The sequence below is a fragment of the Paenibacillus sp. JJ-100 genome, assembly GCF_948329825.1.
Classification (GTDB): domain Bacteria; phylum Bacillota; class Bacilli; order Paenibacillales; family Paenibacillaceae; genus Paenibacillus.
In genome coordinates, this window is sequence record NZ_CAOJCM010000001.1 from 573779 (window position 1) to 631449 (window position 57671).

Sequence of the window (57671 nt, forward strand, 5' to 3'; positions counted from 1 at the left end):
TAGTTCGATTGTCGAACTAGTTTGGAGGGAGAAAAGATATGAATACCCCAGATGCCAAAAGTTTAGTGAATCGTTATCTGGATGCCTCATTTCTGGTTAACAAGCGGTTTGATACTCGAATTCGTGAAAAGGTAGGCCAGACGGTCACCACGGATCAGTTCTGTGCTCTGCGTCTCATTCATGAGAAACCAGAATGCACCCCTTCGGATCTGGCAGAGCTTCTATGTGTAGGCAAGAGCAGCATTACGGCTCTCGTCAACAAATTAGCCGAAAGGAATCTGGTGCACCGTACAGGAGATGAGCGTGACCGGCGTGTCATCTATCTGACCCTAACGGATGCTGGGCATGAGCTATACAAAGAAACAGAGTTAGAGATCCAGAAGGTTCTCGAACCTTATCTGAAACATTTTACACCAGAAGAAGTTCAGAATTTCATCGATTCTTTTGAGAAGCTGGCATCGCTGTTAACCGAAGAAGAAGGGCTGGAGAAACAATGAGAGTGATTTTAAAAGCGCGTTGGTGGATTATGGGGCTGTGGATTGTCGCTGCTGCTGTATTGATGTTCACTGCGCCGAATATGAGTGAGTTAATTCGTGAAAAGGGACAATTTTCTGTTCCGGAGGGGTACTCTTCCACAAAAGCGGCAGCGATTCTGGATGAAGCTGCGGCTCAGAAGGGAGAACAGAAGGGTACCTCGATTGCACTTGTTTTTCATAATCCAGAAGGATTGGGTGAGACTGGAAAACAAGAGGCAGAAAAGGCTGTCAATCAGCTGAATGCTGATAAGGAAAAGCTCGGAATTCTGTCTATCCTGGAGCCCTTCTCACAGCCTGAATTGTCGGACAAAATGATCTCGGCAGATGGTAAAACCATTCTGACTTCACTTTCCGTTGAACTGGGTGACCGTACTGTCAAAGAAATGCGGGAAGATCTGAATGGTTCCCTGCAATCAGTGAATGTGGAGCATTATATTACAGGTAAAGGGTTAATTGATGAAGATACAATCGAGAGTTCTCAGGAAGGACTCAAGAAATCGGAATATATTACGGTTGTCTTTATTCTACTCATTCTTTTTCTTGTGTTCCGCTCTTTTGTAGCTCCATTTGTGCCGCTGCTTACCGTCGGTATGAGTTACATTGTATCGCAGCAGATCGTTGCTTATCTGGTAGATGGAGTCAACTTTCCACTCTCTACCTTTACACAGATTTTCATGGTTGCAGTTATGTTCGGGATTGGAACGGACTATTGTATCTTGTTGATCAGTCGTTTCAAGGAAGAGCTTGCACTTCATGAGAATACTTGGGATGCCATTATCGCTACATACCGTACGGCAGGTAAAACGGTGTTTTTCTCTGCCTTGGCGGTTTTGGTCGGATTCGTAGCCATTGGTTTTGCGCAGTTTATGCTGTATCGTTCTGCGGTCGCTGTTGCTGTCGGAATCGCGGTGATGATGCTTGCCCTTGTGACCATTGTGCCATTCTTTATGGCAGTGCTTGGCAGAAAGCTTTTCTGGCCATCCAAAGGTTCACTAGAACATGCAGAGAGCAAAATCTACGGGGCTGCAGGGAAATTCTCACTTAAACGTCCGTGGGCGGCCTTGCTGATTGTTGCTGCAGTTACCGTGCCGCTTCTCATGACATACGACGGGAAATTATCATTCAACAGTCTTGACGAAATCGGTGACAAATACGATTCAGTCAAAGCGTTTAATATTATTTCGGACAGTTTTGGGCCAGGTGAGTCTCTGCCAGGTCAGATCGTGATTCAGAACGACGAAACGATGGACAATGCCAAATATATGGCTGTAGCGGAGAAAATCAGCCGTGAAGTAGAAAAGGTTCCTGGTGTGGCTGGTGTTCGCAGTATGACACGCCCAACGGGGGATGAGATTCAAGATTTTGAAGTAACGAATCAGGTTGGTACTCTGTCTGATGGTCTGGGTGAAGGAAAAACGGGTCTGGACAAAATCAGCGAGGGTCTCAGTGAAGCGAGTCTGGAACTGAGCAAAAACGAACCTCAGCTCAAAGAGGCAGCGAGTGGAGCTGGAGAGTTAACTAAAGGAACAGATCAGTTGCAATCCGGGATTACCCAGCTCAGCGATGGACTGAAACAGATTGAAAAAGGTATCCGGGATGGATCCTCAGGCGCGGGAGAGCTGAAAGCAGGTCTTCAACAAGCGAAAACGAGTGCAGACCAGCTTGTTAAAGCGAATGATCAGTTATTGCAAGCTTATCGCCAGGCTGGAGCAGGTATTGCTGCGCTGGGCGAAGGAACGAAGGAACTGGAGCAGCAATTGACGGGTGTTTCTACAGCACTGACGAGTCTGTCCGAATCCTTCTCTGCACTGGAGGAACGATATCCGGAACTTGCGCAGGATGCAGACTATCAACGTATCAAAGGTACGATTGGTCAGACCGGATCGGGTACAGCCCAGCTTGCGCAAGGACTCTCTCAGATTCAGACGAATCTGAGCGCAGCTGCGGCCGGAATCAATCAGGCCAATGAAGGTTTTGCTTCCGCTGCATCTGGTCAGAAGGCACTGACTGAGGGTCTGGGTCAGATCGTAGCAGGTATTGGTCAACTGGAGTCAGGTTTGAAACAGGCTGCGGATGGTCAAGGTCAAGTGATCAAGGAGATCCCTGCGATCCAGAACGGTTTGGGTCAGCTTCAGGGAGGCCAGGAGAAGATCCAGCAGGGCTTCTCTAATCTGAGTGATCAATTAACAAAGTTGACCGATGGTTTGAACCAGAGTGTGGACGGAATCAAGAAAGTGTCGGGCGGTCTGGATTCGGCACAGGATTATTTGACACAACTGCAAAATTCACCAGATTCAGATCTCGCCGGATGGTATGTTCCTGAAGAAGCCTTGAATAACAAAGACTTCAAGAAGGTCTTTGATACGTATCTATCCGAGGATCGGAAAACGATGACGCTGGATGTTATTTTTGCAGAGAATCCGTATGGTAAAGAAGCGATTGATCGTGTGCCGGATATCGAAGCGGCAGTCAATCGAGCTGTTCAGGGCAGTGCGCTTGAAAAAGCTGATGTTGCCGTGGGCGGTGTGACGAGTACGTTTGCAGATTTGCAGTCGATCTCGAACAAAGACTATACTCGTACCGTGATGCTGATGCTGGCAGGTACATTCATCATCCTGGTGATCTTGCTTCGTTCGGTCATCATGCCAATTTATCTCATTATTTCACTGTTGCTTGCGTACTTTACATCGATGGCACTCACTGAAGTGGTCTTTGTGAATATCATGGGTTATGCCGGAATCAGCTGGGTTACGCCTTTCTTTGGATTCGTAATGCTGATTGCACTGGGCGTGGATTATAGCATTTTCCTAATGGATCGTTTCAACGAAAACAAAGGCATGAGAGTACAAGATGCGATCTTATACGCGATGAAAAACATGGGAACTGTGATCTTGTCCGCAGCGGTCATTCTAAGCGGAACATTCGCTGCGATGTACCCTTCAGGGGTGCTCTCCATGATGCAAATCGCTACTGTTGTGCTTAGTGGTCTGATTCTGTATTCCCTGTTATTCCTACCATTCTTCGTCCCTGTGATGGTGAAGATGTTCGGGCAGGCCAACTGGTGGCCATTCCGGAATAAGGAACAGTCAGAATCCAACGATTCGAATCATACGGTAGGCATGTAATAATAGTATATTGAATAGAAAGCAGGCTCTGCCGCATCATGCGGTGGGGCTTTCTTTTTATTCACAATAAAAGGTGAAAGAGAGGTGTCTGCCTAAGGACAATATCCCGCGCTCTGCTAGATGGATCGTCATAAGATATAGGGCAGTTCATTATTGATTAGGGAGATCAGATAGAGAGGGGCGGCGGGATGGTATATCGTTATGTGGCTATAGGAGATTCCTTGACAGTAGGTACGGGAGCTTTGCTCGGAACCGGTTTTGTTCCTATCTATCGCCGTATGGCGGAGATGAACCTTCGAACATTTGTATCGATGGAGAATCTAGGGGTAAACGGTCTAACAACGGGAGAAATGTTGCAGATGGTCAATGCCCACCCCCGCGTGCGTCAAGCGTTACGTGAAGCCGATATTATTACGATTTCTATTGGAGGTAACGACCTGATCCGCACATTTAAAGCTAGCGGAGGTATTCCAAGTGCCAGTAAAATGACGCAGGTGCTGGGTGAAACACGTCATCACGTATCCCAGGTAATGAGACAAATTCGGCAGTTAAAAGGAGATCATAAGTACTTTGTGCGCTCCATCGGATTGTACAACCCATACCCGCAATCAACTGAAGCAGCATATTGGGTGCGGCAGTACAATTCTTATCTGAATGGTGCGGGATCAGGTAACTATGCGTGTGTACAGGTGTATGATCGATTTGCCGGTCGTGAGAGAGAATTGCTGTTCTGGGATAGAGTTCATCCCAATGCAAGGGGATATCGAGTGATTGCAGAGCAACTGAACCGAACCGGGTATGCCCCAATGGTGTGAGGTTTGATGAAGACTAGACCCGTCATGTGACTTCCGATATGATGGAAGGGTTGAATCAAATATCATAACAGAGGGGTTAAAACGAGTGTCTAACAATCAGCACAGTTCTCTTCTTCCCTATGAGCAGCAATTGATTTCTGACGTCTTAACCTTGTACGGCTTCACATCAGCATGGCAAGGTGAGCGGAGCAAGGGTGGGATGAACAATTCTACCTTTATACTTCACACAAGCGAAGCGGATTATATTATGAGACAATACGAAACACATAATGATCAAGCGAAAATAGCTTTTGAACATGGCGTGCTTACTGCACTGTCTAATACAGACTTCGAGCTAGAATCACCTGAACCTGTCCTTCCATTATCGATTGGGGACGAGGACGAAGAAATATATCATGGATCGAAGAGGAATAAAAACTCGGTTCAAGGGAGTAAGCAGACTTACCAAACTATACGAGATGTTGGCACAGGCGCGGACAAAATCGTAGCTTTGTTTCGTTTCCTGGAAGGTGTCAATCCAGTATGGGATTCGCCCGAGCAATTATTTTTATTAGGGCGAGCAGCAGGTCAGCTGTCATCAGCACTTGCCAAGCTGGAATTGGAACTTGACCCAGTTTATCCACCCTATTACCGTATTGACGAAGCATATCCTCTCTGTACACCAGTCCGGTTGTTGGAATGGTGTGCTTCTCCGCCGGACACACTGGCAGCTTGTGCAGAGGAGTTAAGGCAACTACAGCATGAACTGCCACGTTTGTTTGAAGCGTTGCGCGGAATGGAGCAACTTCCACATCAACTCGTACATGGCGATGTGAATGCTTCGAATGTACTGGTGGATCAGGAGGGAACGATGAGTGCCATTCTTGATTTTGAGTTCGCCACTTGGGATTTGCGGGTCATGGAGTTAGCCGTTCCGATGTCTGACATGCTGACGATGGACAAGAGCGAAGAATGGATGTGGCAGGCGCAGACTTATCTGATTCGGGGATTTCGAGAGAAGGTCGAACTGACTGATGACGAGTTGAGAGCTATACCTCAGTTGATCTTGCTGCGAAGTTTGGACGTGGTGATGCACTTTATCAGCCGGATGGTGGAAGGGACAGATGAGCCGGAAGTGGCTGTGCAGCAGATTATCAAGCTGAAGCAGCGGATCGACTGGATGCACCGGAATGAGGAGCTATTACGTGAATTGTTAACGAAATAACAGGTGATTGACGTATATGAAGTGCACGGATTCTGCTTCTCGTTAGAGAGCGGAAATTCGTGCACTTTTTATTTTACATGTAATAGTATTTTAAAAAAAGAGAGTATTTCATCCTACAGCGCCCGTTTGCGGAACCAACTGCGTACAGCCCAGCGCCGTTCTTGGCGCTTTTTATATTTTGGCAGAGAACGGTACACATTCAGCGATTGATCATATGCCTGCTTGGCATCTTCATTACGCCCCAGTGAACGATAAACCGTGCCTAGCAGATAAAAAGCTTCGCTGGAAGAGGAGTGAATCTCTTGGAATTGATGCACATAACGAAGTGCTTTGTCGCGATCTGTATCCTTGAAGGCTGTAGCCAGATTCAGATAAGGCTGTCCATACTTGACTCTAGGGTTAATCTCTAGTGCATGTAAAATATGACGTTCGCCTTCCGGTACTTTGCCGAGATGCATTTCGGTTGTGCCCATAGCTTCCCAGTATTCAGCTGATTGTTCGTAAGGACGCTCCAATTCAAGTAACAAGGCGTGTGCTTCATTGTAACGTTTGCGCTCGATGAGCAGTCTGGCGAGCTCCAACTTGGAAGATACTTCATTCGGGTTCAGTGCGAGCTGCTGTTTCAGCCGCGAAATGTTACGCATGCGTTTGAGAGGTTTCATGAAGCTTGGAAATACGCCAACAAAGCGACGATCCAGAACATACAGAATGATTAGCAGAATCAGAATAGCAAGGAACGGATTGCCGATGATCTGCCATAGCAGACCAAAAAGTAGAAATTTAATAATCACAGGTTCAACTCCAGTATCATTTTGATCGTATTTCACACTCACATTCATATTCATATACTTACAAGGCTTGAACATCATACCATATCCATTTTAAGAAAAATATGTGCAACAGGGTCCATTTTAATGCTCTCGTGCCATGGTTCTTCGGTATGCTGCCGGTGTAGTGCCTGTCAGTTTTTTGAACTGTCTATAAAAATGAGGCAGACTATCAAAGCCGCAAGCATCTGCGACAGCGGCCATCGTTTCATCCCCTTGAACGAGATGCTCTTTAGCCATGATGACTCTACGAGCCAGGACATAATCTGTTAAAGTCATCCCGGTGTATCTCTTAAAAGCACGGCTAAAATGTGCCGGAGACACAGCAGCTTGTTGTGCAAGTTCGGGTAAGGATAACCCGCTTCGCAGTTTATGATCAAGATCAGACAGGATGGAGGAGAGCCATGCCGGAGCAGGTAGTGACGTTGTAGTATGAGCCGGTCCCGCAGCAGCTTCCAAACGTTCCAAGAAAATAAGCAGGAGCTGTAAACGAAGCAGTGCGGCGTGAGAACTCAGATGATGATCTGAACAGAACTCGCCATGAATATCGTCGATCAGAGCAGATATTTGTTCTCGTTCCTTATAGTTCAGTTGCCTTTTGTATACTCGTCGTTTGCGACATCGTTCGAATGGGCGCAGTAGAGAGGAAGAAATGCCTCCAGCAGTCGAAGCCAGTAACCCAGGACTGAAGAACAGAGCGGATGAGGTCACCGGATTGCCCGCATCCGGCAACGCACGGTGCACAGTGCTACCAGGAATGAGAAATAAATCTCCTTCCTGCATCTTTTCAAGTCCTGTATCGATAAAAATACTTCCCTGTCCCCGATAAACATAAATAATCTCATGCCAGTCATGCAGATGATCCGGTAGCTCATTTTGCGGAGATTTGGTATCACTATAGACAAGACGGAACGGTGCACCCGAATCGGTCTGAATGGTTGTACGTACTGGTGAATGTTTCATAGGGACTCCTTTGGAGACAAATGTCTCATGCAAGATGTCAATTCTGATCAAGAAAGAGTATATTTAACGCAATATAAGCAATTTAATTTACTTTTATTGATGATACAATGAATTTAAAGCGTTTACAATAAAAGGATGCCAGCCTTCAAGGTTTGCATTCGGAGTTGTTCAATAATCGGTGAGGTGAGTGTTCATGTCCGCAAGTACAAAGCGACCAAGATTAAAGCTGCATCTACTCGGCAATGATAGTCAGCGCAAATGCAAAGAAATGATAGAACGTCCTGTCAAAGTTCTGCAGATCGGGGAAGGCAATTTTTTACGGGGATTTGCGGATTGGATGCTTCATGAGAGTGCTCGGCAAGGGAAGTTCCATGGTAGTGTGGCAGTAACTCAGCCTCGACCTGGCGGCAAGGCCAAGTTAGAACAGATTCGTGATCAGGATGGATTATATACGATGATTACGCGTGGTCTCTCTGAAGGCAAACGTGTGGAACGTACGGAGATGATTTCTATTTTCTCTCAATGTATTAATCCGTATGAGGAGTGGCAGACGTTTCTGGAGCTTGCTGAGTTGCCTTCGCTTGAATTTGTTATTTCGAATACGACCGAATCGGGCTTGAAATATATAAGATCAGACTATATCCCAGGGGAGCCGGTTCAATCGTTTCCTGGTAAACTGACCGTTTTCCTGCACCAGCGGTATGTTCGTTTTAGCGGAGATCCTTCCAGAGGACTGATCCACCTGCCATGTGAGTTGCTGGAGGGCAATGGTGATGTTTTGCGAGAATGTGTGTTACGTCATAGTGAAGATTTCGGATACTCGGACAGTTTCCGTTCGTGGATTGAACATCATAATCTGTTTCTGAATAATCTCGTAGATCGTATTGTGACTGGGGCGCCTGCACAAGAGGAGGCGAATGCACTCGCTGAACGCTGGGGTTATGAGGATCAACTGATCAATACGGCAGAGCCTTATCATTTCTGGGCAATCCAAGGCGAGGAGTCGCTGGACAAGCGCCTTCCACTGAAACAGGCAGGACTCAATGTACACTGGGTTAAAGATTTGAAACCCTATCAGCTACGCAAAGTGCGTATTCTGAACGGTTCACACACATTGATGTCGTCCCTAGGTTTGCTGCGCGGTAAACAACATGTTAGAGAAACGATGGAAGATCCGCAGTTCAGCTCATGGATCAGGAAAGCGGTGCTGGAAGAGATCGTGCCTGCGATGGATATGCCTGAGCTAGGGCTGGAGCAATATGCGGAAGAAGTCTTTGAACGTTTCCTGAATCCATACATTGATCACAAGTTGCAGGATATTGCATTGAATACGGCTGGTAAATTCAAAGTACGTGTGCTGCCAACCCTTCTGGCTTATGAACAGAGTCAGGGAAGCTGGCCTAAGCGGTTAATTCAAGGATTTGCAGGATTCCTGTATTTATATCGTCCAGTGCAGACACAGGAAGGTTACAAGGCAGAACTTCTAAACGGTGAATTGATTTCATTAAGAGATGATCTGGATGTGCTGGCAGCGTTAGCGGCGCATTGGGACGGTTACGATCGTGATCAATCGAATCATGGGAAAGTGACGGAACTTGAGAAGAGGGTGGCTGCGGTGCTCTCCGATACCATGATCTGGGGAGAGAATCTGGATGCAAAAGAAGGGCTGAGATCAGCACTCGTCCAAGAAATCAGCAAACTGGAAGGTGAAGAGAGATGAGTACAACAAGTACAGTTCGTGATTGGATTGCCATTCAGCCTCAGGATGATGTAATCATCGCACTTCGGGACTATACGAAGGGAGAACGCATTGACCTGCCTGAAGGCAACTCGTTCGCCCTGCTTGATGATGTACCGAAAGGACATAAAATCGCTGTGCATGATGTTGCGCAGGGAGCAGATATCATGAAATATGGTTTCTCCATCGGTATAGCCCAGGAACCGATTGCCCAGGGAAGCTGGATACACAGCCATAACTTGAAGACAGGTCTCCATGGACTGCTTGAATATGAATATCAGCCGGGACAACCGATGACGATAGACATGCCGCCTGAACATTTGCAAACATTTGATGGTTATTTGCGCCCGAATGGGGAAGCAGGAATTCGTAATGAGATCTGGATTGTGAATACGGTTGGGTGTATTAACAAGGTATGTGAAGCTCTAGCTCGTATGGGGCAGGCTCAGTTCGGCAGCCGGGTTGACGGCGTCTATCATTTTCCGCATCCCTTCGGCTGTTCACAACTCGGAGATGACCTGAAATATACACAGCAGTTGCTTGCTTCCCTGGTGGAGCATCCCAATGCGGGTGGTGTTCTAGTGATTGGTCTGGGTTGTGAGAACAACCAGGTGGATCAGTTCCGTGAATGTATTGCACCACAATATCGGGAGAAGGTACGTTTTCTCAAAGCGCAGGAGACGGAGGATGAGCTGGAAGAGGGACTGCGTTTAATGGAAGAGCTGGTTGAGTTGGTCGAGCAAGAGCAACGTCAGCCACTGCCGTTGAGCAAACTGAAAATTGGCTTGAAATGTGGAGGTTCAGACGGTTTATCTGGCATTACAGCGAATCCGCTAGTAGGTGCTGTTGCCGACTTGCTCGTTGCTGCGGGCGGAACTGCAATTCTTACCGAGGTGCCGGAGATGTTTGGTGCGGAGACCATTCTGATGAATCGGGCTGCGGATGAACATGTATTTAACGATCTGGTGGACCTCGTGAATGGCTTCAAACAATATTTCGTGAACCATGGTCAAAATATCTATGAAAATCCATCGCCAGGTAATAAGGCAGGCGGAATTACAACACTGGAAGAGAAATCACTCGGATGTACGCAAAAGGGAGGACGCTCCTCGGTTGTCGATGTACTGCGGTACGGTAAACGAGTGACCAAAACGGGTCTGAACATTGTAGAGGCACCGGGGAATGATCTCGTTTCGGTTACCGCTTTATCTGCGGCAGGAGCACATATTGTACTGTTTACGACAGGACGCGGCACACCTTTTGGTGGTCCGGTTCCTACGGTCAAAATTGCCACGCAATCGGATCTGGCGAATCGTAAAAAGCACTGGATCGACTTTAACGCTGGTCAGTTGCTTGAAGGACAGACGATGGATCAGGTCAAAGAGCAGCTATTCAGTCAGATTATTGACATCGCTTCCGGTCGTGCACAGACCCTTAGTGAGCAGCACGGTTTCCGGGAGATCGCCATCTTCAAGGACGGGGTTATACTTTAAGGGGTTATTTTCAAGTTCTAAACTACGTCTTGGAAAATAAAATCAAGACCACCCTCCGGCTGTTCACCTTAGACAGCACAGCCGGAGGGTGGTCTTATTCAGATATAACCTCTCTCACGCAGAACCATGCGCTGCGATGCAGGGTGCAATGCTACGCTGTGCACTCAAGGATCTGCACCCCGCGTGCTTCAATCTCAACATGTCCGGTAACCTTCTGACCTGTTAATAGCTCAAGAAGGACTGTATCACCCAGATCATAGGATTGAGTGGAGGCATTGTGATTCATTACAAACAGATAGGTTATCCCGTCCTTGATTCGCGCACTTACCTCCACACCTTGTGGGGTCTCCAGTAAAGGTTTAATGTTTTTGGCTGCCGTAAGCTCTGTAAGCAAACTATCTATGAATATTTCATCTGGATCAGTGGCGATATACCAGGCTTCCCCTTGACCAAATGTGTTGCGTGTAATTGCAGGCATGCCTTGATAGAAATCTTCACCGTACTCGGCAATCACTTCCGCACTTTCGCTGTGCAAGAGGTCGCACAACATCCCGCATTCGTATACACCTTCTAGTGAGCCGAATCTTTCGTTTATAACAATACTATTTTTTTGTTCAGGAAGCAGGGCATCGATCTCTTCTACCCAGACGCCAAGCAGGTTGCGAAGCTCGCCCGGATAACCGCCAGTGGTCACCAGATCATGCTCATTAACGATTCCACTGAAGAAGGTAGTCAGGAAGGTACCGCCTGCTGCAACAAATTGCTCCAGTTTTGCAGCAAATCCTGGTTTGATCATGTAAAGAACAGGTGCAAGAACCAGATCATACGAGCTGAGATCGGTGTCCACACTAATAATATCCACTTGAATGTTGCGACGGAACATAGCTGCATAATATTTATGGATCTGATCCACATATTTCAGTGCAACGGTCGGCCCACTTGACTTTTCAATGGCCCACCAGTTATCCCAGTCGAACACGATCGCTACCTTGGACTGAACTCTAGCATCAAGTGTAGTGTCACCTAGGAGTTGCAGCTCCTTACCCAGCTGTGCGACCTCTCGAAAGACGCGGGTGTTTTCGTGTCCCGCATGTTCAATGACCGCACCATGGTACTTCTCGCATGCACCGATCGAACGGCGGAGCTGGAAGAACATTACCGTGTCGGCGCCATGTGCGATGGACTGATAACTCCACAGCCGCATAACACCTGGGCGCTTGAGCGAGTTATAAGGCTGCCAGTTCTGCTGGCTTGGTGTCTGTTCCATCAGCATGAATGGCTGACCGTCTTTGAGTCCACGCATGAGATCATGAGCCATAGCAGTATAGCTAATCGGTGTGGCAAGACCGGGATAACTGTCCCAAGAGACGATATCCATATATTTAGCCCATTTGAAGTAGTCCAGCTGTTTGAAAAAGCCCATCAGATTCGTGGTAACGACTGAATCGGGAATATGCTTTTTGATCGCATGATACTCGAGCAGGTAACATTCCAGCATGCTGTCTGAGTTGAAGCGGGAGTAGTCCAGCGAGATTCCTTGGAATGATGAGCTGTTGTGTCCCCAATGTTCACTCAGATTGCTTGGAAGCACAATCTCATCCCAATCGTAGAAGGTATGTCCCCAGAAGTTTGTGTTCCAAGCTTTGTTTACCTGTTCGATCGTGTGATAACGTTTCTTCAGATAGACGCGGAATGCCTTTTCGCAGTTATCACAATAACAATCGCCGCCATATTCATTGGAAATATGCCAGACAAGAACAGCAGGATGATCTTTGTAACGCTCCGCGAGCTTGTCAGCGATAATCTCGGCGTATTTGCGATAAGTTGGACTGTTCGGGCAAGAGTTATGCCGTCCGCCAAATTTACGCTTACGGCCATCTGCGTCCACGCGCAGGACATCAGGGTAATTTTTAGCCATCCAGGCTGGATGGGCAGCGGTACTTGTGGCCAGACAGATGTATACTCCGTTTTCGTACAGACGATCAATCAATTGGTCCAGATATTCAAAGTTATATGTCACTTCATCTGGCTGAATCAGTGCCCATGAGAAAACGTTAATGGTGGCCATATCAATGCCTGCCAGCTTAAACATGCGGAGGTCTTCCAGGTGGGTCTCATGATCCCATTGTTCAGGGTTGTAATCACCGCCATAGAACATTTTGGGTAGTTTGCTGCTAATCAACGTGCTCACCCCTTGTATAAGAATAATCCAATACTATATGATACATATGACATTTAAAATATAATAAAAGTAATGATACATATAAGAATATGGAACCCAATATTATTGTGTTCAAGGAGGTTGACATGCTCATCTCACCTCGACATCAACGTTATTTCATGACACCGCGAGATCAGCCGCTTCCGCTGTATATCGAGAGTATAGGATATAACGGCAATCAGGAAAAAGTCTCCAGACCAGCAGGTTATCCATATTATCATTGGATACAAACGGTTAAAGGAGCTGGGGAGTTCAAACTTTCAGGAGCTTCAGCCATTCTGGGCGAAAGCGCTGGCATATTGCTCCCCCCAAACCTGCCACACGAATATGCTCGTGTTGAAAAGGACTGGGAGACGATCTATATTACATTTGGCGGGTCTCAATGTGCTGCTATTATAGATTCGCTGGGTTTGGGTGAGGCGGATTTTCACCAATGGGATTCCAATAGTCCATTGGGAGATTACGCCCAGCATGTGCTGGATTCGATTGGGAGTGACCAAGATCTATCCGGGCTGGAAGCCTCGGCAGACATGTATCGTTTTTTGATTTTGCTCAAAAAACACGGAATGACGGGTAATCGATCTTCGATCTCACACGCTGTAGCAAGGCTTGCTCCGCTTCTTACTTTTATGGAAGAGCATTATGGCAATCCGGATATTGGACTAGAGCAGATGGCTTCAATTATCGAAATTTCGTCCAGACACTTGAACACGTTGTTTAAACAATCCTTCGGTATAACGGCTTATAGTTACTTCATCTTGCTTCGCATACGCAAGGCCAAAGAGATGCTGACAGGACGGATAGATCTTACGATCAAAGAGACTGCGGCACGGGCAGGATTCCGTGATGCCAGTCATTTTGTTGCCACCTTTCGCCGAATTGAAGGGGTTACGCCGGAGCAATTTCGTAACTTGTACTAATTAGGACAGGCTGAACAAAAAGATATGACGAAGGGTATTGATGCATCCTCTTGTTGCCGTTATGATGGTATCGAATCCTAGAATCGAAAACGATTAAACGAATCTATTCCGTACGAGCGAGAGAGGATGAGTTATAGCATGAGTTCAATGATCCCATTGTGGGAAAAACCCGCTCCATATGCGGCTACAGGACATGAAGGCGAGATGCCACATCTGATTCCCTTTCTTCAACCTGGTTCCGAGAGCGCTGTCATTGTCTGTCCAGGGGGAGGTTACGGTCATCTTGCTGACCACGAGGGGGCACCTGTTGCCGAATGGTTAAACCGTGCAGGTATCAGTGCTTTTGTGCTTCAATATCGGGTAGCACCACATCGTCATCCGGCACCTAAGGCAGATGGGCAGCGTGCAATTCGTCATGTACGAGCTTATGCGGAACAGTACGGGATTAATCCCTCCAAAATTGCAGTGCTTGGTTTTTCGGCAGGGGGACATCTCTCAGCAACCTTGGGTACGCAGTATGATGAAGGACAACCGGATCATGAGGATGTCATTGAACGGCAGAGCTCCCGCCCAGACCGTGTCATCCTGTGTTATCCGGTCATTACGATGAAATCATATGGACATGCCGGCTCGCGTATTCATTTGCTAGGAGAGAATGCAACGGAGGATCAAATTCAAGCCTTCAGTGCAGAGCACCAAGTTAGATCAGACGCTCCTCCTGCTTTCATCTGGCATACGAGTGACGATCAGGCTGTACCTGTAGAGAATAGTTTGCGATATGCGCTGGCATTAGGTACACAAGGGATTCCATATGATCTGCATGTATTCGAGAAAGGTCCACATGGTCTGGGACTGGCGGAGAACGATAGGACGGTTCGGGTATGGTCTGAACTGTGTCTTACCTGGCTTAAAAATCAAGGCTGGTAACTTTAGCACAGATTCCATTCAATAAAGAGATATAGCACTGACATTACGAGTAGAGGAGAGCAAGCCATGAAATTACAAAAGCACGACAGACTTCTTTTTATCGGGGACTCGATTACCGATTGCGGACGTTCACATCCTGTTGGAGAAGGCAGTTCAGGGTTAGGTCATGGGTATGTTGCACAGGTCTACGCACTATTACGCTCGATTTATCCCGAACTGATGTTGAGAGTACAGAATGTGGGTAATAGTGGGAATACCGTCCGTGATTTGAAGCAACGCTGGCAACAGGATGTGATCGATTTGAAGCCGGACTGGTTGACAGTCATGATTGGCATTAATGATGTATGGCGCCAGTTTGATCATCCGTTGGCTGAATCACATGTGTTCCTGGAAGAATACGAGACAACGTTACGTGAGCTTGTCTCATCCGTCCGTCCGAATCTGAAAGGACTTGTACTGATGACGCCTTATTATCTTGAAGCTAACCCGGAAGATCCAATGCGAGCGACGATGGACATCTACGGTGAGGCGGTTCGCAGAGTAGCTTCTGAATATGATGCGCTGTTTGTCGATACGCAGGCTGCATTTGCTCCGCTATGGAATCATTTTTATACATCCGTGCTTACACATGATCGAGTACATCCGGATGCTACAGGTCATATGATCTTGAGTAAGGCATTTCTGGATGTCATCGGGTTTAGTTGGACGGGGAATTCGAAATCCTAAAGGAGGAGCGATCGTATGAGTAATGTAACCGTAGTTGTGGAATCACCAGCACAATTAGGAGAAGGACCAAGCTGGGATGCGGAGAATAATCGTTTGTTGTGGGTGGATATTGAAGGATTTAAGGTACATGCATATGACCCGGTAACAGGTGAGGATCAGGCCTATGACGTGGGTGAACATGTCGGAGCCGTCGTTCCGTATCGTGGAGATGAAGTGATCATTGCACTTCGTAGCGGTTTTTATACATATCATCTGCTCACAGGGGAACGGCAAGCTATTACGGACCCTGAGCAGGATAAACCAACCAATCGGTTTAATGATGGAAAATGTGATGCATATGGACGTTTTTGGGCTGGTACGATGAGTCTGAACAACGAGGAAAAAGCCGGGTCGCTCTATTGCCTTGAGGATGGAAAGCCTGTGCGCACTATGGTAGAGCAGGTATCCACATCCAACGGTCTTGGATGGAGTCCGAATCTGGAGTTTATGTACTATATCGATACCCCGACACGTTCGATTGACCGTTTTGACTTTGATCTTGCTTCGGGTACAATCTCAAACCGGACAAGCATCATCTCGATTCCAGAAGAGATGGGGTTCCCGGATGGGATGACCGTGGATGCGGAAGGTATGTTATGGGTTGCTCACTGGGGCGGGGGGAAGGTTACGCGTTGGAATCCGGAGACATCGGAATTGTTACAGCATGTCGAGGTGCCCGCTGATGAGGTAACCTCCTGCTGTTTTGGAGGACCTGACCTGGAGGATTTATATATAACTACCGCACGCATAGGGATAAAGGAAGAACGTTTGCAGGAAACACCACAAGCGGGCTCCTTATTTGTCGTTAGACCCGGGGTTCGAGGACAGAAAACACATGCTTATGGGCAAAAAGGGTAAGCGAATGGTCTCGAAAAAATACGCTGGAGTAAAAGGTGCTGTGAAAACAGCATCTTTTTTTGCTGTCTACAAAAAATATATTTATTTTTTTCAAAAATAGCCTCTGCGGACAAAGGGGAAAAACGTTTTCCATCGAATGTTATTTATTGAAAGTATTATCCATTTTAAGCGAACGGCACGAGAGTTTTGTAAGCGCTTAATAATGGTTTAGAAAGGAGGTGCGTTCCTCTCAGGCATGTATGGATTCGTCTGGTACGCCATCATCAACAGGATGAGACAGCGGGGATAGACCGAATTGTGATTGCCGAAAAAGTGGAGATAGGAAAAGGAGGATATGTAGGGATGAAAATGCTGATGAAAAAGCTACGAATTGCGAGTTTGGGTGTAGCCATTGTCACAGCTTCTCTAGGCGGAATGGGGATGGCTGGAACTTCCGAGGCAGCTCCAAGTGAAGCCTACAACTGGAAAAACGTTGTTACAGGCGGAGGGGGCGGTTTCATCCCAGGTATTATCTTCAATGAGTCTGAAAAAGATCTGATCTATGCTCGGACGGATATTGGAGGAGCTTACCGCTGGAATCCGGCAGACCGTAGCTGGACCCCGCTTACGGACTTTGTAGGCTGGGACGACTGGAATAATAACGGTGTGGATGCACTGGCTTCAGACCCCGTTGACCCAGACCGGGTATATATGGCGGTAGGCACGTATACCAATTCTTGGGTGAAGGATAACGGTTATATTTTTCGGTCCACAGATCGGGGAGATACTTGGGAGAAAACAGAATTACCTTTTAAGGTAGGTGGCAATATGCCTGGTCGTTCCATGGGGGAGCGCCTAGTCGTGGATCCGAATGATCATCGGATTCTGTACTTCGGTGCTCGCAGTGGTAACGGACTATGGAAAAGTACGGATTATGGGGTAACCTGGACTGAAGTAACCAGCTTCCCGAATCCGGGGAACTATGTGGAGAACCCTGCTAACGAGTATACCAGTGACATTATAGGTCTGGCCTGGATCACTTTTGATGAAACAAGTGGCTCTGCTGGCCAGGCGTCCCAGACCATTTATGTCGGAGTTGCTGACAAAAGTGAGAGTATCTATCGTAGCACGGACGGCGGCCTGACCTGGGCTGCTGTTCCTGGACAACCTACGGGATATTTGCCTCATCACGGGAAAATGGACGCAGATGGAAATCTGTATATCACCTACAGCAATGGTGCTGGTCCCTATGATGGGACCAAGGGGGATGTTTGGAAGCTGAACACAGGAACAGGCGTATGGAAGAACATCAGTCCTGTATCAAGTAGCAGTTCAGATAACTACTACGGTTATGGGGGATTGGCCATTGATGCACAGGAGCCTGGCACCCTGATGGTTGCTACGCTGAATTCCTGGTGGCCTGATGCAATCCTGTTCCGAAGTAAAGATGGTGGGGACACCTGGACGCGTATCTGGGACTTTGAAGGTTACCCTGATCGTAAGCTCAGATATACCCAGGACATCTCGGCTGCGCCTTGGTTAACCTTCGGTGTTAATCCTGCGCCACCTGAGATGAGTCCTAAACTGGGCTGGATGATTGCTGCACTGGAGATAGATCCATTTGATTCGGATCGGTTGATGTATGGAACGGGTGCAACGATCTATGGTACAAACAACCTCACAGATTGGGATGAGGATAAGAAAATCAACATCTCTGTTATGGCCAAGGGCATTGAAGAAACAGCTGTTATGGAGCTGATCAGTCCGCCAAGTGGAGCCAATCTAGTCAGTGCGTTGGGAGACATTGCCGGGTTCCGTCATGATGACTTGACCCAAGCACCAGCGAAGATGTTCACCAATCCGAACTATCCTTCAACGGAAAGTATAGATTTTGCGGAATTAAGTCCAAACACGATGGTTCGAGTGGGGAAAGCGGATTACACCGCAGATCCCAATGCCAAATCAATCGGTTTATCCAGCGATGGAGGAAGCACATGGTATAAAGCAAGCGCAGAACCTTCAGGCACTGCAGGAGGCGGTACAGTTGCAATCTCGGCAAGTGGCAACCGTCTCGTATGGAGCACGTCAGATCGAGGGGTATTTCACTCTGCCAGCGGGAATTCATGGACAGCAAGTACAGGAATACCGTCAGGGGCCAAAGTCATTTCAGATCGGGTTAATCCGAACAAGTTCTATGGCTTTGCAGCAGGAAAAATCTATGTCAGTGTGAATGGCGGAGCATCGTTTACAGTGTCGCCAGCGACTGGACTTCCCATCGAAGGTAATTCGGATCTCGACGCTGTACCAGGTATAGAAGGTGAATTGTGGTTTGCCGGAGGTAATGAGGAGGAGGGGCCATATGGTTTGTGGCATTCAACGGACTCTGGAGCCACATTCACCAAACTTACCAATGTCGAGGAAGCGGACAGCATTGGATTTGGTAAACCAGCTCCTGGACAAAGTGTTGTAGCCTTATACACAGTGGCGCAGATCGATGGAACACGTGGGTTCTTCCGCTCAGACGACGGGGGAGCGAGCTGGGTTCGGATTAACGATGATCAGCATCAGTACGCCCGCGTAACCACGATTACAGGAGACCCGCGTATTTATGGCAGAGTATATCTCGGTACGAATGGACGCGGGATATTGTATGCGGATCCGGTAAACGGGAATGGTGGCACTCCAACGATACCGAATTCGACGATTACGCCGGTAACCGCTCAATTTGATCTGAACACAGATCATCAAGCAGATATTCCTGTAACGTTAACACTCAAAGGAAATACATTAACTTCCATACGTAACGGAAATACGATACTTGCAGCGGGCACTGACTATACTGTCGCTGGTGATCAGGTCGTACTTCATAAAACGTATCTGGCGACACTGCCCAAAGGGGCAGCTGCATTAACCTTTCAATTCAGTGCAGGTAACCCAGCGGTGTTGAATCTAACGATTAAAGATACAACGGTGGTCGTTCCAGATGGAACGATTCGCATTGAAATGTACAACGGGACAACGTCGGCATCCAGCAGCTCCATTAATCCCAAGTTCAGACTGACGAATACAGGAACGGTGCCACTGAATCTATCAGACGTTAAGATTCGATACTATTACACAATCAATGGTAGCCAGCCTCAGAATTTCTTCTGTGACTGGGCCGCAGTCGGTAATGACAACATCACGGGTACGTTCAGTTCATTAACACCGGGGCTGCCTGAAGCGGATCAGGTGCTAGAAATTGGATTCAAAGCTTCGGCTGGAGTACTCCACGCGGGGCAGAGCACAGAAATTCAGACACGTTTTTCCAAAGACAACTGGACCAGTTACACTCAGACAGATGATTATTCTTTTGCAGACAACCACTCATCCTATACTGACTGGTCCAAAGTTACGGGATATGTTGCTGGTCAGCTTCAATGGGGGCTGGAGCCGTAACGTGAGGTTCCTGATTATATTTATCACAATAATAAAATAGAATGTGCCCTAAGACGCCCAAATGGGTATTGGCGTTTTGGGGCTTCTTTTTTTGTCGAAATATAGTGTAAACTATAGATAGTTCCTATTGCTTAAACATAGAATATAAGATATAACAAGATATACCATTATTTTAATTATAATGTAACCGCTAACAAAGAAGGACTTCAAATATCCATATATAAAGGGTTAAAATGCATATATAGAGTTATAGATGAGACAGGGGGGTCGCGATCATGAACCGGTTGTGCAAGGTACTGATTGTTGACGATGAATTTCTGGTAAGACAGGGTATTAAGCACCATATGAACTGGGAAGCCGAAGGATTTACTATCGTTGGGGAGGCCTCCAACGGTGAAGAGGGTTTACAGCAGGTGAAGTTATTGGATCCGGATATTGTCATTACCGACATCGTTATGCCTGTTATGGACGGGGAAACATTTGTCCGCACTCTGAAGGCAGAATATCCGCACATTGAGGTCATTGTTCTGAGTAGTTTCAGTGAATTTGAATATGTTCGATCCACATTGCAGCATGGAGCCGCAGATTATATATTAAAGCCGAAGCTGGACACGAATGAACTTCTGGACGTATTAAGACGTACCGCTGGCAAAATGCCTGAGCTTCAATACGAGCCTTCACATGATGGCTGGCGGCTCGGTCAGTTGATGGAGAAAATGTTATCCGGATTTACGCTAGACGAAGATAACGAAATGCCAATCGTTCGAGAAAGCTTCCCGTTAGGGACTTTTCGAATACTTGCGTTACAGCCTGCGAATCGCGGTCTGAATCGGTTGGAGCATGAACAGATTGAGGCTCAAGTGAAAGAACGAATACCCGACATCGTATGTTCCATTTTACCTGTAGATAACCGCTTGTCGGTTATACTGTTGAACGTAGAGCCTGAACAAGACGAAGAGATGGTTGAGAAAATAAAGGAATGGTCCAGTGAAGCGGGAGCTGGACAGAGCTCTCCAGTATGGGTGCTCAGCGAACAATTCAGCTCTATTGAGAAGATAGGGGGTATTTATCGAGAACGTCTGATCAAATTAATGGAGTTTTGCTTCTATTTTACAAATCGTTCGATTCTGATTGATGGCGAGCTTCCACCGATGCATCCTGCTGGTTATCAGTTTAATGTGAATATGTTTTTGCAGCATGTGAAACGGAATCGGGTGGAGGCGGCCAGAGAGTATTTACGTGATCATGCGGCAACACTGGGACGTGATTATATTGCCGATGTATTCGAAATCAAATCATTTCTTGGCAACCTTATCTTTAATGTGACAATTACTCTTGCCGACATGGATGTTCAATCCGCCGGATTGGATGAGAGTAAGTATACGTATTTCAAAAATGTCGACAGCGCCTCAAGTTTGGGTGAAGTGATGGAAGTTCTGGACCAATTTATGACGGAAGTTCAGGAATGTGTTTCGGGTACTGCCGGAAAACGAAGTGATCCAAATATGAAGATGCTGCTTGAATATATGCACGAGCACTACGACCAACCTTTGGGACTGTCCGAAGTGGCCAAGCATTTTCATTTCAATCCGTCGTATCTGTCGAGCTATTTCTCATCACATAAAAAAGAAGGCTTTAATGAATATTTAAATAAAATTCGTATTGAAAAAGCCGAGGAATTGCTGAGGTCCGATGATGTAACCATATCAGAGATCAGTAGCATGGTCGGTTATTCAGATCATAGTTATTTTTGTAAAGTGTTCAAAAAATTTACCGGTTTATCCCCAAGCCGTTACCGGCGTAAATTCTGGGCATAAATCCAGATGAACAGCCAAGAATCTATAACACAGCATATAGAAATGGAAGAGATCAATTCATGAAAAAATGGGTAAACAATGGCTTGTCTCGTCTCGGGTTATTTCCCAAGCTTATTCTGGTTATGATTGTCAGTATTGTTCTGGTCTCAGTACTCATATTGTGGACAACGATTCATATGTCAACCAAGCTGTTTACTGAAACCTTCAGTATTACAAATTCAAAAGTGCTTAGCCAGATTAAAACGAATTTTGATGCGTTTAATGATTCCATCGCTGCGGTGACGAACAATGTGGCTCAAAGTGGTGCAATTCGAGGTTTTTTGTCTGAAGGAGACGGAAATTCTATCGCGATGTCTAAATCCTACTATAGTATGCGGGAGACGATGAAGCGAGTTCAATCCATTATTGATTTTTATGAGGCAGGCATTACCATTGCTGGGGTAAATGGGCGAAGTTTCTCGACGAATAGCTCTTACATTCAAAAGACAGGGGAGGAACTGAGACAGGACCCCATTACCAAAGCAGCAGTCGAGTCTCCGAGCCGCCTGATCTTTGATGATTACAGCAGTGATACGAACGAAGATAAAGTGCAGATGATATCTGCTACCAAGGCGCTCACAGATCGAACGAGAAGTTACATCTATGGCGTAGTTTATATTACGATGAGAGAAGAAGCCTTTCGTCAGTTTTATGCTAGCTTTACGAGCCGAGGGAATGACGTTGTCATCATGAATGAACAAGGCGAGATTGTATCTTCTAATCGGGAAGAGTGGATCGGTACAACTCAGCCTGAACTGTTGTCTTATGCACAGAAAATAAATGAAACGGCACCTAAAAACATTACAGCCCGTGTGATGGGCCAAGATAGTATCATTATATCTGAGTATTTACCATTCTATCGTTTTTACCTGGTGAACATCGTTGATAAAGAGTCTGCAATGGGGCAGCTTATCGATATGAAAACCATTGTCTTGATCTGTGCAGCGATCGTGTTCGCGGCTCTATTAGTCGTGTTTTTGATCACGAGTCAAATGACAAAGTCACTGCGCAGGCTGGTCAAACAGATGTCGAACATCACGAAGTCTGATCTTGATAACTACATCCCGGTTAGTGGTAGTTATGAGAGCAGACAATTGGGGCATGCATATAATGTGATGTTAGATGAGCTGCATGATTATGTGGATCAACTGGTGCAGACACAGCGGGAACAGCGTAATGCTGAACTTGCTGCCTTACAGAGTCAGATCAATCCTCACTTTCTATACAACACACTGGCTTCCGTGAAAGTTCTTGTGCAGCAAGGTAACAAAGATCGGGCTGCGGAGACGATTAATGCATTAATCGGGCTGCTGCAAAATACGATCAGCGATGTCAGAGAAACGGTGACAGTGGAGCAAGAGATTGAGAACCTGAAAAATTATGTCTTCATTAATCATGTGCGTTATGGCGGACGCATTAAGGCAGCCTTTTATGTGGCTCCAGATTGTACACACTATCATGTTCCCAAGTTAGTGATTCAGCCCTTTATCGAAAATGCCTTTTTCCATGGTTTTATTAAAAAGGAAACGGGTACGATTCACGTGATGGTCTCCCGTGCGGGAGAATCACTGATCTGTGAGATCATGGATAACGGAGACGGCATTGAAGGGCTAAATATGGAGGGCGTTCTGCCTAATCCTAAAAATAATCGCCAGCTATTCAGTGGCATAGGTATTCGAAATGTACATGACCGAATTGAACTTTTGTACGGATCACCGTATGGTGTGACGATCATGAGTACTGTGGGTGAGGGGACAAGAGTGACTGTAACTCTACCGCTGATTACGAGTTAAAAAGTAAACTATAGTTTGAAATCATACTTGAACCCTTCATTTCTAATGCTGGAAATGAGGGGTTTTTCATATGTAAATCTTATGAGATTTGTGATAGTTGTAAAATGTTCAGCTCGAAATATTACAAAATCAAAAGAAAGTACAAAAAACTAAATTATGTGCAACCGTTTTCTGTAAAGGTTTTCATTGAGGCAATAAGATGACAAATCTGCACAAAATTTTTACTAACCGATAGAGAAAAGGGAATGTTAAGATAAATACATCGAAAGCAACCGCTTTCAGAAAACGCAAACAAATTTACAGACAAAGAGGTCGAAGGGGAGTTGAACGATTTGAAAAAAATGTGGATTTTGATGCTTGCAACCGTACTACTGTTGTCCGCATGTTCATCTGGCGGGGATAGTAAAGATGCAGCTAGTGGCGGAGGCAACGAAAAAGCAAATGAAATTACGATCTGGGCTTGGGATAAAGCCTTCAACGTAGCTGCTCTAGAGCAAGCTAAAGAAGCTTATCAAAAAGTAAACCCTGATTTGAAAATCAACATCATTGAAAATGCGCAAGATGCGATCATTCAGAAGCTGAATACTGGATTGAACTCCGGAACAAGCAGCGGTCTGCCAAACATCGTTCTGATTGAAGACTATCGTGCACAAAGCTTCTTGAGTGCTTATCCAGATGCATTCAAAGATTTGTCTTCTGTAATTCAAGCTTCGGATTTTGCAGAATACAAAATTGGACCAACTTCTTATGAAGGTAAACAATACGGTATTCCGTTTGACTCCGGCGTAGCTGGTGTGTACTACAGAACAGACCTGCTCGAGGAAGCTGGTTACAAAGCGGATGACCTGCAAGACATCACTTGGGATGATTACATCAAAATCGGCCAAGATGTGAAAGCGAAAACAGGTAAAGATTTGCTGTCTCTGGATCCAAACGATCTGGGTATCGTTCGTATGATGATTCAAACTGCGGGTAAATGGTACACTGCTGAAGATGGTAAAACACCTGATCTGAACACGAACCCTGCGCTGAAAGAAGCGTTCGAAACATACAAAAAAATGATGGATGCTAACGTTGTTAAATTGCACTCCGACTGGAGCCAATTCGTTGCCAACGCAAATAACGGTGACGTAGCAACAATTCCTACAGGTAACTGGTTCTCACCATCCGTTCGTCAAGAAGCTTCTCAATCCGGTAAATGGGCTGTAGCTCCAATGCCGAAAATGGCTGGTCAAGCAAACTCTGTACACGCATCTAACTTGGGTGGTAGCTCTTGGTACATCATGAACGATGTTCCTGGTGCTGATCAAGCGGCTGACTTTATGGCTAAAACTTTTGGTTCTGACAAAGAATTGTATCAACAATTGTTGACAAACATCGGTGCAATCGGTACGTACACACCGGCTGTTGATGGTGAAGCATACAACAAACCAGACGAGTTCTTCAGCGGTCAAAAAATCTTCGCTGATTTCGCTAACTGGACGAATGAAATTCCAAAAGTAAACTATGGTAGCAACACTTATGCAATTGAAGATATCTTGGTTGTTGAAATGCAAGCATACCTGAACGGTAAATCGATTGATGACGTTCTAAATGATGCACAAAAACAAGCTGAGGCACAATTAAACTAATATCCTAAGGTAACTTATAGAACCTAGGAAACAACGGAGCCATCTCCCTTGTCTGGCGCAAGTCGAGCTGGGCATGGCGAGAGGCTCTGTAGGTTCTACCCATGTTGCATGGAGAGAGAGGAGCCATACTGTGAAAGCCATAAATACAGGAGACAGTCTCCAAAAGAAAAATAATTTGACTGGATGGGCTTTTGTTTTGCTGGCTGTTGTCGGAATTGTAGCATTCTACTTTTATCCGATGATTCAAGCGCTACTCTTATCATTCAAGTCAGGCAAAGGTGCCAACCTTGAGTTTTCGGGCCTAGCGAACTACAAAAGATTGCTCGTAGATACCACGTTCCGTACGGCATTATCAAACACATTCATTTACTTAATCATTCAAGTACCTTTGATGATCATTCTGGGTATGTTCATTTCTGTATTGCTGAATGACAGCACACTGCGTTTCCGCAGCTTTTTCCGTACCGCAATTTTCTTGCCTTGTGTAACTTCACTTGTTGCTTACTCGGTTGTATTCAAGTACTTGTTCTCACCGGATGGTATGGTGAACCAGGCACTAATGGGTTTACACATTATCGGCACACCAATTCAATGGATTACTGACCCGTTCTGGGCTAAAATTACGATCATAATCGCCGTTACTTGGCGTTGGACCGGATATAATATGATTTTCTATCTGTCATCCTTGCAAAACATCGATCAATCGATCTATGAAGCTGCAAAAATTGACGGAGCAAATGCATTCACTCAATTTTTCAAAATCACTGTACCATTGCTTAAACCGATTATTCTCTTTACATCCATTACATCAACGATTGGTACTTTGCAAATCTTTGATGAAATTATGAATATTACCAAAGGTGGTCCGGGTAACGCGACCATGTCGATTTCACAGTATATCTACAACCTTTCGTTCAAATATTCACCAGACTTTGGTTATGCAGCAACCGTTTCGTATTCGATCGTAATTCTGATCATTATTTTGTCCATTATCCAGTTTAAAGTGGCAGGTGATAAAAATGGCTAAAGCAAAACGTATTTTCACATATGTCTTCCTGTCCATCGTTGCTTTTATATCCATTTTCCCGTTCTTCTGGATGATTATCAGCTCGACGAACAAATCTGTAGATGTAACTAGAGGTACGTTGCTTCCAGGTTCGGCATTCATTGAAAACTTCAACAAGTTGCTCGACACTACCAATCTGATACAGGCGCTGGGGAACTCAGCGATTATCTCTATCATATCCACTGTTCTGGCTTTGTTGATTGGTTCCATGGCTGGATACGGGTTTGAGATCTACCGCACAAAATCTCGTGATATTGTGTTCACCATCCTGTTGATGTCAATGATGATCCCGTTTGCAGCAATTATGATTCCGCTCTATCGTATGTTTGCAACGATCTCTAGTGCGGCACCGGCAATCGGTATTAATACGATGGCATCGGTTATCCTTCCGACGATCACGACAGCGTTCCTGATTTTCTTCTTCCGTCAGAACACCAAAATGTTCCCGAAAGATCTGCTGGAAGCTGGACGTATTGACGGTCTGAGCGAGCTGGGCATTTTCTTGAAAATCTATATGCCTACGATGAAAACAACCTATGCAGCAGCAGCGATCATTACATTCATGAGCAGCTGGAACAACTACCTGTGGCCGCTCATCGTATTGCAAACACCCGATCAGCAAACCATCCCATTGTTGATTTCCAACTTGGGCGCAGGTTATGCTCCAGATTACGGGGTTATTATGACCGCAGTTGTTATCGCAACACTTCCTACTGCGCTTGTGTTCTTCATTATGCAGAAACACTTTGTTGCAGGTATGGTTGGTTCGGTAAAATAAGCTAAACGAATATTCTGTCCAACGGACGAATGCAGGAAAGAAAAGAAGGGGACGCCTGTAACAGGCGTACCTCTATCTTTTTATATCAATCAAGAATGGAAGTCGCTTTCGATGCAAGCCTGAATAACTCATCACGAAATTTGTTGTAGAGAGGGAGAGAGCCTTATGAAAGCTACAAAAGCAGATATCAACTGGTTAGGTGACGTAAGTGTATTTGAGGTGAATCGTCTTCACGCCTATTCCGATCACCGTTACTATCAAACGATGGAAGAGGCTGTTGCTTCCGCTGAGATGAAACTTCGTTACGATCTTAATGGTACGTGGAAATTCAACTATTCGATTCGTCCAGATTGCCGTCCAGAACTATTTTATACTTCCGAGTACTCCAGCGAAGGCTGGGATGATATTGAAGTGCCTGGACACATTCAACTGCAAGGTTATGGTCAGATTCAATATGTAAATACACAGTATCCGTGGGACGGTCTTAATGAACTTCGTCCACCGGCTCTGCCGCAGGATAAAAACGCAGTAGGTAGCTACATTCGCACATTCCATCTGCCAACAGGCTGGGAAGCTAACCCTGTATATATTTCGTTCCAAGGTGTGGAATCCGCATTTTATGTATGGCTGAACGGACAGTTCGTAGGATATGGGGAAGACAGCTTCACACCATCCGATTTTGATCTGACACCATTCCTTCAGGATGGAGAGAACAAATTGGCTGTTGAGGTTTACCAACGCAGCACGGGCAGCTGGTTAGAGGATCAGGACTTCTGGCGTTTCTCCGGCATTTTCAGAGATGTATATCTGTATACGGTTCCAGCTGCACACATTCGTGACGTTCATGTTCGTACCGATCTGGATGCTTCGTATACAAACGGTACATTGGAGCTGGACCTGAAACTTGAAGGTAGAGCGGCTACAGGTGCGCGGATCGAAGCTGAACTTCGAGATAAAGAAGGCAATGTGGTGAAAAGCTTTGACGAAAATGTAGCGGACAATGGCCTGGTACAACTTCGTCAAGAAATCGGACAAGTCAACCTCTGGAGTGCAGAGATTCCGTATCTGTATCGTTTGTATATCCGTGTATATGATGCAGCAGGTAACCTTGTGGAAGTTGTTCCTCAAGCGGTTGGTTTCCGCAAGTTCGAGATGATCGACAAAATGATGCATATCAATGGTAAACGCATTGTGTTCAAGGGCGTAAACCGTCACGAGTTCAACCCGTACCGTGGTCGTGCAATCACAAAAGAAGATATGCTGTGGGATGTGCGCACCATTAAACAAAACAATATGAACGCTGTTCGTACATCACATTACCCGAACCAAAGTTTGTGGTATGAACTGTGCGATGAATATGGACTCTATGTGATTGATGAGATGAACCTGGAAACTCACGGCTCCTGGCAGAAGCTTGGCGCAGTAGAACCTTCATGGGTCATCCCTGGCGATAAGCCGGAGTGGCATGATATTGTTATGGATCGTGCAATCTCCATGTTGGAGCGTGATAAAAACCATCCGTCCATTTTAATCTGGTCTTGTGGTAACGAATCCCATGGCGGTGAAGTGATCTACAAAGTGTCGCAATATTTTAAATCGGCAGACCCGACACGTATGGTTCATTACGAAGGTGTATTCCATGACCGTCGTTTCAACGACACAAGTGACATGGAATCCCGGATGTATGCGAAGCCGGCTGATATCGAGGAGTTCCTGAACGATAACCCGACAAAACCATATATCAGCTGTGAATATATGCACGCCATGGGTAACTCCATCGGGGGTATGCATAAATACACGGAACTGGAAGATAAGTACCCAATGTATCAAGGTGGATTCATCTGGGATTATATTGACCAAGCTATCTACAAAAAAGATCGTTATGGCAAAGAATTTTTGGCATATGGCGGAGACTTTGGAGACCGTCCATCGGACTATTCGTTCTGTGGTAACGGGATTGTTCACGCAGATCGTAAAGTGACGGCTAAAATGCAAGAGGTTAAATTCCTGTATCAGAACATTAAATTGTTCCCAAGCCGTGACAGTGTTAGAATCGTAAACCAAAATCTGTTCGCAGATACTTCATCGCTTGATCTGGTGTACAGCCTTGAGCGCGAAGGACAACAAGTATTGCGCGGCACACTTGACGTTAATGTACCTGCGGAAAGTGAAACAGTAGTTGAGTTGCCTCTGCATGCAGATGCTCTGGCAAGTGGAGAGTATGCTGTAAATGTGGCGTTTGTATTGAAAGAAGCAACGCTCTGGGCTGACAAAGGTGACGAAGTGGCATTTGGCCAGTTTATTTTCACACAAGAAGGCAGTCAAACAGCTGTTGCAGCAGACCAAAACCTGGTGAGTGATGTACAGGTGGTTGAAGGTGACGTAAACATCGGTGTTCGCGTTGGCCAAACTCATGCCTTGTTCTCCAAACAGTTTGGAACATTGGTTTCCTTGAAGTTCTCCGGACGTGAAACAATTGCGATCCCGCCTGCACCGTTGTTCTGGCGTGCGACTACGGACAATGACAAGGGTACAGCGATGGGCTTTGAGCTTGGTGCATGGTATGCTGCCAGCTTGTTGCCACGCTGTGTAGAATGGAAACAGGAGCAAAAACCGGATCAATTCCGAATTGAGTTCACCTATAAACTCAACATCTCGACGGATGTACAGGTGAAAGTAGTATATACCGTGCTTGCTGATGGAAGTGTACACGTGCATAACACGTACAAAGGAACCGAAGGATTGCCAAACCTGCCAATCCACGCTCTTTCCTTCAGAACATCTCCAGATTATGAGAATGTGGAGTGGTTAGCATTGGGGCCGGAAGAGAACTATTCCGATCGCGCATTTGGTGCACGTCTCTGCATCCATGGCAGAAAAGTAGCTGATACAGTAGCTCCATATCTTGTACCGCAGGAGTCGGGTAATCGCACAGGTGTACGTTGGGCCAAACTGACGGACAACGCAGGTCGCGGCTTCAAAATCGAGGCTTCCGGTGCGCCGGTTGAACTGAATGTGTCACCATATACAGCGTTTGAACTGGAAAATGCTCAGCATGTTTATGAGCTGCCACCAGTGCACTACACTGTCGTTACCGTAGCTGGCAAACAAATGGGCGTTGGCGGTGACGATAGCTGGGGTGCTCCGGTACACGCGGAATATCAAATTCCTTCTAATGGTGAGCTAAGCTTCGAATTCGTTATTCGTTCACTGTAAAGAAAGTTATAGCAAGAGTTTATGTTCGCATCTATTACAGATGTGAGCTAGACTGGATAAATCCAAAACAGAGGCTCCTTCCTGGAGGAGCCTCTGTTTTTTTGGTTAGAAGAAAGGATATAGAGAGGCTGGAATCAGGGAGTGAATGTTTCAGCAATTGAAACGTTCTTGCCCCATCTCCGTAATGTACAAGACAAAGAGACCGAGGAGGGGACAGAATGAGCAAAAAAGCAAAAGCTGGAGTATGGGTGACGGTGCTGGCCGTTCTGGGCATCATTGTTGGATCATTAATATGGTATTTCAATACGGCTTCCGGTGAACGTGCGCTGAAAACGATGAGATCCAACAATGCGGGTGGCTTAGAACGTGTAGTGAAGGTGTATAGCAATTCGGGTGAGCTGATTCAGACGTACGAAGGCAAGATTGATGTACAGGATACGGAGTATGGCAACAAAGTACTGTTTGACCTGAACGGCAAACGAGTTGTGATCTACAATGCAACGATTGTGACGGAAGAGAAGTAATCTGGATCGTACGACATATAGTAACAAGTTTGAAGATACATGGGCATTCATCTATAAGAGACATCGTTATCTTTTTGTAGTAAAATTAAGGAAAAAATGATGAATCGAGTGATCTAAAGATGATGATGTTGCTCGTTGCTCTGGCATTGCTAGGGATGTTAGCTATTTATAGTCTTATTGCTTATTTTCTGATTCGCATCATTTCAAAAAAAGCATTTAAAGTGACTTTAACTAAGTTGGAGATTATGGAAACTATAACTTGGCTTGCGCTAATTTTTGTTGCTTTCTCTACGATCAGATCGGGATCATCTTCTACGTTCTTGCCGTCTGTATTGCTTCTCGTACCACTGATTAATATGCGTATCTCGAATCGAAAAGAAAGAGAACGCCTTAAACGAGAATGTACTTAAAGTTGTTGTGGAGACGAGTTGCAAACTGCCGACTTATAAGTCGGTTTTCTTTATGTTTTATTAGGAAGATAATATAAAGAATTACATATCGAAGGTCATCTCTTTTCAGTATGAATAGACAAATGATAGCATTTCTGAACAAGAAGATGCTCAAGGGTTCTTTTACACTGTAGAAGAAAGGAGATGAGGGTTTCTGGAGATGTTTAAACTGCTTGACCAGTCTATTGATTACGTGGAACAACATTTACACTTACCGATTGAGGTTGATGACATTGCCAAGGCAGCAATGAGTTCGAAATATCATTTTCAGCGAATGTTTCATGCAGTAACTGGTGTGACCATAACCCAATACGTGAGAAACCGGAGGCTTACGCTAGCGGCACAGGAATTAGTGGGAACGAACTGTAAAGTCATTGATACTGCGCTGAAGTATGGTTATGACAGCCCGGCGTCTTTTACGAAAGCATTTCAAAGAATGCATGGGGTAACACCGGTTGAAGCCAGGAAAATGAATGTGAAACTAAAAGCATTCCCTCGAATCTCCTTTCAAATTCAGGTTAGAGGGGAAACAGAGATGAATTATCGAATGGTTGAGGAAAAGGGATCTATTGTGTTTGGAAAAAGCATTATCCTCCATGAGGATGCGTTCAAGGAGATCCCTGTATTTGTGGAGGGAATTTGGAAAGATGGGACTCATGATCAGATACTCGAGTTGTTAGAGAGACCGGATGGAACATTGCTATATGGTTATCATTATGATTTTGCTGAGGATGGTTCGAAGCGTTATTTAATGGGAGCAGAAGCGCCAGAGGGTATTCAGGTTCCGGATGGGTTTACCGTTCTTCATATACCTGATCAAACTTATGCGGTTTTTGACACTCGCGGAACGATGACAGATGATGTCGAGATTGATTTAAGTATTATGAATGTTTGGAAACGAATCTACACCGAGTGGTTCCCGTCAACAAGTTTTGAGCAAGTAGAGGGACCCTGTATAGAGAAATATCATTGGGTGGATGATCAGCATCAGGATTTCATCACTGAAGTTTGGATTCCAGTTCGTAAAAAAAGCAGAGGTATGCAATGATATAAGAAATGGTGCGCATTCCACGTTCCAATAACAAAAAGAAGCCCTCTTTCGAGAGCTTCTTTTTCATGGGAGAGGAGAAACCGGACGAAGAGCTTATGGGGAAACGTAAGTCTTCTCCGCGGTTGTCTACGACACTTGTGATGTCGATAATTATAGAATGGCCCAAGGGTTTCCTTTTTATACATATCCGTCAACAGTATTTTTCAAACGGAACCGGAGTGTGGTACGATAGCTATATCAAAAACTTACTTAAAGAGAAAAGGTGACACATTCGTGAGAGTGGTATCTGGGAGTGCGAAGGGCAGACCGCTGAAGGCTGTTCCCGGCACAGGTACGCGACCGACTACCGATAAGGTGAAGGAAGCGTTATTTAGTATGATTGGTCCTTATTTTGAGGGCGGAGCAGCATTGGATCTGTTCGCAGGCAGTGGAGGTCTCGGGATCGAAGCACTCAGCCGCGGCATGGACAAGGCTGTTTTTGTTGATCTGGAACCCAAAAGTATCGAAGTGATTCGCACAAATCTAAAGGCTACGAAGCTGGAGGATCAGGCGGCTGTATATCGTAATGATGCTGGTCGTGCGCTCAAAGCGCTGGCCAAGCGGAACACAACGTTTGATCTGGTGTTTCTTGATCCGCCCTATCGGTTGAAAAATGGACACGAGTTAATGTTATCGATGCACGAACTGGAACTGCTTGGAGAGGGTGCAACGATCGTGCTGGAATATGAGTCCAAACATGAATACCCTGAGCAATTTGGGCCGTTTGAGCAAACACGCAAAGCGGTGTATGGGGAGACGGCTGTATCCATTTACGATTATGTACCTGGTGCAGTAGAAGACGCAGAAGATTGCAGCAACACGGAAGAGGAGGCTCCTCATGACTGAAATGATCCAGCGGCAGGAACGCATTGCCGTATATCCAGGAAGCTTTGATCCCGTAACGATGGGACATCTTGACATTATTGCGAGAGCATCGAAGCAGTTTGATCGTGTGATTGTCGCAGTATTGAACAATATGAGTAAAAATCCGCTGTTCACGGTAGAGGAGCGCAAAGACCTGATCCATACGGTAACTAGCCACCTGCCTAACGTGGAGGTCGATAGCTTCCGTGATTTGACGGCTAATTATGTGCGGCAAAAGGAAGCGCAGGTTATCGTTCGCGGCATCCGCTCGGTCACCGATTTTGAGTATGAACTGCAGCTTGCTTCGACCAATAGCAAATTGAACCCCGATGCTGAAACGATTTTTATGATGACCAATCCGAAATACTCCTACCTCAGCTCCAGTATCGTCAAAGAAATTGCCCACTACCACGGGGATGTAACGGATCTGGTATCGCCTGAAGTTGAAGCTGCGCTTCGTCAGAAGATCAGCGAAAAAACAGGCGGTTAATCCATAAAGTAAGGCCTGAAAGACCGATCATCACTCCGAGAAGCAAAGCGAGGCTTAAGGCTGCTGCAGGGAAGGTGCTCCAGATCATTTGTAACGTACTCGTGGTGTCTAAAGAATAAAGGAATGGCCATGAGAATAAAGAGTCTGAGTGCTTCACTGCACCAGTCTGCCATGTAGTCCATACTTCTGTGGCCGTTCGGCTAAATGGTTCCCACAACCAGAGGGTAAGACCAAAGGCAGTTAACCCATGTCCTAATCGGACGGTAACGAAAAAGAGCATCGATTGCAGCCCAGGGATGGCTGTTCTTAACAACGATGAGACTTGTAAATGCGAGCATAGCCCACCCCAGCCGAGTGCCCCTGCTAGAAGCGCCATGAGTATTGCTGGAGCTAGTGTCGTGTTGCTGATGTGGTAAGTGCCCAGGTGAAGCTCCAGCACGGAAGACCAGAATGCAGCTGAAATGCCGGGAGTCAGATAGAGTGAGAGTAATCGGATAAATACAGCAAACACGATGATGTATCCTCCGATTAACAAGAGTGTCTGTACCGCTTGAGATACAGTATCCCCCAGCAATTTGCCAAAACTTCGCGCATCTCGATGATGTGCTTCTCTGGCTGCGAGCAACATCCGCGACCCGAGAGGCGGTTTTCGTGATGACAAAGGTAAGGAAGACGGTTGGTTATGTAGTCCTTGTTTATGATTTTGTGCTGTTGAATTCATTTTCTCATTGTTTAATGTGAAGTCTGACAAGAGATTTTTTTTAAGGGTCGCTGGAATCACACGAACGGCAACAGCGGCAGCAATCCAGCCGCTAATCCAGTGTATAATGAGTAGAAAATAACCTGCGGCAGGTTGATGAAGAAAAGCACCCCCAACCACGAGTAGTATCATCATAGGGTTGGCAAAATGAGCTGCAGCCGCAACGATAACCGCCTCTCTGGCGGTCATTTGTTTCTCCTGAACTAATCTAGATACAGCATCAGCAGCGGCTGGAAAGCCTCCACACATGCCTACCGCCAGGGCGAAGCCAGTATGGCCGGGCAATTTGAACACACGCTGCATTAAAGGCTCGAGCAGCACTCCCATTGCGTGGGTAAAACCAAACGCTGTCAGCATTTGGGATAGCATCAGGAATGGAAGCAATGCTGGAAAAACAATTTTCCACCAGATATCCAGTCCTTGAATTGAGGCATCAAACGCTTCTTTGGGAGATGCGACTACTGCAATAACAAGTATTAACGCACTGCTGCTCAGAAATATGGTTCGTACCATACCCGAACTTCGAACCTCACTTGTTGTGGTCATCATTTCACCTCTTATTATCTCTTGACTGATGGGCATGGGAATTATAGTGGACGGCCGAATCGCGTCCGCAGACGGTTCGGCCTTGACCAGACAGCCATTGGTGCAGCGGCCTATCCGGCCTGTACCATTGTATGCAGGACCAGTAGAAGGTTAGACTTGGATTGGAAAGATTATCAGGATTGAAGAACAATATATTACATGAAGCAAACCTTGTGAAACACCCTGGAAACTCATCTGAAGATGGGGCTGTACGAATGCGGCATTTTCAGTGAGGGGGCTTGGTTCAGCTTGAAGAGATACGAAGAACGGAGGCTCATGAGATGAATCGATTGCGAAAGTCGAGCGGTTTCAGAGCTTCGATCTATGTGATCGTAGTAGCTCTAATCGTCTATCTTACGGTATACATGCCAACGCCATATATTATATATAAGCCTGGCAGTGCGGATGAAGTGAAACCCATGGTTACCGTTAAAGATGGTGATCAAGACGAGAAAGGCGTATTCATGATGACAACGGTGTCGGCTACGTATGCGAATCTGTTTATGCTTGGAACCTCGTGGTTTGATAACAATGCGCAAGTGGATAAAAAGGAAGACCGTTTACGCGGCAAAAGCGAGGCAGAATATTCGGCTGAACAGGTCTGGTTCATGAGTGATTCTCAATCGTCCGCGATGGAGGCAGCTTATGAGAAGGCGGGTATAGCATACTCTATTGTGCCTGAACACATCTTTGTGTTTGGACTTTCGGAGAATCCGAAGCCAGATGGAGACATTGAACCGGGGGACATTATTCTAGGTGTAGACGGTACAGCTACACCAGATAATACGGTGCTTGCCAATCAGCTGGAGGGGAAAAAGGCTGGAGATACCGTGGAGATGCAGCTGGAGCGCGGCGGTGAAACGATTAGCCGGGATGTGACGCTAGTTGAGGTCAAAGACAGCAAGACAGGAAAGACGCGAACGGGACTCGGGGTAATGATTGGTGCAGTGCAAAAGGTGAAACCGGAAGATCCAAATAAACAGATCACATTCTCAAGTACGCAGGTGGGCGGGCCATCTGCTGGTCTGATGTTTACGCTGGAGATATACAATCAGTTAACTCCGGGCGATCTGACCAAAGGACACCGGATTGCGGGCACAGGCACAATTACGAAAAATGGTGAAGTAGGAGCGATCGGCGGTGTTAAGCATAAAATTGTTGCTGCCGACCGTAAAAAAGCCGAAATCTTCTTTGTGCCTGAAAATAATTACAAAGAAGCCGAGGCTAAAGCGAAAGAAATAAATACCCCAATGAAACTTGTACCTGTAAGTAATCTTGATGATGCGTTGACATATCTGAATACGTTATCTGTGAAATCATAAGATAAATGCCGCCTCTCAGATAAAAGGTGAGGAGAACGAGGGCATAGATGGTCAGGATACACGAATCTATGCCAGCAGAAATGCGGGAATGATGGAAGCAGGAAACGATAGCTCGTAAACACCAAAAAAGCAGCTGATCCATGTGATCGGCTGCTTTTTATTGAGTTAACGGGTGCTACATATGATAACCCTGTAAATCTGTATATTGTCAAAGTTAAAGTCATGGGGAGTTTTTTTTGACTTATTGCTTCACCATTGCATGCAAATATCCTCGAAATTCTTCTACATAAGCCTGTGGTTCCACAACCTTTAGGTTTGTTCCAAAACTCGCCAGAGATTGATCGTTATTTCAACTTCCTCGCTGAACAAAATTTGTCCCAGTCCGCCGAGCTCAGTCAAAGTAATTTTCAAGTCAGCGTTGCTTAAAAGACGGGTGTCCGCCTTGTGCTCATCTAGAATGCCATAACCGCCGTGAATTCCAAGGACCGAGTAGATTGGGATGTTGGATAAACTTAATGTTCTCATATCATGAAGAATAGTTCGCTTGGAAACGTTGAAAATTGTGCAAATTCTCTAGTGGATACGACGTCCTTTTTCAGAAAAATCATAATGGTGGAGATTAATCGCTTGACTTTATCCACTCGTTACCCTCTTTTTATACCTCCCTATTAAACACTGACATATAGATGTCACCTTTTCTAAATTATACTACGTATATAACAAGAAGGAGATCTTACTTAATGGCTAGCTTTTTTCCTCGATCATGCTCAAAGTTAACGTTCCCAAGTTAAAATTAGACAGAGTTCATATGAATTGAGGAATGAATAATATGATTGAGAAGGGTAATGGTGTTTAATATGAAAATAGACCATATCATTTCTGCAAAATCCAGAGAAGAATTAAGGTTTTGGCTACAGGAAAATAGTAAGACTGAAACGTTTTGCTGGGTTTTGGTGAGTATGACACCTCGATCGGATACGATTTTATATTTGGATGCAGTTGAGGAAGCTTTGTGCTTTGGATGGATTGACGGAATCAAGAAGAAACGATCCGAAACGGAACTGGCTCAAAGACTATCTCCACGAAATCCGAAAAGTTCGTGGACTGAATTGAATAAAGAACGTGTCCGTCGTCTCGAAAAGCTATCTTTGATGACAGATGAAGGAAGAAGAGTGCTTCCGGATATGGATTATGCTTCTTTTCAGATCGATCCTGTTATAGAGAAGCGGCTAAAAGAGGAAAAGAAAGTATACGATAATTTCAAGGCCTTCCCGGATCTCTATCAACGCGTTCGGATTGACACGATACAAAGCGTTAAAGATCAACCGGAATTATTCAGAAGCAGATTAGATAAATTGATTGCTAACACCAGAGAAAATAAAATCTATGGGCAATGGAATGATAACGGGCGTTTGTTAGAACGTTCATAAGAAGTCATAACAAAGAATTCAAAACAAAGAAATCAAAAAATCCCTTGTCTCGACAGCCAATCGGCTTAGGCAAGGGATTTTTGATGAGTGTCATCTATATGATTAACGAAGGATGCATATAGCGTTCAACATCAGATTCTCACGGGAGAATCATAATAATCACTGTACATATCGCGTGATATGTTGTGCTCGTAATGTGTCACATGTGCGAGTGCATATGCAGCCTGTGCCTGAATGTCTAGCTCCAGCTGTGGATGCGTATACGTTGAAGATTTCAGAATAACAGGCAGGGAAGCGGTTTGTTTCATCTGCTTCAGCAAGCTCTGGCCTTTACCCGTAAAACCCAGAACTCGCAAATATCCGGGTCCCGTGGCGAGTACTTCTGGAGCACACTCAGCCTTGGTGTGATTCAGGAGCAGGTGAGTAAGCAGGCGTTGCAGTTTGGTACGAGTGTATCGTCTTGTTTTGAGTGCATCTAGAAGAGCTTCAATGGAAGGTTCTGGAATCTTGGCAAGTACGCGCACAAGTCGGTGCTCCAACCCTTCCGTGACTTCTGCGATGCGTTCCAGCTCGCTGGCACGACGGGTAGCCGCAATGTGCAGCAGCGGCTGTGCAAAACGCTCCCAGTGCATGGGAGCGTGTCCCCTCTGCCATTCGCGCTGAAGAATGGCAAGGGTTGCCGCCGGTACATATGGAGCGGCGGCATCAGGCCCGTCCGCCAGCAGCAAGCGGCGGACGGCTGTGGCACTGGCGATCGCCCCCGGGCCGGGCGTCGCCTGGTGATAGGCGGCACCGGTACGTGCCGCCGTTAAGGGCTGGATCGCGCTGCCAATTCGTTGCAGCGCGATAAGGTAGTGCAGCCCAAGCGAATTGTTGGGCTGCTCCAGCAGTGCTGCGGCGTCGTGAGCATCGACGCCGCCGGGCGCCAGCGCTGCCGCCGCGCCTGCATACGCGGCGGGGTAGCTGGCGCCCTCCCGCAGGCGTTGCGCGATATTCTCACGCAATGCTGCGGGTTCATCAGCCAGCACGAGCGCAATGCGCTGCAGGCTGTCCAGGTCGCCAGACTCGCTGCCAAAGCAGAGCGAGTCCACAACCCCTGTGCGGTGCAGCAGCGATACCGCACCAAAAGCAAACCACTCTGCCGGTTGAACCGCATACGCGACCGGCAACTCAATCACCAGATCGGCGCCGGCATGGAGCGCCATCTCGGTGCGAGCCCTTTTACCAACGATGGCGGGTTCGCCGCGCTGGAGAAAAGGGCCACTCATCACGGCAACAACGGCGTCTGCTCCGCTAAGACGCCGGGATTCATTCAGATGATGCACATGCCCGTTATGCAGTGGATTGTATTCGACTATGACACCTACAGCTCTCATGAACAGATAGACTCCTTTCCTTCTAGTTGATGATGTGTGAACAAGCTTCATGTCCATGCTCATTTCAGATTTGTATGTAGACTACTGATTCATGCGTTCAAGATATTTTTCACGGTATCTATGGGTAAGATCACTGCAAAATTCTCTGTTAACCATATATCAATTATAACCTTTTCCATGATAGAGGAGAGCTTGAATAAGAGCAAATCATGAAAAAAAGGCACAGAAACAGTATCTCTCGATACGGTCTGCACCTTATAACTAGCGTTTTTTCACCATCTAAACTGCTTGTAATATAGGATAGACGATACTGCCGATCCCAGAATGACCGCATCCATGAGAGTGAAAAGTAATCAAACTTGATCTGAAACAGGAGTGAGGCTGGTCTTTGGTCCGAAAAATTCATAATGAATGTGTTCTGGTGTGACACCAATGGACAGAAGCTCTTCATATACTGAACGCATAAATGCCACAGAGCCGCACAGATAATAGTTCGCATCAGGTTCTTGAATAACTTCAGAGAGCCACGCAGCGTCCATATATCCTTTTTTGTATATCAGTCCATCCTTCAGATCTGAATCAACAGGTGACGTGTAACAATAATAGGCCTTGAGGTTAGGGTGCTCTTGTGACAGACGATTCACATGATCGCGAAAAGCATGAGAAGTGCCGTTCAAATTAGCGTGTAAAAAAGTGATTGGACGCTGATCTTCCGACTCGATTAGTGTATTCAACATGCTGATCATGGGTGTTAAGCCTACACCGCCGCTCACTAGCACAACAGGGCGAGAATCTTCCATATTCAATGTGAAATCACCAGCTGGAGCAGAGAGTTCGACCACACTACCTTCTGTAATGTGATCATGAAGATAGTTAGATATCACCCCGTCAGGACGTTCCAATTCTCCTGATTCACGTTTCACAGATATACGGTAATAGGGTTTGCCTGGTGCATCAGAAAGGGTATACTGACGAATCTGTGTGTAATTTTGTCCCTCTGGCTGAATTTTAATGCTGATATACTGTCCAGGTTGATAGGAAGAAATAGACTTGCCATCTTCAGGGGTCAAATAAAACGAAGTGATGACTTCGCTCTCCTTCACTTTTTTGGCAACCAGAAATGTTCTGAAGCCGTCCCATCCACCTGTTTGATTGGACGCTTTATTATACATATCTTGCTCTATACCTATGAAGGCGTTTGCAATCACCTGATAGGCGTCGCTCCATGCAGTTAAGATTTCATCTGTAGCGGCATCACCCAGCACATCTTTGATGGCTTTTAGCAGATAAGTTCCAACAATCGTATACTGCTCAGGTACAATATCGAGACTACGATGCTTATGAGCAACCTGCCGAACAGCTGGCAGAATAGCCCCAAGGTTATCAATGTGCAGGGCAGCGGTGTACACCATGTTGGCAAGAGCAGCTTGCTGACGACCTTGTTTCTGATTGGCATGGTTGAATATGTTCAGTAATTCTGGGTGAGCGGTAAACATCGTTTGATAAAAATGTCGTGTTATTGCTTCGCCGTGAACCTCTAGAACAGGGACCGTAGATTTGATAACGTCGATCGTGTGTTGATCTAACATATGATTTACCTCCTAATTATGATTCTAAATAATGTCACTGCAGGGATACTCGTGAAGATGAAAATACCTATTAGTAAATTTTGTGTATGTTACTTTTTGAATTGTTGTATTGCAAGTATATCAGCGGCTGGAACGGGATGTGTGATATAGATCACACCATTCGTTAACGATTGGTGACTGATATAAAAAGAGATTTAATGCAAAAAAAATAGACCATAGACACCGCTTGTAGTTATGCTACAGGAGGTCTATAATTGATCAGATGTGATGTCTTCGTCGTAGTTATCGTTTGTTCGATAGGGTGTAAAGTTAAAAGTGTTGACAAACCTCTTGAAAAATCGGTATAATGATTTTTGTTTGTTAAGTCGATTTCATAAATCTTTAGCGAGTGACAGTTAGCGTACATACAGTCAGGAATGAAAGCACATATTAGGATCGTCTTGAACTGTATACTGCCGCCAATTGTTGGACATCTATTTATGAAATTGGTTTCGTTTGGAGTGATTAAACATGTTAATGTCATTTCGTAAAGTGGCAACCAGTGATCGCCCTGTACGCTTCAACGAACAGTGGGATATCAAACATCTGGTTTCTAACCGACAAGATATCACAGCCGTCACCCCGCTGACCGCGGATTTATCTGCTGAGAGCAGAGAGGATGACGTTGTGGATGTTCACGGCAAATTGACGATTGGGATGGACATGTTGTGCTCCCGTTGTCTGAAGCCACTTAGTGAACATTTTCATATTGATTTTCATGAGCAATTCAAGCAGGGAAAACAGCCGGAGGAATTATCTGAAGACGACGACACTCTCTATGTGGATGAGGATAGCGTTAATCTGACAGAGTACGCCGAAGGAACTTTTCTGCTGGATCTTCCGTTCGTGCCGCTCTGTAGTGAAACATGTAAGGGGCTCTGTCCCAAGTGTGGTCACGAGCTAAACGAAGGTGACTGCGGTTGTGATAACCGGGTTATTGATCCACGGCTTGCAGGACTCAAGGATTTTTTTAAATGAGCATGATTGAAAATCGAACGTAACACTACCTGCAAAGGTTGATTTTGATAAGGAGGTGGGAATAATGGCAGTACCTCAACGGAGAACGTCCAAGACGCGTCGCGACAAACGTCGCACTCACTTTAAATTGGCTGTACCGGGCATGGTGAAATGTGAACAATGCGGCGAATTGAAGCTTGCTCACCACGTGTGCAAAGTGTGCGGAACGTACAAAGCAAGAGAGATTATCTCTCAATAATAGCTAGACAACAAGCAGCACTTCATTTTAATGGGGTGCTGCTTTTCTATTGTAAGAAATGAACGAATAGCAGGTTTAAAAGAGATTGACTGCCGCTAATACGCTTGCTTCTTCATGCTATACTGGATCGATGTGTTTTTGTTACCCCAGCCTTTCTTTTTGACAAGGGATGCGATATACTATTGTTTAGTACCAGGTTCTAAGATTTGACGTTACATACAGATCGACATAAACTTTTATAGCGTACCTTTGGGTGATCAAAGGTTGAAAATAGAGAAATGCAAGGCATGATACACTGATCTGACCGAAAGGCCGGTTCAGGAAACGATAAAGCGAGGGGGTGTCAGGCATCGAGCGTTTACCCAAGAGACAGAGACAGCAGCAGTTAACCAAAATGATTGATGAGAATCCGTTTGTGACCGATCAGGAGCTTACGCGACAATTGAAGGTGAGTATTCAGACGATTCGTCTCGACAGACTGGAACTTGGAATTCCGGAGCTTCGTGAACGGATGAAACTGATGGCAGAGCGCTCGTATGATCAGGTGCGTTCACTGCCCCTGCATGAAATTATCGGTGATATCGTGGACTTGCAACTGGATAAGAGCGGCATATCCTTGTTTGAGATCAAAGAAGAACATGTTTTTTCGAGGACGGGCATTGCTCGGGGGCATTACGTGTTCGCACAAGCGAATTCACTGGCGGTGGCTGTCATTAATGACGAAATTGCGTTAACGGCTTCGGCAGATATACGTTTTGTTCGTTCCGTTCGTTTAGGAGAAAAGTGTATTGCCAAGGCTTATGTGAAATCTATTCCCGGTCAGAAGGGAAAAGCTAAAGTTGAAGTGTTCACCTATGTTGGTGAAGAAATGGTGTTTCAAGGCAACTTTGTGATCTATCACTCCGGTGGAGAAGACAGCAAAGAAGGAGGGCATTTGGAATGAAAATCGTCATTGATGCCATGGGAGGCGATAATGCCCCTGCGTCAACTGTAGAAGGAGCTGTTGCTGCGGCACTGGAATGGGCGGATACACAGATCGTTCTCGTTGGTGATGAAGCTAAGCTTGAACCTCTCTTAAGTCAGTCTGGCACCCAACCAGCCAACCTGAGCGTTCGGCACGCTTCTGAAGTGATTGGTTCAGATGATGAGCCGGTAAAGGCAGTAAGACGTAAAAAAGATTCCTCCATGGTTGTAGCTGGTCGTATGGTTAAAGAAGGCGAAGCCCAGGCTATGATCTCAGCAGGTAATACAGGGGCCCTAATGACGGCTGGTTTGCTCGTTGTGGGTCGAATGAACGGGATTGAACGTCCTGCGCTTGCACCTATGATTCCTACAATGGATGATGTAGGCGTGCTTGCACTCGACTTGGGCGCTAACATGGATGCTAAACCGGAACATTTGGCACAATACGCGCTGATGGGTAGTTTATACAGGCAAAAAGTACAGGGAATTGCATCTCCAAGGGTAGGGTTGCTCAATGTCGGAACCGAGCCTGGCAAAGGAAATGAGCTGACCAAGCAGGCCTATCCGTTACTTGAACAGATGCCCATCCGTTTTGTGGGGAATGTAGAGGCACGTGATGTCCTGACTGGTGCCTGCGATGTCTTGGTATGTGACGGGTTTGCAGGCAACATTCTGCTTAAATCACTGGAAGGTGCAGCAGGAGCTATTTTCGGTCTACTTAAAGAAAAGTTTACTTCATCTTTCAAAAATAAACTGGCAGCAGCTGTGCTGATGCCGGAATTGCGCGGATTAAAGAGCAAGCTTGATTATACGGAGCATGGCGGCGCACCTTTGTTAGGGTTGAGTGGCCTAGTTGTGAAAAGCCATGGTTCCGCGGACGGTAATGCGATCAAAAATGCCGTGCGTCAGGCAAGAATTGCAATACAAAACCAGCTGGTGGACAGCATATCTAAGGAAATTAGCGGGAAGTGAGTGACGATATGAATAATTTGCGCCCGGTAGGGATTATTGGTACAGGTAAATATGTGCCTGAGAAAATTTTGACAAACAGTGATTTGGAAAAAATGGTCGATACGAATGACGAGTGGATCGTCAGCCGTACAGGAATTAAGGAGCGACATATTGCTGCACCGGATCAAGCCACTTCTGACTTAGCCTATGAGGCAGCATTAAAAGCGCTTGAATCTGCAGGTATGACAGGCAGCGATCTCGATTTGATTATCGTTGCTACGATTACACCGGATTCCTCTTTCCCGTCAACAGCTTGCATTCTGCAGGATAAACTGGGTGCCAAAGGCGCTGCTGCTTTTGATTTGTCCGCTGCTTGTTCAGGGTTTGTATATGGTCTTGCAACGGCAACCAGTTTCATTCAAAGCGGCATGTACAACAATGCGCTTGTTATTGGTGCAGATTGTTTGTCACGTATTACCGATTATACGGACCGAAACACCTGTGTTCTTTTTGGTGATGGAGCCGGTGCTGTCGTTGTTGGTGAAGTTCCTGAAGGTCGCGGATTCAAAGCATTTGATCTTGGCGCAGAAGGTGCAGGAGGTAGCCTGCTTCAAATCGAAGGCGGTGGTTCACGTCTGCCAGCAAGTGCGGAAACGGTTGAGAATAAAAAGCATTATATCTATATGAACGGCCGTGAAGTGTTTAAATTTGCTGTTCGTGTCATGGGTACAGCAACGATTGAAGTCCTTCGCAAAGCGGGCATGGATCGTACGGATGTTGATTTGTTCGTTCCACATCAGGCTAATGTGCGGATTATTCAATCGGCCATGCAGCGACTGGAGCTTCCTGAAGAGAAAGTGGTTGTCAATGTAGACAAGTATGCGAACACATCGGCAGCATCCATTCCACTTGCGCTGGTTGAAGCAGCGGAAGAAGGCCGTATGAAAGCTGGAGATACCGTGCTGATGGTCGGATTCGGTGGCGGTTTGACTTGGGGCGCATCCGTACTCGTATGGTAAACTAGACAGCTGGAGGATGAATGAAAATGGGTAAAATTGCTTTTGTATTCCCTGGACAGGGTTCTCAGGCCGTAGGCATGGCCAAAGATGCATATGAATCTATTCCTGCATCCAGGGACGTTTTTCGCACGGCTGATGAAGCGCTAGGCTTCTCGCTGAGCAACCTGATCTTTGAAGGTCCGGAGACCGAGTTGAAACAGACATCTAATACACAGCCGGCTCTACTCACAACAAGCACCGCGCTGCTTGAGGCTTTCAAAGAAAAAGGGATTCATGCAGATTACGTGGCAGGACATAGTCTGGGTGAGTACAGCGCACTTGTAGCTGCGGGTGTTCTTACCTTTACGGATGCTGTACAGATTGTCCGGGCACGTGGTCAATATATGGAAGAGGCTGTGCCGGGTGGACAGGGAGCGATGGCTGCTGTGCTGGGTGCGGATCGGGAAGCGCTAGGGGGGCTTTGCCGTGAAGTATCCGAGAGTGGTCATGCCGTTGAACTTGCCAACATCAACTGTCCTGGGCAGATCGTTATTTCTGGTGTAAAAGAGGGCGTAGCTGCCGTGTCAGAACGGGTAAAAGAAGCAGGCGGAAAACGCGCGATTGCACTTGAAGTGAGTGGACCGTTCCATTCTTCGCTGATGAAAGGCGCTGCGGATAAACTGGCTGATAAACTGAGCACTGTCACGTTCTCACCTGCCAGCATTCCGGTTGTAGCTAATGTCACCGCAAGACCTGCTGAAGATGGACAGTTTCAGGATTTGCTTACGACTCAGGTCTATTCTCCAGTATTATGGGAAGACAGTGTGACATGGCTCATTGCACAAGGTGTAGATACATTTATTGAGATTGGTTCAGGCAATGTATTAACCGGTTTGATTAAAAAAACAGATAAAACCGTAAAGTTATACAATGTAAACAATCTTGAAACATTGGAAGCAACCGCAGCTGCTCTGAAAAATAATAATTAAATCACATAAGTAGAACTATTAATTTACACTTTAACGGAGAAGACAGCGATTGTAAGGTTATTTTGTCATCGGAGTGCTTGTGTGAAGAACTTGGGTTCAACTGATGTAGATTCAGGGAGAGGAGGAAGAGTTATGTCTAAACCGTTAGAAGGAAAAAATGCATTAGTAACTGGAGCATCCCGCGGGATCGGCCGTAGTATTGCTCTTGCTCTGGCAGAAGCCGGAGCAAATGTTGCTGTTAACTACGCTGGTAGTCAAGCTGCTGCAGAAGCGGTAGCTGATGAGATTCGAGCGAAGGGTGTTCAGGCGATTACGATCCAGGCCAATGTAGGTCAGATGGATGAAGCGGAACAAATGGTAAAAGCGACGCTTGAAGCGTGGGGGAATGTCGATATTCTGGTGAACAACGCTGGAATCACACGAGACAACCTCATCATGCGGATGAAAGAAGAAGAGTTCGATCAAGTCATTGAAACGAATCTTAAAGGGGTGTTTAACTGTCTCAAGGCAGTAACACGTCCCATGATGAAGCAGCGTTCAGGGAGAATTATTAACATTTCCTCAGTTGTAGGTGTACTAGGTAATCCGGGTCAAGCTAACTACGTGGCAGCCAAAGCAGGAGTTATCGGTTTAACGAAAGCTTCTGCTCGTGAACTCGCTTCTCGCGGAATTACGGTGAACTGTGTTGCACCTGGTTTCATTGAAACCGATATGACCAAGGAATTGTCTCAAGAGCTGGTGGATGGTATGCTTAGTGGCATTCCGTTATCCCGCCTGGGGCAGCCGGAAGAAATTGCTGGAGTGGTTACATTCCTTGCATCAGAAGCTTCATCTTATATGACAGGTCAAACACTGCATGTCGATGGTGGCATGTACATGTAAATTTCCTGGACTTTGATTCAAAGTCGGGGAACAGGTGCTGGACGATCCGAAATGCCGGAAAAGGCCGGGTTCCCCGGCCGGGAGCCGCATATGTCTTCTATGGCATTTTGCCTGCGATTCTCGTATAATACCTAGGAGGAGGTGAACCGGATGTCCGATGTATTGGAGCGTGTAAAGCGCATCGTCGTCGACCGCTTGGGCGCAGACGAAGCTGAAGTTACACTTGAAGCATCTTTCAAAGAAGATTTGGGTGCTGATTCTTTGGATGTAGTGGAATTGGTCATGGAATTGGAAGATGAATTCGATTTGGAAATCTCTGATGAAGATGCAGAAAAAATTACGACCGTAGGTGAAGTTGTAAACTACATACAATCTCATACCTAAAGTCAATTCAGTCCCGCTCCTGTTTCTCAACAGGCGGGACTTCTCATCATTCATTGGTTTTTCACATCCCGCAGACAAGGGGCTTCTCTGATCTATGGATTGGCGTATAGCAACCGTGTCTGCGGATATTCCCACAAAAATACTTGCGTAATGCAGTCGATATAGAGGTGAGTCGGTTGAAACAAAGAGTCGTAATTACCGGAATGGGCGTAATGACATCGCTCGGAAAAGATTTAGAGACGTTCTGGGGCAGTTTAATGGCAGGAAAGTCCGGAATTTCTCAGATTGAGGCATTTGATGTTAGTGAATACACGACACAGATTGCAGCCGAGATCAAAGATTTCAACCCGGAAGAGTACATGGATCGTAAGGACGCGCGCAAAATGGACCGTTTTGTTCAATTTGCTGTAGCTGCCGGATTCAAAGCGGTGGAAGATAGTGGTCTGAAAATTAATGAAAACATTGACCCAGAGCGTTTCGGCGTATCTATAGGTTCTGGTATTGGCGGTTTGGGAACTTGGGAGGATCAGCATAATGCATTGCTGCAAAAAGGTCCTAAACGTGTCAGCCCATTCTTTATCCCAATGATGATTTCCAACATGGCCTCTGGTCAGATGTCGATTTCACTTGGTGCCAAAGGTCCGAACATAAACGTGGTTACCGCTTGCGCAACAGGAACACACTCCATTGGAGATTCGTTCAAGTTGATTGCGAATGGTGATGCGGATGCGATGATTTGCGGTGGAGCAGAAGCAACCATCAGACCTACCGGACTTGCTGGTTTTTGTGCTATGCGTGCCATGTCAACACGTAATGATGATCCTACAAAAGCAAGTCGTCCTTTTGATACAGGTCGGGATGGATTTGTAATGGGTGAAGGTGCAGGAATTCTGATTCTGGAATCTCTGGAGCATGCTCAAGCACGTGGCGCAAAAATCTATGGTGAAGTGATTGGTTATGGTTTGACTGGGGATGCGCATCACATGACTGAACCCGATCCAGATGGAGCAGCACGTTGTATGACAATGGCACTTCGGAACGCGGGCATTAAGCCGGAAGAAGTGGATTATATCAACGCGCATGGAACGTCAACACCTGTGGGTGACCGTTCCGAAACTCTAGCAATCAAAAAGGCATTTGGAGATCACGCGTACAAGCTCGCCGTTAGTTCGACGAAATCGATGACAGGTCATATGCTTGGCGCTGCGGGTGGTGTGGAGGCTGTCATCTGCGGTCTGTCTCTGACACATCAGACACTGGCTCCAACGATCAATCTGGAGGACCAAGATCCTGAATGTGATCTGGACTACGTACCTAACGTTCCACGTCAGACCAAAGTGAATGTCACAATGTCCAATTCATTTGGTTTCGGCGGTCACAACGCCACCATTATTCTCAAAAAATTTGAAGCATAAGGGGCTAGTTCGTTTGAGTGAAGATCTGAAGCAGTTACAACAAAAACTTCAAATCAAATTTGACAACAGGCAGCTTCTAAAACAAGCGTTTACCCATGCTTCTTATGTAAACGAACACCGATTCAGTCAACATCAGGATAACGAGCGTCTGGAGTTTCTCGGGGACGCTGTGCTGGAGCTGACTGTATCGGAGTACTTGTATCATCTGTATCCTAACCGTCCGGAAGGAGAACTAACAAAGATGCGGGCATCTATTGTCTGTGAACCTTCCCTCGTCAAATTTGCTGAAGCGCTAAGTTTTGGACAATATGTACTTCTTGGAAAAGGTGAGGAATTAACCGGAGGGCGTACACGTCCAGCTCTTCTGGCGGATGTGTTCGAGTCATTTATAGGTGCATTATATCTGGATCAGGGTCTTGAGCCTGTGCGAGCATTTCTGGAACGGCATGTTTTTCCGTTAATCGTTGTTGGTAGCAAACTGCAGATGAGTGACTACAAAACAGAGCTACAGGAACTCACACAGCATCATAACATGGGGGCTCTGGAATATCGGATCGTTGAAGAACGGGGCCCGGCCCATGAACGTGAGTTTGTCTCGGAGGTCCATATGGGTCAAGAACGGCTTGGCCGAGGTACTGGACGTTCCAAAAAAGAAGCGGAACAACAGGCAGCAGCTGCGGCGCTTGAACGATTGAAGCTCCCGGAAGCCTGAAAGGTACCATAAAGAGCTTAGACAAACGAAGAGCAAAGAGCAGCCCGCGGGCCCGCCCCGGCGGAATTATTCGGCCGGACTGCTTTTTGCTCTTCTTTTTGTAAAGAGACTCGGAGAATCCGTTTGGATCTTAAACGAGGTAACCAAATGCTATATTTGAAATTTGCAAGAGGAGGTGACGAGAAGCCCTATGTTTTTGAAACGTATAGAATTGGGTGGATTCAAGTCATTCGCCGACAAAACTGAAATGGAGTTCGTTCGCGGTATTACAGCTGTAGTGGGTCCAAATGGTAGTGGTAAAAGTAATATATCTGATGGTATTCGCTGGGTACTGGGGGAACAAAGTGCCAAGTCATTACGTGGCGGCAAAATGGAAGATGTTATTTTTGCAGGTAGTGATGCACGTAAAGCGGTCAACTACGGAGAGGTCTCGCTTACACTGGACAATGAAGATCAAGCATTAGCTTTGGATTTCGGTGAAGTGACTGTGACCCGACGTGTTCATCGCAGCGGGGACAGTGAATATTTTATTAATAAACAATCCTGTCGTCTGAAAGATATTACGGAACTGTTTATGGATACAGGAATTGGTAAAGAGGCTTACTCGATTATTGGACAAGGACGAATTGAAGAGATTTTGAGTACCCGCTCCGAGGATCGTCGTGGGATTTTTGAAGAGGCTTCGGGTATCGTTAAATATAAATCACGCAAACGGGATGCGACACGCAAGCTGGATGAGACGGAGCAGAATCTGCTGCGTATTCACGATCTTGTGACCGAACTGGAAGACCAGATTGGCCCGCTGAAGGAACAATCCGAGAAAGCAATGCATTACAAACAACTTCGCTCTGAACTCAAATCGAAAGAAATTTCGATGTATGTATATCAGATTGAACAGATTCATGCTTCCTGGAGTAAAGCGAATGAACGTCTGGAATCGCTCAAACAGGAAGAGGTTGGTCTGGCTGCAATTGTATCAACTCATGATGCGAAGCTGGAGAATGATCGCAATGCCCTGCGTCTGCTGGAAGCAGAAACGGAAGAGCTTCAAGCTACGTTGTTGCAGTTCAGTGAGGCAACGGAAAAAAGCGAAGGGCTTGGTGAGTTGCTTCGGGAGCGTGCCCGTCATCTGCAGGCGAATCAGGAGCAACTGAAGGAAACGCTGGCGATCAGCGAGGAAAGGCATCGGGAGCGCGAAGCAGAGTTGCTTGCGTTACGTGAGAAGTTTGGCAAAATTGAGGAAGAACTGGCGGATGTGAAAAATCGTCTATCCGAAGAAGAAGCCAAACTTATCGGTGTTACGGGTGGAATAAGTCAGCAGCAGGAGGAAAGCTTAAAAGGGAACCTGCTGGAACTGATGAATCAGATGGCACAAGCACGAAACGAAATTCGGTATGTGGATCAGCAGAAAGAAACACTGGAGCGCAGAATGAATCGTGCATCAGAGGAATCTGGTAAATGGGAAGAACAGAAAGAAACGCTGGAAATTCGCAAAGCTGAAATTCAGAAAAAAGTCGTTCAATTAGGTAAAGAAATTAGTGAACTGCGTAGTGGCTACATCTCGGAAAGTGAGCGACTGCAGTCTCTGCAAAAGCTTCTGGAAGAAAGCCGGAGCACTGTACGGAAGTGGGAGCAAAAACGTGAAGCCCAGGTATCTCGACGGGATACGATGAAAGAAATGCAGGATGACTTCGACGGTTTTATGCTGGGTGTAAAAGAAGTGCTCAAAGCTGCACGTAAAGGTACACTGAACGGTGTACACGGTGCAGTGGCAGAACTGGTCAAAGTTCCTGAAAAGGTTGAGCTTGCAGTCGAAACGGCAATGGGGGCTGCGCTGCAACATATTGTCATGGAGAATGAGGCGGTATCCAGACAGGCCATTGCATTCCTTAAGCAGCGTCAATTAGGGAGAGCAACATTCTTGCCGCTGGATGTGATCCGGCCACGGGCTATCGGTGCGAGTGAGCGTTCGATGATTGAGGGTATGGATGGTTTCGTCGGCATTGGTGCAGAACTTGTACAGTATGACGAGAAGTATTCCTCTATAATCGGTAGTTTGCTCGGCAACGTGATTATTGCAGAGACGCTGGAGTTTGCGAATAAAATTGCGGCACGCTGTCAATATCGTTTTCGGGTTGTAACTCTTGAAGGCGACGTGGTTAATGCTGGGGGCTCCATGACAGGTGGCAGTCAGCACAAAAAAAATGGCAGCTTGCTCAGTCGCAAGCGGCAACTGGATCAGCTGGATCAGGATATATTGGATACCGAGCAGCAGATCGAGAAATTGCGCCGCAGCGTGGACGATGTAAAAGAACAGTTGGAGAAGTGTCAGGACAAGCTGGATCAGCTTCGTCAGTCTGGGGATGAAACCCGTAATGCAGAACAGCAGGCTACCATGGAGATGAAGCAGGTTGAACATGAGTTGCGTCATGTTTTGGAGCAAGTTGCTGTCGCGGGCCAGGAGAAGCATGGATTTACTGAGGAAATCAACGAACTGGACAAGTCGCGGATCGAAGCAGAGAAAAAACTCGCACAGCTTGAGGAAGAGGAAAAAGCGACTCATCGAGCCATTCATGCGGCAGAGTTTGCCCGGAAGGCTAATGAGTCTGCAAAAGAAGAGTTACAGACGCAACTGACTGAACTGAAAGTACGAGAAGGCAAGCTGGATCAGGAACGTTTTTCGAATGAAGAGCAGCTGCGTAGATTAGAGCGAGAGGTTGAATCACTCGTCAAAGATCTGCGTCAGAATCGCACGTTACTGGCTTCCATGGAAGCAGATTTCAAGAAAACACAGACCGACAGTGTGAAGCAGATTGAAGATCTGAACGAATACAAGTTGAAAAAGGCAAATGCATCTCAGGAGCTGGACTTCAAACGTGCCGCGCGCAGTGAATTGTCGAAGAAGCTGGAGCTGGCAGAGAGTGAAACGAAGGAGCAACGTACTCAGCTCAAAGCTGTGGAAGAGCAGATGCGTCAGACTGAGATATCGGTTAATCGTCTGGATGTTGAGCTGGAAAATATTTTGCGCAAGCTGACAGATGAATATGAGCTGGGCTATGAGCTTGCCAAAGAGCGTTACCCGGTTCCGGAGGATGTCGAGAGTACACAGGCAGAGGTCCAGAAGCTGAAACGTTCCATCTCCGCTCTTGGTGATGTGAATCTGGGTGCAATCGAAGAATTCCAGCGAGTGAATGAGCGCTATGAATTCCTGAACGAACAGAAGAATGATTTGGTGGAAGCAAAAACAACACTTTATCAGGTGATCCGGGAAATGGAAGATGAAATGGCAAAGCGGTTCAAAGTTACGTTTGATGCCATTCGTCGTGAGTTCGGCACCGTGTTTACGAAATTATTTGGCGGAGGACGTGCGGACCTGGTTCTGATGGATCCTGAGCGCCTTCTTGAAACAGGTATTGATATCGTAGCGCAGCCACCAGGTAAGAAACTGCAAAATCTGCAGTTATTGTCCGGTGGAGAACGGGCTTTAACGGCCATGGCACTGCTATTTGCAATTCTACATGTTAAACCAGTGCCATTTTGCGTGCTGGATGAAGTCGAAGCTGCACTGGATGAGGCCAACGTTGTTCGTTTTGCCCAGTATCTGCGCGAGTTCTCTGAACAAACACAATTTATTGTTGTTACACACCGGAAGGGCACGATGGAAGAAGCTGATGTTCTATACGGGGTTACGATGGAAGAGGGCGGAGTATCCAAGCTCGTTTCGGTTAAACTGGATGATGAAGAAGCTGAAATTGCCTGATTTGCTGCAAGGTAGTGATGTTAACAGAGCATGACTCATTATATTTTCTACAAAAATATTACGATTACGATTGATTATGTACACGATGGAGGGGCTTTATGAGTTTCTTTAAAAAGCTACGAGACAGCATTGCAAGTAAAACGGAGTCAGTAACCAAACAGTTCAAGGATGGACTAGAAAAGACACGTAAAGGGCTTGTGGAGAAAGTAACGGATCTGGTCATTCGCCGCAAAAAAATAGATGAGGAATTCTACGAGGAACTCGAAGAAATTCTGATCGGAGCGGACGTTGGCGTTAATACGGTTATGCGATTAATTGAAGACCTGCGTGAAGAGGTGAAAAAACGGAGAATAGAAGATGCTGCTGAGCTACAGCCGGTGTTGTCCGAGAAATTGACAGACTTGCTTCGTGGTGAGCAAAACAATGAACTCAATATGAATCCAGATGGTATCACCGTGATTTTGTTTGTGGGTGTTAACGGTGTTGGTAAAACGACCACCATTGGCAAGCTTGCACACCGCTTCAAGCAGCAAGGGAAAAAAGTAATTATGGCTGCGGGGGATACATTCCGCGCTGGCGCGATCGAGCAACTGGAAGTATGGGGGCAGCGTGCTGGGGTAGAGGTGATCAAGCAGCAATCCGGTTCTGATCCCGCTGCGGTTATGTATGATGCGGTACAAGCCGCAAAACAACGCGGAGCAGACGTGTTGTTGTGTGATACAGCAGGACGTTTGCAAAACAAAACGAACCTGATGGACGAGCTGAACAAAATCTATCGCGTTATTCAACGGGAGATTCCAAGTGCGCCGCATGAAGTATTGATGGTGCTGGATGCAACCACAGGACAGAATGCCTTGAATCAGGCTAAACTTTTCGGAGAGAAAAGTGGCGTAACAGGTCTTGTTTTAACCAAGTTGGATGGAACAGCTAAAGGTGGAATTGTGGTAGCGATTCGTCAGGAATTGGACTTGCCTGTTAAATTGGTTGGACTCGGAGAGAAAATTGATGATCTTCAACAGTTCGACTCAGAGCAGTTTGTACATGCTTTGTTTGCAGGATTAATCCAGGAACAGCCAGCCCAAGTTAATGGAGATGAGGATCAGCAAGACTAATCCATAGTCTCAGAAACAAAGATTAAACAGAAACGCAAATAACAATAATATTTACCGTATTGCCGCTGCATCATGTGAACTCACGTGTAATGTCATCGGCAATACGTGTATAATGGAAGGTAACCGAAGTTTTATGGGATAGAAAGGAAGGTTGATATGGCCAATACTTACACCTATTCTCGCCGTGAAGAGTTCGCAAACGCAGTGACACATGGAATCGGTGCCGCACTGAGTGTAGCTGCTCTAGTATTGTTGATCGTATTCTCCAGTATGAAAGGTACAGCTTGGCATGTCGTTAGTTTTACAATCTATGGCATAACCATGCTCATGTTGTATACCAATTCAACGCTGGTTCATGCACTCAAAGAAGGAAAAGCCAAAGATTTGTTTGAGTTTTTCGACCACTCTTCGATATATTTGTTTATTGCAGGGACGTATACACCCTTTTTATTCGTTGCCGTTCGAGGAACGCTGGGGTGGACCCTGTTCGGGATCATCTGGGGCATTGCACTAGCCGGAGTGATCTTCAAAGCCTTCTTCACCAAGAAGTTCTTGTTTATGTCAACGATCTTCTACATTGCAATGGGCTGGTTAATTGTAATTGCCTGGAACCCGCTTGTGACCGCAATACCGACAGGTGGAATTGTGCTGCTAGTTGCAGGAGGTCTGATGTATACGCTTGGCACATTGTTTTATGTATGGAGAGGTTTCCCGTTTCACCATGCCATCTGGCATCTGTTTGTACTAGCCGGCAGTATTCTTCATTTCTTTGCCGTGCTCATTTATCTAACTCCGCTTCGTTAGAAGCGTTAAACGAAGCGGCTCTTACCCGGGGCGGTTTCGTTTTTTTATGGAGGGACATCGTTAACAAAACTTGTCTTCCAAGCTGAAGTAGAGCTAAAAGAATATGCTTTATAAAGATTATAATCGATGTTTTTGGATGCATTTTATCACGCGTTGTATCTCTTTTTATTGTGACAAGTATTTTTGCTTGACATCCTGATTTGTTTTAGGTATTATTAGGAACGTTGCAAGAGTGTAAAGTGTTTTTCCTTGACGAAGGGAGTGCCCTGGTATGAGTCAAGAAAACCGGCTTGAGAAAACAAACCGGATTAACTTGCTGTTTGCCTTTTATGAATCTCTGCTTACAGAGAAACAGCAAACATTTCTGAAATATTATTTTCATGATGATTTTTCACTTGGTGAAATAGCAGCTGAGTTTGAGATCAGCCGCCAGGCGGTATATGAACATATTAAACGTGCTGAACAAGTGCTTGAGAACTACGAAAGCAAGCTAAGTTTGCTGGAGAAGTATGAAAGACGCAGCCGTTGCCTTGAAGATTTACAACAAGCACTGGAACGCACTGGCGTTACCGTGGATAACAACAAACCAATACACGATCTCATTTCACAGTTGGCTGAGTAATTATTATTGTTCGCTGCGATGTGAAATGAGTCGGTCTAAAAACGTAATTGAAGCTTGAAGGAGGTGGGATCATGGCATTTGAAGGATTAACGACCCGATTGCAGAATGTGTTCAGCAAGCTGCGCGGCAAAGGTAAGGTGTCTGACGAAGACGTAGCCGAAGCGATGCGCGAAGTACGCCTGGCATTGCTTGAAGCGGATGTAAACTTCAAAGTGGTCAAGGAATTCATCGCCAAAGTGAAAGAGAAGGCTGTCGGCAAAGAAGTCATGGACAGCTTTACACCCGGAATGGTCATCATTGACATTGTTAACAAAGAGTTAACGGAGTTAATGGGCGGAAGTCAAGCCAAATTGGCTAAGGCAAACAAACCACCTACAGTCATCATGATGGTTGGTTTACAGGGTGCTGGTAAAACGACCACGTCTGGTAAATTGGCAAAAATGCTGCAAAAGCAAAACAGCAGGCCCTTGCTGATTGCGGGTGATATTTATCGTCCAGCTGCGATCAAGCAGTTGCAAGTACTGGGTGAGCAGCTGAAGGCGCCAGTGTTTACCCTTGGTGATCAGACAAGCCCGGTAGAGATTGCTCGTCAAGGTTTGCAGCACGCAAAAGACAACGGGCATGATTATGTGATCGTTGATACAGCGGGACGTCTGCACGTCGATGAAGAATTGATGGAAGAGCTTCGCCAGATTCACAGCGTCGTGAACCCAGATGAAGTATTGCTCGTTGTCGACAGTATGACGGGTCAAGATGCGGTTAACGTAGCAGAGCATTTTAATCAACAGCTTGATCTGACAGGAGTAGTCTTGACCAAACTGGATGGGGATACTCGTGGTGGTGCGGCGTTGTCTGTTAAAGCAGTTACAGGCTGTCCGATCAAGTTTGCCTCTCTCGGTGAGAAACTTGATGCACTGGAGCCGTTCCATCCGGAACGTATGGCTTCACGGATTCTCGGTATGGGTGACATGTTGTCTTTGATTGAAAAGGCACAGTCCAACATTGATACCGAGAAAGCGAAGGAAATGGAACGGAAGATGCGGAATGCAGAATTCACGTTCGAAGATTTCCTGGAGCAGATGGATCAGGTGAAAAAGCTTGGGCCAATTGACCAGATCATGGATATGATTCCGGGGATGGGCAAGATGAAGCAAGCGAAAGACCTGAAGGTCGATGACAAACAGATGGGCCGAATTGAAGCGATTGTCTATTCTATGACAACGGAAGAGAAACGTAACCCAGATATGATTAACCATAGCCGTCGGAAGCGGATTGCTACCGGAAGCGGAACATCGCTCGCTGAGGTGAATCGTCTGATCAAACAATTTGATGAGATGCGCCGTATGATGAAGCAGTTCTCGGATATGATGGGCCCTAAAGGCGGCAAAAACAAAGCAATGAAGCAGTTGAAAGGTCTCGGCAAAGGAATGAAATTTCCTTTTCGTTGATTAAATGTCAGACTGCACGAGATACAGATTTCATTGAAGGAGGTGAATTTTCAAATGGCAGTTCGTATTCGTCTGAAACGTATGGGTGCTCACAAAGCTCCTTTCTACCGCGTAGTGGTATCGGATTCCCGTTCCCCACGTGACGGTCGTTTTATCGAGGAGATCGGTTACTACAACCCGGTTGAACAACCGGCTGTTGTTAAAATCGATGAAGATAAAGCATTGCAATGGCTTCAAAACGGTGCGCAAGCATCCGACACTGTCCGCAACTTGCTGAGCAAAGCGGGCGTGATGAAGAAATTCCACGAGTCTAAATTATCTAAATAAGTTGCTGATTCGGAGGGTCATCTATGGAAGAATTAGTAAGCATAATTGCTAAGGCTTTGGTCGATCATCCGGAAGATGTGGCGGTTCGGACGGTTGAGAAAGACCGGCTTGTCGTTTATGAGTTAACGGTGCATCCCGACGATGTCGGAAAAGTGATCGGAAAACAAGGACGAATCGCAAAATCTCTTCGTACGGTCGTCACATCTGCAGCAGTTAAGATGGATAAGCGGGTTACCGTCGATATCATATCTTAAAGATATACGAAAGGGGGTTAGGATGCATGTCCTAGCCCCTTTTCGTGCATGCTGAACTTAATATGTTAGATTATATATTCAATTAAAATATTTTGGGCTATGAGTTACTTCGGAGCAGTGTAGGGACGGAATCGATTCTGGAGAAGCGTTAGCGTTCGCCTTTATCA

Annotated in this window: 47 protein-coding genes and 1 pseudogene; 41 read left to right on the forward strand and 7 right to left on the reverse strand. The window is 46.0% G+C overall.

All coding sequences use genetic code 11. The features are described 5' to 3' along the window. Positions 1-38 precede the first annotated feature (38 nt). The 4 genes from PQG66_RS02895 to PQG66_RS02910 all read left to right on the forward strand — a co-directional run bounded on the left by PQG66_RS02895 (position 39) and on the right by PQG66_RS02910 (position 5680). Positions 39-497 carry a MarR family winged helix-turn-helix transcriptional regulator gene (locus PQG66_RS02895; protein WP_272034887.1) on the forward strand — a complete coding sequence of 153 codons (459 nt, stop codon included), beginning with the start codon at positions 39-41 and terminating at the stop codon, positions 495-497. Beyond that, positions 494-3661: an MMPL family transporter gene (locus PQG66_RS02900; protein ID WP_272034889.1), complete on the forward strand. Its 3168-nt coding sequence runs from the start codon at positions 494-496 to the stop codon at positions 3659-3661. Before PQG66_RS02895 ends, PQG66_RS02900 begins: the two co-directional genes overlap by 4 nt. Positions 3662-3849: 188 nt before the next feature. Further along, positions 3850-4476, forward strand: coding sequence for a GDSL-type esterase/lipase family protein (locus tag PQG66_RS02905; protein ID WP_272034892.1), 627 nt, complete (start codon positions 3850-3852; stop codon positions 4474-4476). A gap of 85 nt (positions 4477-4561) precedes the next feature. After that, a complete protein-coding gene (locus PQG66_RS02910) occupies positions 4562-5680 on the forward strand; it encodes a phosphotransferase (protein ID WP_272034894.1) in 1119 nt (372 codons plus the stop codon). A gap of 113 nt (positions 5681-5793) precedes the next feature. On the opposite strand, the gene PQG66_RS02915 is transcribed toward PQG66_RS02910, so the two are convergent. Next, complete coding sequence (locus PQG66_RS02915) at positions 5794-6519, reverse strand: tetratricopeptide repeat protein (protein WP_442955027.1); 726 nt, start codon at positions 6517-6519, stop codon at positions 5794-5796. Between the two features lie 72 nt (positions 6520-6591). Beyond that, entirely contained in the window at positions 6592-7470 is an 879-nt protein-coding gene (locus tag PQG66_RS02920) for an AraC family transcriptional regulator (RefSeq protein ID WP_272034899.1), read from the reverse strand. 193 nt (positions 7471-7663) lie between these two features. On the opposite strand from PQG66_RS02920, the gene PQG66_RS02925 reads away from it, so the two are divergent. Together PQG66_RS02925 and PQG66_RS02930 are read left to right on the forward strand one after the other, a co-directional pair. Next, entirely contained in the window at positions 7664-9190 is a 1527-nt protein-coding gene (locus tag PQG66_RS02925; protein WP_272034901.1) for a tagaturonate reductase, read from the forward strand. Then, on the forward strand, positions 9187-10701 hold the full coding sequence (locus PQG66_RS02930) for a UxaA family hydrolase (RefSeq protein ID WP_272034903.1): 1515 nt from the start codon (positions 9187-9189) through the stop codon (positions 10699-10701). Before PQG66_RS02925 ends, PQG66_RS02930 begins: the two co-directional genes overlap by 4 nt. 151 nt (positions 10702-10852) lie before the next feature. On the opposite strand, the gene PQG66_RS02935 is transcribed toward PQG66_RS02930, so the two are convergent. Further along, positions 10853-12883 (reverse strand): beta-galactosidase, encoded by a 2031-nt coding sequence (locus PQG66_RS02935; protein ID WP_272034905.1) that lies wholly within the window; start codon positions 12881-12883, stop codon positions 10853-10855. Positions 12884-13008: 125 nt separating this feature from the next. Between PQG66_RS02935 and PQG66_RS02940 the strand changes: the two genes are divergently transcribed. The 16 genes from PQG66_RS02940 (at position 13009) to coaD (ending at position 33566) form a co-directional block, all read left to right on the forward strand. Next, positions 13009-13842, forward strand: a complete 834-nt coding sequence (locus PQG66_RS02940; RefSeq protein WP_272034908.1) for a helix-turn-helix domain-containing protein — start codon at positions 13009-13011, stop codon at positions 13840-13842. Between the two features lie 138 nt (positions 13843-13980). Continuing rightward, the gene (locus tag PQG66_RS02945; RefSeq protein ID WP_272034910.1) at positions 13981-14769 is read left to right on the forward strand and encodes an alpha/beta hydrolase; all 789 of its coding nucleotides are present in this window, start codon (positions 13981-13983) and stop codon (positions 14767-14769) included. Between the two features lie 66 nt (positions 14770-14835). After that, positions 14836-15495 (forward strand): SGNH/GDSL hydrolase family protein, encoded by a 660-nt coding sequence (locus PQG66_RS02950; RefSeq protein WP_272034912.1) that lies wholly within the window; start codon positions 14836-14838, stop codon positions 15493-15495. A 15-nt stretch (positions 15496-15510) separates the two neighbouring features. Continuing rightward, on the forward strand, positions 15511-16392 hold the full coding sequence (locus tag PQG66_RS02955) for an SMP-30/gluconolactonase/LRE family protein (RefSeq protein WP_272034914.1): 882 nt from the start codon (positions 15511-15513) through the stop codon (positions 16390-16392). A 348-nt stretch (positions 16393-16740) separates the two neighbouring features. Then, on the forward strand, positions 16741-19809 hold the full coding sequence (locus tag PQG66_RS02960) for a X2-like carbohydrate binding domain-containing protein (RefSeq protein WP_442955029.1): 3069 nt from the start codon (positions 16741-16743) through the stop codon (positions 19807-19809). A 275-nt stretch (positions 19810-20084) separates the two neighbouring features. After that, positions 20085-21626: a response regulator transcription factor gene (locus tag PQG66_RS02965; RefSeq protein WP_272034917.1), complete on the forward strand. Its 1542-nt coding sequence runs from the start codon at positions 20085-20087 to the stop codon at positions 21624-21626. Between the two features lie 59 nt (positions 21627-21685). Further along, positions 21686-23458 (forward strand): cache domain-containing sensor histidine kinase, encoded by a 1773-nt coding sequence (locus PQG66_RS02970; protein WP_272034919.1) that lies wholly within the window; start codon positions 21686-21688, stop codon positions 23456-23458. A gap of 332 nt (positions 23459-23790) precedes the next feature. Beyond that, a complete protein-coding gene (locus PQG66_RS02975) occupies positions 23791-25089 on the forward strand; it encodes an ABC transporter substrate-binding protein (protein ID WP_272034921.1) in 1299 nt (432 codons plus the stop codon). Positions 25090-25219: 130 nt separating this feature from the next. After that, a complete protein-coding gene (locus tag PQG66_RS02980) occupies positions 25220-26116 on the forward strand; it encodes a carbohydrate ABC transporter permease (protein WP_272034923.1) in 897 nt (298 codons plus the stop codon). Further along, positions 26109-26933 (forward strand): carbohydrate ABC transporter permease, encoded by an 825-nt coding sequence (locus PQG66_RS02985; RefSeq protein WP_272034926.1) that lies wholly within the window; start codon positions 26109-26111, stop codon positions 26931-26933. The genes PQG66_RS02980 and PQG66_RS02985 overlap by 8 nt, the downstream gene beginning before the upstream one ends. 165 nt (positions 26934-27098) lie before the next feature. Further along, positions 27099-30149, forward strand: a complete 3051-nt coding sequence (locus PQG66_RS02990; RefSeq protein WP_272034927.1) for a glycoside hydrolase family 2 TIM barrel-domain containing protein — start codon at positions 27099-27101, stop codon at positions 30147-30149. Between the two features lie 218 nt (positions 30150-30367). Next, positions 30368-30673, forward strand: a complete 306-nt coding sequence (locus tag PQG66_RS02995) for a hypothetical protein (RefSeq protein ID WP_272034934.1) — start codon at positions 30368-30370, stop codon at positions 30671-30673. Between the two features lie 119 nt (positions 30674-30792). Next, entirely contained in the window at positions 30793-31083 is a 291-nt protein-coding gene (locus tag PQG66_RS03000) for a hypothetical protein (protein WP_272034936.1), read from the forward strand. A 199-nt stretch (positions 31084-31282) separates the two neighbouring features. Further along, complete coding sequence (locus tag PQG66_RS03005) at positions 31283-32170, forward strand: AraC family transcriptional regulator (protein ID WP_272034938.1); 888 nt, start codon at positions 31283-31285, stop codon at positions 32168-32170. Between the two features lie 276 nt (positions 32171-32446). After that, positions 32447-33058, forward strand: coding sequence for a 16S rRNA (guanine(966)-N(2))-methyltransferase RsmD (gene rsmD / locus PQG66_RS03010; protein ID WP_272034940.1), 612 nt, complete (start codon positions 32447-32449; stop codon positions 33056-33058). Between the two features lies 1 nt (position 33059). Further along, complete coding sequence (gene coaD / locus PQG66_RS03015; RefSeq protein WP_272036437.1) at positions 33060-33566, forward strand: pantetheine-phosphate adenylyltransferase; 507 nt, start codon at positions 33060-33062, stop codon at positions 33564-33566. Here the strand turns inward: coaD and PQG66_RS03020 are convergent. Then, positions 33544-34875 carry a nucleoside recognition domain-containing protein gene (locus PQG66_RS03020; RefSeq protein ID WP_272034942.1) on the reverse strand — a complete coding sequence of 444 codons (1332 nt, stop codon included), beginning with the start codon at positions 34873-34875 and terminating at the stop codon, positions 33544-33546. The genes coaD and PQG66_RS03020 overlap by 23 nt on opposite strands. Positions 34876-35192: 317 nt before the next feature. Between PQG66_RS03020 and PQG66_RS03025 the strand changes: the two genes are divergently transcribed. Further along, the gene (locus tag PQG66_RS03025; protein WP_272034946.1) at positions 35193-36233 is read left to right on the forward strand and encodes a SepM family pheromone-processing serine protease; all 1041 of its coding nucleotides are present in this window, start codon (positions 35193-35195) and stop codon (positions 36231-36233) included. Positions 36234-36572: 339 nt separating this feature from the next. Here the strand turns inward: PQG66_RS03025 and PQG66_RS03030 are convergent. Continuing rightward, a pseudogene (locus tag PQG66_RS03030) lies at positions 36573-36874 on the reverse strand (helix-turn-helix transcriptional regulator); the annotation flags it as partial. A 216-nt stretch (positions 36875-37090) separates the two neighbouring features. Here PQG66_RS03030 and PQG66_RS03035 point away from each other — a divergent pair. After that, positions 37091-37663 (forward strand): YdeI/OmpD-associated family protein, encoded by a 573-nt coding sequence (locus tag PQG66_RS03035; protein WP_272034948.1) that lies wholly within the window; start codon positions 37091-37093, stop codon positions 37661-37663. Positions 37664-37794: 131 nt separating this feature from the next. Here PQG66_RS03035 and PQG66_RS03040 read toward each other — a convergent pair whose 3' ends face one another. Together PQG66_RS03040 and hmpA are read right to left on the reverse strand one after the other, a co-directional pair. Next, on the reverse strand, positions 37795-39039 hold the full coding sequence (locus tag PQG66_RS03040; protein ID WP_272034950.1) for a nucleotidyltransferase: 1245 nt from the start codon (positions 39037-39039) through the stop codon (positions 37795-37797). Positions 39040-39392: 353 nt separating this feature from the next. Further along, complete coding sequence (gene hmpA / locus PQG66_RS03045; RefSeq protein WP_272034952.1) at positions 39393-40628, reverse strand: NO-inducible flavohemoprotein; 1236 nt, start codon at positions 40626-40628, stop codon at positions 39393-39395. A gap of 510 nt (positions 40629-41138) precedes the next feature. Here hmpA and PQG66_RS03050 point away from each other — a divergent pair. The 17 genes from PQG66_RS03050 (at position 41139) to PQG66_RS03130 (ending at position 57504) form a co-directional block, all read left to right on the forward strand. After that, entirely contained in the window at positions 41139-41645 is a 507-nt protein-coding gene (locus tag PQG66_RS03050) for a YceD family protein (RefSeq protein ID WP_272034954.1), read from the forward strand. Positions 41646-41709: 64 nt separating this feature from the next. Continuing rightward, entirely contained in the window at positions 41710-41883 is a 174-nt protein-coding gene (gene rpmF, locus PQG66_RS03055; protein ID WP_090923906.1) for a 50S ribosomal protein L32, read from the forward strand. A 394-nt stretch (positions 41884-42277) separates the two neighbouring features. Beyond that, entirely contained in the window at positions 42278-42826 is a 549-nt protein-coding gene (gene fapR / locus PQG66_RS03060; RefSeq protein ID WP_240036837.1) for a transcription factor FapR, read from the forward strand. Next, entirely contained in the window at positions 42823-43818 is a 996-nt protein-coding gene (gene plsX / locus PQG66_RS03065; protein WP_272034961.1) for a phosphate acyltransferase PlsX, read from the forward strand. The genes fapR and plsX overlap by 4 nt, the downstream gene beginning before the upstream one ends. A gap of 8 nt (positions 43819-43826) precedes the next feature. Then, positions 43827-44816, forward strand: a complete 990-nt coding sequence (locus tag PQG66_RS03070; protein WP_272034963.1) for a beta-ketoacyl-ACP synthase III — start codon at positions 43827-43829, stop codon at positions 44814-44816. Positions 44817-44842: 26 nt separating this feature from the next. After that, on the forward strand, positions 44843-45784 hold the full coding sequence (fabD, locus tag PQG66_RS03075) for an ACP S-malonyltransferase (protein ID WP_272036441.1): 942 nt from the start codon (positions 44843-44845) through the stop codon (positions 45782-45784). A 132-nt stretch (positions 45785-45916) separates the two neighbouring features. Further along, the gene (gene fabG / locus PQG66_RS03080; protein ID WP_272034965.1) at positions 45917-46666 is read left to right on the forward strand and encodes a 3-oxoacyl-[acyl-carrier-protein] reductase; all 750 of its coding nucleotides are present in this window, start codon (positions 45917-45919) and stop codon (positions 46664-46666) included. 150 nt (positions 46667-46816) lie between these two features. Then, positions 46817-47050, forward strand: a complete 234-nt coding sequence (gene acpP, locus PQG66_RS03085) for an acyl carrier protein (protein ID WP_024630176.1) — start codon at positions 46817-46819, stop codon at positions 47048-47050. Between the two features lie 176 nt (positions 47051-47226). Next, the gene (gene fabF, locus PQG66_RS03090) at positions 47227-48465 is read left to right on the forward strand and encodes a beta-ketoacyl-ACP synthase II (RefSeq protein WP_272034981.1); all 1239 of its coding nucleotides are present in this window, start codon (positions 47227-47229) and stop codon (positions 48463-48465) included. Between the two features lie 13 nt (positions 48466-48478). After that, positions 48479-49177, forward strand: coding sequence for a ribonuclease III (gene rnc / locus PQG66_RS03095; protein ID WP_272034983.1), 699 nt, complete (start codon positions 48479-48481; stop codon positions 49175-49177). A gap of 190 nt (positions 49178-49367) precedes the next feature. Further along, positions 49368-52937: a chromosome segregation protein SMC gene (smc, locus tag PQG66_RS03100; protein WP_272034985.1), complete on the forward strand. Its 3570-nt coding sequence runs from the start codon at positions 49368-49370 to the stop codon at positions 52935-52937. Between the two features lie 98 nt (positions 52938-53035). Continuing rightward, positions 53036-54049, forward strand: coding sequence for a signal recognition particle-docking protein FtsY (gene ftsY / locus PQG66_RS03105; RefSeq protein ID WP_272034987.1), 1014 nt, complete (start codon positions 53036-53038; stop codon positions 54047-54049). Between the two features lie 156 nt (positions 54050-54205). Next, the gene (gene trhA, locus PQG66_RS03110; RefSeq protein ID WP_272034990.1) at positions 54206-54853 is read left to right on the forward strand and encodes a PAQR family membrane homeostasis protein TrhA; all 648 of its coding nucleotides are present in this window, start codon (positions 54206-54208) and stop codon (positions 54851-54853) included. 271 nt (positions 54854-55124) lie between these two features. Next, entirely contained in the window at positions 55125-55475 is a 351-nt protein-coding gene (locus PQG66_RS03115) for a putative DNA-binding protein (RefSeq protein ID WP_272034992.1), read from the forward strand. A gap of 71 nt (positions 55476-55546) precedes the next feature. Further along, positions 55547-56923 carry a signal recognition particle protein gene (ffh, locus tag PQG66_RS03120; RefSeq protein WP_272034993.1) on the forward strand — a complete coding sequence of 459 codons (1377 nt, stop codon included), beginning with the start codon at positions 55547-55549 and terminating at the stop codon, positions 56921-56923. Positions 56924-56977: 54 nt separating this feature from the next. Further along, on the forward strand, positions 56978-57250 hold the full coding sequence (gene rpsP / locus PQG66_RS03125) for a 30S ribosomal protein S16 (protein WP_056700527.1): 273 nt from the start codon (positions 56978-56980) through the stop codon (positions 57248-57250). 23 nt (positions 57251-57273) lie between these two features. Continuing rightward, positions 57274-57504, forward strand: a complete 231-nt coding sequence (locus PQG66_RS03130) for a KH domain-containing protein (RefSeq protein ID WP_024630185.1) — start codon at positions 57274-57276, stop codon at positions 57502-57504. Positions 57505-57671 lie beyond the last annotated feature (167 nt).

Coding starts and splice junctions, on each gene's coding strand:
- PQG66_RS02895 (WP_272034887.1), top strand. CDS start 39: ATGAATACCCCAGATGCCAAAAGTTTAGTGAATCGTTATCTGGATGCC.
- PQG66_RS02900 (WP_272034889.1), top strand. CDS start 494: ATGAGAGTGATTTTAAAAGCGCGTTGGTGGATTATGGGGCTGTGGATT.
- PQG66_RS02905 (WP_272034892.1), top strand. CDS start 3,850: ATGGTATATCGTTATGTGGCTATAGGAGATTCCTTGACAGTAGGTACG.
- PQG66_RS02915 (WP_442955027.1), bottom strand. CDS start 6,519: ATGAATGTGAGTGTGAAATACGATCAAAATGATACTGGAGTTGAACCT.
- PQG66_RS02920 (WP_272034899.1), bottom strand. CDS start 7,470: ATGAAACATTCACCAGTACGTACAACCATTCAGACCGATTCGGGTGCA.
- PQG66_RS02925 (WP_272034901.1), top strand. CDS start 7,664: ATGTCCGCAAGTACAAAGCGACCAAGATTAAAGCTGCATCTACTCGGC.
- PQG66_RS02930 (WP_272034903.1), top strand. CDS start 9,187: ATGAGTACAACAAGTACAGTTCGTGATTGGATTGCCATTCAGCCTCAG.
- PQG66_RS02940 (WP_272034908.1), top strand. CDS start 13,009: ATGCTCATCTCACCTCGACATCAACGTTATTTCATGACACCGCGAGAT.
- PQG66_RS02945 (WP_272034910.1), top strand. CDS start 13,981: ATGAGTTCAATGATCCCATTGTGGGAAAAACCCGCTCCATATGCGGCT.
- PQG66_RS02950 (WP_272034912.1), top strand. CDS start 14,836: ATGAAATTACAAAAGCACGACAGACTTCTTTTTATCGGGGACTCGATT.
- PQG66_RS02955 (WP_272034914.1), top strand. CDS start 15,511: ATGAGTAATGTAACCGTAGTTGTGGAATCACCAGCACAATTAGGAGAA.
- PQG66_RS02960 (WP_442955029.1), top strand. CDS start 16,741: ATGCTGATGAAAAAGCTACGAATTGCGAGTTTGGGTGTAGCCATTGTC.
- PQG66_RS02965 (WP_272034917.1), top strand. CDS start 20,085: ATGAACCGGTTGTGCAAGGTACTGATTGTTGACGATGAATTTCTGGTA.
- PQG66_RS02970 (WP_272034919.1), top strand. CDS start 21,686: ATGAAAAAATGGGTAAACAATGGCTTGTCTCGTCTCGGGTTATTTCCC.
- PQG66_RS02985 (WP_272034926.1), top strand. CDS start 26,109: ATGGCTAAAGCAAAACGTATTTTCACATATGTCTTCCTGTCCATCGTT.
- PQG66_RS02990 (WP_272034927.1), top strand. CDS start 27,099: ATGAAAGCTACAAAAGCAGATATCAACTGGTTAGGTGACGTAAGTGTA.
- PQG66_RS02995 (WP_272034934.1), top strand. CDS start 30,368: ATGAGCAAAAAAGCAAAAGCTGGAGTATGGGTGACGGTGCTGGCCGTT.
- PQG66_RS03000 (WP_272034936.1), top strand. CDS start 30,793: ATGATGATGTTGCTCGTTGCTCTGGCATTGCTAGGGATGTTAGCTATT.
- PQG66_RS03005 (WP_272034938.1), top strand. CDS start 31,283: ATGTTTAAACTGCTTGACCAGTCTATTGATTACGTGGAACAACATTTA.
- coaD (WP_272036437.1), top strand. CDS start 33,060: ATGATCCAGCGGCAGGAACGCATTGCCGTATATCCAGGAAGCTTTGAT.
- PQG66_RS03020 (WP_272034942.1), bottom strand. CDS start 34,875: ATGATGACCACAACAAGTGAGGTTCGAAGTTCGGGTATGGTACGAACC.
- PQG66_RS03025 (WP_272034946.1), top strand. CDS start 35,193: ATGAATCGATTGCGAAAGTCGAGCGGTTTCAGAGCTTCGATCTATGTG.
- PQG66_RS03035 (WP_272034948.1), top strand. CDS start 37,091: ATGAAAATAGACCATATCATTTCTGCAAAATCCAGAGAAGAATTAAGG.
- PQG66_RS03040 (WP_272034950.1), bottom strand. CDS start 39,039: ATGAGAGCTGTAGGTGTCATAGTCGAATACAATCCACTGCATAACGGG.
- hmpA (WP_272034952.1), bottom strand. CDS start 40,628: ATGTTAGATCAACACACGATCGACGTTATCAAATCTACGGTCCCTGTT.
- PQG66_RS03050 (WP_272034954.1), top strand. CDS start 41,139: ATGTTAATGTCATTTCGTAAAGTGGCAACCAGTGATCGCCCTGTACGC.
- rpmF (WP_090923906.1), top strand. CDS start 41,710: ATGGCAGTACCTCAACGGAGAACGTCCAAGACGCGTCGCGACAAACGT.
- fapR (WP_240036837.1), top strand. CDS start 42,278: ATGATTGATGAGAATCCGTTTGTGACCGATCAGGAGCTTACGCGACAA.
- plsX (WP_272034961.1), top strand. CDS start 42,823: ATGAAAATCGTCATTGATGCCATGGGAGGCGATAATGCCCCTGCGTCA.
- PQG66_RS03070 (WP_272034963.1), top strand. CDS start 43,827: ATGAATAATTTGCGCCCGGTAGGGATTATTGGTACAGGTAAATATGTG.
- fabD (WP_272036441.1), top strand. CDS start 44,843: ATGGGTAAAATTGCTTTTGTATTCCCTGGACAGGGTTCTCAGGCCGTA.
- fabG (WP_272034965.1), top strand. CDS start 45,917: ATGTCTAAACCGTTAGAAGGAAAAAATGCATTAGTAACTGGAGCATCC.
- acpP (WP_024630176.1), top strand. CDS start 46,817: ATGTCCGATGTATTGGAGCGTGTAAAGCGCATCGTCGTCGACCGCTTG.
- smc (WP_272034985.1), top strand. CDS start 49,368: ATGTTTTTGAAACGTATAGAATTGGGTGGATTCAAGTCATTCGCCGAC.
- ftsY (WP_272034987.1), top strand. CDS start 53,036: ATGAGTTTCTTTAAAAAGCTACGAGACAGCATTGCAAGTAAAACGGAG.
- trhA (WP_272034990.1), top strand. CDS start 54,206: ATGGCCAATACTTACACCTATTCTCGCCGTGAAGAGTTCGCAAACGCA.
- PQG66_RS03115 (WP_272034992.1), top strand. CDS start 55,125: ATGAGTCAAGAAAACCGGCTTGAGAAAACAAACCGGATTAACTTGCTG.
- ffh (WP_272034993.1), top strand. CDS start 55,547: ATGGCATTTGAAGGATTAACGACCCGATTGCAGAATGTGTTCAGCAAG.
- rpsP (WP_056700527.1), top strand. CDS start 56,978: ATGGCAGTTCGTATTCGTCTGAAACGTATGGGTGCTCACAAAGCTCCT.
- PQG66_RS03130 (WP_024630185.1), top strand. CDS start 57,274: ATGGAAGAATTAGTAAGCATAATTGCTAAGGCTTTGGTCGATCATCCG.